The 56,502-nt window shown below is 73.2% G+C and carries 53 protein-coding genes, 1 pseudogene and 1 riboswitch (1 of these 55 running past the window's edge); of the genes and pseudogenes, 18 read left to right on the forward strand and 36 right to left on the reverse strand.

From position 1 onward, the window contains the following. From dnaG to ppdK, 5 genes are all read right to left on the reverse strand, one after another. On the reverse strand, window positions 1-916 hold the 5' end (the start) of the coding sequence (gene dnaG, locus O7612_RS23230; protein ID WP_282267331.1) for a DNA primase. The gene continues 959 nt to the left of window position 1, outside the view; only the first 916 of its 1,875 coding nucleotides appear in the window; the start codon lies at window positions 914-916; its stop codon lies off the left edge, out of view. 86 nt (window positions 917-1,002) lie between these two features. Next, on the reverse strand, window positions 1,003-2,646 hold the full coding sequence (locus tag O7612_RS23235) for a BCCT family transporter (protein WP_282267332.1): 1,644 nt from the start codon (window positions 2,644-2,646) through the stop codon (window positions 1,003-1,005). 100 nt (window positions 2,647-2,746) lie between these two features. Continuing rightward, window positions 2,747-3,580, reverse strand: a complete 834-nt coding sequence (locus O7612_RS23240; protein WP_282267333.1) for a siderophore-interacting protein — start codon at window positions 3,578-3,580, stop codon at window positions 2,747-2,749. Window positions 3,581-3,724: 144 nt separating this feature from the next. Next, window positions 3,725-5,152, reverse strand: coding sequence for a deoxyguanosinetriphosphate triphosphohydrolase family protein (locus O7612_RS23245; RefSeq protein WP_282267334.1), 1,428 nt, complete (start codon window positions 5,150-5,152; stop codon window positions 3,725-3,727). A gap of 200 nt (window positions 5,153-5,352) precedes the next feature. After that, entirely contained in the window at window positions 5,353-8,142 is a 2,790-nt protein-coding gene (gene ppdK, locus O7612_RS23250; protein ID WP_282267335.1) for a pyruvate, phosphate dikinase, read from the reverse strand. Between the two features lie 314 nt (window positions 8,143-8,456). On the opposite strand from ppdK, the gene O7612_RS23255 reads away from it, so the two are divergent. Beyond that, window positions 8,457-10,250, forward strand: a complete 1,794-nt coding sequence (locus O7612_RS23255; RefSeq protein WP_282267336.1) for a family 20 glycosylhydrolase — start codon at window positions 8,457-8,459, stop codon at window positions 10,248-10,250. 732 nt (window positions 10,251-10,982) lie between these two features. Continuing rightward, window positions 10,983-11,639: a C39 family peptidase gene (locus O7612_RS23260; protein WP_282267337.1), complete on the forward strand. Its 657-nt coding sequence runs from the start codon at window positions 10,983-10,985 to the stop codon at window positions 11,637-11,639. Between the two features lie 154 nt (window positions 11,640-11,793). Here O7612_RS23260 and O7612_RS23265 read toward each other — a convergent pair whose 3' ends face one another. The 7 genes from O7612_RS23265 to O7612_RS23295 all read right to left on the reverse strand — a co-directional run bounded on the left by O7612_RS23265 (window position 11,794) and on the right by O7612_RS23295 (window position 19,786). Then, complete coding sequence (locus O7612_RS23265) at window positions 11,794-13,179, reverse strand: hypothetical protein (protein ID WP_282267338.1); 1,386 nt, start codon at window positions 13,177-13,179, stop codon at window positions 11,794-11,796. Window positions 13,180-13,362: 183 nt separating this feature from the next. Beyond that, entirely contained in the window at window positions 13,363-14,532 is a 1,170-nt protein-coding gene (dusB, locus tag O7612_RS23270; RefSeq protein WP_282267339.1) for a tRNA dihydrouridine synthase DusB, read from the reverse strand. Between the two features lie 99 nt (window positions 14,533-14,631). Beyond that, a complete protein-coding gene (locus tag O7612_RS23275; RefSeq protein ID WP_282267340.1) occupies window positions 14,632-15,447 on the reverse strand; it encodes a hypothetical protein in 816 nt (271 codons plus the stop codon). Continuing rightward, entirely contained in the window at window positions 15,440-17,110 is a 1,671-nt protein-coding gene (locus O7612_RS23280) for a hypothetical protein (RefSeq protein ID WP_282267341.1), read from the reverse strand. Before O7612_RS23280 ends, O7612_RS23275 begins: the two co-directional genes overlap by 8 nt. A gap of 141 nt (window positions 17,111-17,251) precedes the next feature. Next, window positions 17,252-18,631, reverse strand: coding sequence for a glycine--tRNA ligase (locus tag O7612_RS23285; protein WP_067307889.1), 1,380 nt, complete (start codon window positions 18,629-18,631; stop codon window positions 17,252-17,254). Between the two features lie 115 nt (window positions 18,632-18,746). After that, the gene (locus O7612_RS23290) at window positions 18,747-19,220 is read right to left on the reverse strand and encodes a hypothetical protein (protein ID WP_282274011.1); all 474 of its coding nucleotides are present in this window, start codon (window positions 19,218-19,220) and stop codon (window positions 18,747-18,749) included. A gap of 224 nt (window positions 19,221-19,444) precedes the next feature. Beyond that, entirely contained in the window at window positions 19,445-19,786 is a 342-nt protein-coding gene (locus O7612_RS23295) for an antibiotic biosynthesis monooxygenase (protein WP_282267342.1), read from the reverse strand. A gap of 27 nt (window positions 19,787-19,813) precedes the next feature. Here O7612_RS23295 and O7612_RS23300 point away from each other — a divergent pair, with 27 nt between their 5' ends. The 7 genes and pseudogenes from O7612_RS23300 to O7612_RS23330 all read left to right on the forward strand — a co-directional run bounded on the left by O7612_RS23300 (window position 19,814) and on the right by O7612_RS23330 (window position 25,358). Beyond that, window positions 19,814-20,071 (forward strand): DUF6703 family protein, encoded by a 258-nt coding sequence (locus O7612_RS23300; protein WP_282267343.1) that lies wholly within the window; start codon window positions 19,814-19,816, stop codon window positions 20,069-20,071. A 54-nt stretch (window positions 20,072-20,125) separates the two neighbouring features. Further along, window positions 20,126-21,085, forward strand: a complete 960-nt coding sequence (locus O7612_RS23305) for a metal ABC transporter substrate-binding protein (protein WP_282267344.1) — start codon at window positions 20,126-20,128, stop codon at window positions 21,083-21,085. Continuing rightward, a complete protein-coding gene (locus O7612_RS23310) occupies window positions 21,082-21,843 on the forward strand; it encodes a metal ABC transporter ATP-binding protein (RefSeq protein ID WP_282267345.1) in 762 nt (253 codons plus the stop codon). Before O7612_RS23305 ends, O7612_RS23310 begins: the two co-directional genes overlap by 4 nt. 3 nt (window positions 21,844-21,846) lie before the next feature. Beyond that, window positions 21,847-22,713: a metal ABC transporter permease gene (locus O7612_RS23315; RefSeq protein ID WP_282267346.1), complete on the forward strand. Its 867-nt coding sequence runs from the start codon at window positions 21,847-21,849 to the stop codon at window positions 22,711-22,713. A gap of 43 nt (window positions 22,714-22,756) precedes the next feature. Continuing rightward, a pseudogene (locus O7612_RS23320) lies at window positions 22,757-23,047 on the forward strand (metalloregulator ArsR/SmtB family transcription factor); the annotation flags it as partial. A 79-nt stretch (window positions 23,048-23,126) separates the two neighbouring features. Next, window positions 23,127-23,732 carry a hypothetical protein gene (locus O7612_RS23325; RefSeq protein ID WP_282267347.1) on the forward strand — a complete coding sequence of 202 codons (606 nt, stop codon included), beginning with the start codon at window positions 23,127-23,129 and terminating at the stop codon, window positions 23,730-23,732. A gap of 114 nt (window positions 23,733-23,846) precedes the next feature. Next, complete coding sequence (locus tag O7612_RS23330) at window positions 23,847-25,358, forward strand: cellulose binding domain-containing protein (protein WP_282267348.1); 1,512 nt, start codon at window positions 23,847-23,849, stop codon at window positions 25,356-25,358. 86 nt (window positions 25,359-25,444) lie between these two features. Here O7612_RS23330 and O7612_RS23335 read toward each other — a convergent pair whose 3' ends face one another. Continuing rightward, on the reverse strand, window positions 25,445-26,692 hold the full coding sequence (locus tag O7612_RS23335; RefSeq protein ID WP_282267349.1) for a cellulose binding domain-containing protein: 1,248 nt from the start codon (window positions 26,690-26,692) through the stop codon (window positions 25,445-25,447). Window positions 26,693-26,946: 254 nt separating this feature from the next. Between O7612_RS23335 and O7612_RS23340 the strand changes: the two genes are divergently transcribed. After that, window positions 26,947-27,114 carry a hypothetical protein gene (locus O7612_RS23340; protein WP_172898462.1) on the forward strand — a complete coding sequence of 56 codons (168 nt, stop codon included), beginning with the start codon at window positions 26,947-26,949 and terminating at the stop codon, window positions 27,112-27,114. A gap of 217 nt (window positions 27,115-27,331) precedes the next feature. On the opposite strand, the gene O7612_RS23345 is transcribed toward O7612_RS23340, so the two are convergent. Both O7612_RS23345 and O7612_RS23350 read right to left on the reverse strand, forming a co-directional pair. Further along, entirely contained in the window at window positions 27,332-27,835 is a 504-nt protein-coding gene (locus O7612_RS23345; RefSeq protein WP_282267350.1) for a DUF6328 family protein, read from the reverse strand. 253 nt (window positions 27,836-28,088) lie between these two features. Then, window positions 28,089-28,919: an alpha/beta hydrolase gene (locus tag O7612_RS23350; protein ID WP_282267351.1), complete on the reverse strand. Its 831-nt coding sequence runs from the start codon at window positions 28,917-28,919 to the stop codon at window positions 28,089-28,091. Window positions 28,920-29,077: 158 nt separating this feature from the next. After that, window positions 29,078-29,183: riboswitch (TPP riboswitch) on the forward strand. A 76-nt stretch (window positions 29,184-29,259) separates the two neighbouring features. Between O7612_RS23350 and O7612_RS23355 the strand changes: the two genes are divergently transcribed. From O7612_RS23355 to O7612_RS23365, 3 genes are read left to right on the forward strand one after another with little or no spacing between them, the layout of a single operon-like run. Continuing rightward, a complete protein-coding gene (locus tag O7612_RS23355; RefSeq protein WP_282267352.1) occupies window positions 29,260-29,850 on the forward strand; it encodes an ECF transporter S component in 591 nt (196 codons plus the stop codon). A 33-nt stretch (window positions 29,851-29,883) separates the two neighbouring features. After that, window positions 29,884-31,311, forward strand: a complete 1,428-nt coding sequence (locus O7612_RS23360; protein WP_282267353.1) for an ABC transporter ATP-binding protein — start codon at window positions 29,884-29,886, stop codon at window positions 31,309-31,311. Beyond that, on the forward strand, window positions 31,308-32,108 hold the full coding sequence (locus O7612_RS23365; RefSeq protein WP_282267354.1) for an energy-coupling factor transporter transmembrane component T: 801 nt from the start codon (window positions 31,308-31,310) through the stop codon (window positions 32,106-32,108). Before O7612_RS23360 ends, O7612_RS23365 begins: the two co-directional genes overlap by 4 nt. A gap of 103 nt (window positions 32,109-32,211) precedes the next feature. On the opposite strand, the gene O7612_RS23370 is transcribed toward O7612_RS23365, so the two are convergent. Further along, window positions 32,212-32,460: a hypothetical protein gene (locus O7612_RS23370; protein WP_282267355.1), complete on the reverse strand. Its 249-nt coding sequence runs from the start codon at window positions 32,458-32,460 to the stop codon at window positions 32,212-32,214. Window positions 32,461-32,834: 374 nt separating this feature from the next. Between O7612_RS23370 and gndA the strand changes: the two genes are divergently transcribed. Next, on the forward strand, window positions 32,835-34,280 hold the full coding sequence (gene gndA, locus O7612_RS23375) for an NADP-dependent phosphogluconate dehydrogenase (RefSeq protein WP_282267356.1): 1,446 nt from the start codon (window positions 32,835-32,837) through the stop codon (window positions 34,278-34,280). Window positions 34,281-34,452: 172 nt separating this feature from the next. Here gndA and O7612_RS23380 read toward each other — a convergent pair whose 3' ends face one another. The 3 genes from O7612_RS23380 to recO all read right to left on the reverse strand — a co-directional run bounded on the left by O7612_RS23380 (window position 34,453) and on the right by recO (window position 36,387). Next, window positions 34,453-34,641 carry a hypothetical protein gene (locus tag O7612_RS23380; RefSeq protein ID WP_282267358.1) on the reverse strand — a complete coding sequence of 63 codons (189 nt, stop codon included), beginning with the start codon at window positions 34,639-34,641 and terminating at the stop codon, window positions 34,453-34,455. A 79-nt stretch (window positions 34,642-34,720) separates the two neighbouring features. After that, complete coding sequence (locus O7612_RS23385) at window positions 34,721-35,497, reverse strand: isoprenyl transferase (RefSeq protein ID WP_282274012.1); 777 nt, start codon at window positions 35,495-35,497, stop codon at window positions 34,721-34,723. Between the two features lie 32 nt (window positions 35,498-35,529). Beyond that, window positions 35,530-36,387: a DNA repair protein RecO gene (gene recO / locus O7612_RS23390; protein WP_282267360.1), complete on the reverse strand. Its 858-nt coding sequence runs from the start codon at window positions 36,385-36,387 to the stop codon at window positions 35,530-35,532. Between the two features lie 102 nt (window positions 36,388-36,489). Between recO and O7612_RS23395 the strand changes: the two genes are divergently transcribed. After that, entirely contained in the window at window positions 36,490-37,266 is a 777-nt protein-coding gene (locus tag O7612_RS23395; protein WP_282267362.1) for a DUF4097 family beta strand repeat-containing protein, read from the forward strand. A gap of 31 nt (window positions 37,267-37,297) precedes the next feature. Here O7612_RS23395 and O7612_RS23400 read toward each other — a convergent pair whose 3' ends face one another. The 11 genes from O7612_RS23400 to hrcA all read right to left on the reverse strand — a co-directional run bounded on the left by O7612_RS23400 (window position 37,298) and on the right by hrcA (window position 47,946). Then, a complete protein-coding gene (locus tag O7612_RS23400) occupies window positions 37,298-38,479 on the reverse strand; it encodes an acyltransferase (RefSeq protein ID WP_282267363.1) in 1,182 nt (393 codons plus the stop codon). Window positions 38,480-38,605: 126 nt separating this feature from the next. Continuing rightward, window positions 38,606-39,502, reverse strand: coding sequence for a GTPase Era (gene era / locus O7612_RS23405; protein WP_282267364.1), 897 nt, complete (start codon window positions 39,500-39,502; stop codon window positions 38,606-38,608). After that, window positions 39,499-39,885 carry a cytidine deaminase gene (locus O7612_RS23410; protein WP_067307949.1) on the reverse strand — a complete coding sequence of 129 codons (387 nt, stop codon included), beginning with the start codon at window positions 39,883-39,885 and terminating at the stop codon, window positions 39,499-39,501. Before O7612_RS23410 ends, era begins: the two co-directional genes overlap by 4 nt. After that, window positions 39,878-41,260: a hemolysin family protein gene (locus O7612_RS23415; protein WP_282274013.1), complete on the reverse strand. Its 1,383-nt coding sequence runs from the start codon at window positions 41,258-41,260 to the stop codon at window positions 39,878-39,880. The genes O7612_RS23410 and O7612_RS23415 overlap by 8 nt, the downstream gene beginning before the upstream one ends. Further along, window positions 41,236-41,709: an rRNA maturation RNase YbeY gene (gene ybeY, locus O7612_RS23420; protein ID WP_282267369.1), complete on the reverse strand. Its 474-nt coding sequence runs from the start codon at window positions 41,707-41,709 to the stop codon at window positions 41,236-41,238. The genes O7612_RS23415 and ybeY overlap by 25 nt, the downstream gene beginning before the upstream one ends. A gap of 17 nt (window positions 41,710-41,726) precedes the next feature. After that, window positions 41,727-42,782: a PhoH family protein gene (locus O7612_RS23425; protein ID WP_282267371.1), complete on the reverse strand. Its 1,056-nt coding sequence runs from the start codon at window positions 42,780-42,782 to the stop codon at window positions 41,727-41,729. Between the two features lie 162 nt (window positions 42,783-42,944). Further along, window positions 42,945-44,393 carry a serine hydrolase domain-containing protein gene (locus tag O7612_RS23430; protein WP_282274014.1) on the reverse strand — a complete coding sequence of 483 codons (1,449 nt, stop codon included), beginning with the start codon at window positions 44,391-44,393 and terminating at the stop codon, window positions 42,945-42,947. 148 nt (window positions 44,394-44,541) lie between these two features. After that, entirely contained in the window at window positions 44,542-44,901 is a 360-nt protein-coding gene (locus O7612_RS23435; protein ID WP_282267373.1) for a histidine triad nucleotide-binding protein, read from the reverse strand. A 63-nt stretch (window positions 44,902-44,964) separates the two neighbouring features. Beyond that, window positions 44,965-45,699, reverse strand: a complete 735-nt coding sequence (locus O7612_RS23440; RefSeq protein WP_282267375.1) for a 16S rRNA (uracil(1498)-N(3))-methyltransferase — start codon at window positions 45,697-45,699, stop codon at window positions 44,965-44,967. Between the two features lie 5 nt (window positions 45,700-45,704). Further along, complete coding sequence (gene dnaJ, locus O7612_RS23445; protein ID WP_282274015.1) at window positions 45,705-46,850, reverse strand: molecular chaperone DnaJ; 1,146 nt, start codon at window positions 46,848-46,850, stop codon at window positions 45,705-45,707. A gap of 73 nt (window positions 46,851-46,923) precedes the next feature. Continuing rightward, window positions 46,924-47,946 (reverse strand): heat-inducible transcriptional repressor HrcA, encoded by a 1,023-nt coding sequence (hrcA, locus tag O7612_RS23450; RefSeq protein WP_282267377.1) that lies wholly within the window; start codon window positions 47,944-47,946, stop codon window positions 46,924-46,926. Window positions 47,947-48,182: 236 nt separating this feature from the next. Between hrcA and O7612_RS23455 the strand changes: the two genes are divergently transcribed. Further along, window positions 48,183-48,785 (forward strand): DUF4870 domain-containing protein, encoded by a 603-nt coding sequence (locus O7612_RS23455; protein WP_282267379.1) that lies wholly within the window; start codon window positions 48,183-48,185, stop codon window positions 48,783-48,785. 91 nt (window positions 48,786-48,876) lie between these two features. On the opposite strand, the gene hemW is transcribed toward O7612_RS23455, so the two are convergent. After that, the gene (hemW, locus tag O7612_RS23460) at window positions 48,877-50,100 is read right to left on the reverse strand and encodes a radical SAM family heme chaperone HemW (protein ID WP_282274016.1); all 1,224 of its coding nucleotides are present in this window, start codon (window positions 50,098-50,100) and stop codon (window positions 48,877-48,879) included. A gap of 19 nt (window positions 50,101-50,119) precedes the next feature. Here hemW and O7612_RS23465 point away from each other — a divergent pair, with 19 nt between their 5' ends. Next, window positions 50,120-50,902 (forward strand): enoyl-CoA hydratase-related protein, encoded by a 783-nt coding sequence (locus O7612_RS23465; RefSeq protein WP_282267381.1) that lies wholly within the window; start codon window positions 50,120-50,122, stop codon window positions 50,900-50,902. Window positions 50,903-50,998: 96 nt separating this feature from the next. Beyond that, window positions 50,999-51,862 (forward strand): hypothetical protein, encoded by an 864-nt coding sequence (locus O7612_RS23470; RefSeq protein ID WP_282267383.1) that lies wholly within the window; start codon window positions 50,999-51,001, stop codon window positions 51,860-51,862. Between the two features lie 64 nt (window positions 51,863-51,926). Here the strand turns inward: O7612_RS23470 and O7612_RS23475 are convergent, their stop codons facing one another. From O7612_RS23475 to O7612_RS23495, 5 genes are all read right to left on the reverse strand, one after another. Next, entirely contained in the window at window positions 51,927-52,568 is a 642-nt protein-coding gene (locus O7612_RS23475; RefSeq protein ID WP_282267385.1) for an MOSC domain-containing protein, read from the reverse strand. 41 nt (window positions 52,569-52,609) lie between these two features. Then, window positions 52,610-53,440 (reverse strand): carbohydrate ABC transporter permease, encoded by an 831-nt coding sequence (locus O7612_RS23480; RefSeq protein WP_282267387.1) that lies wholly within the window; start codon window positions 53,438-53,440, stop codon window positions 52,610-52,612. Further along, window positions 53,437-54,423, reverse strand: a complete 987-nt coding sequence (locus O7612_RS23485) for a sugar ABC transporter permease (protein ID WP_282267389.1) — start codon at window positions 54,421-54,423, stop codon at window positions 53,437-53,439. Before O7612_RS23485 ends, O7612_RS23480 begins: the two co-directional genes overlap by 4 nt. After that, on the reverse strand, window positions 54,420-55,709 hold the full coding sequence (locus O7612_RS23490; protein WP_282267391.1) for a sugar ABC transporter substrate-binding protein: 1,290 nt from the start codon (window positions 55,707-55,709) through the stop codon (window positions 54,420-54,422). Before O7612_RS23490 ends, O7612_RS23485 begins: the two co-directional genes overlap by 4 nt. A gap of 296 nt (window positions 55,710-56,005) precedes the next feature. Next, a complete protein-coding gene (locus tag O7612_RS23495) occupies window positions 56,006-56,293 on the reverse strand; it encodes a transglycosylase (protein WP_067311227.1) in 288 nt (95 codons plus the stop codon). Between the last annotated feature and the right edge of the window lie 209 nt (window positions 56,294-56,502).

The raw sequence follows: 56,502 nt of genomic DNA on the forward strand, positions 1-56,502 counted from the left end.
GCCGGCGCAGTACGCCGATGTGGTCCGCGCCGAAGGCGGTGCCGCAGGTCGCCACCGCCGTGGGCACCCCGGCCAGGTGGCAGGCCATCACGTCGGTGTACCCCTCGACGACGACCACCCGGCCCTGCTTGGCGATCTCCCGCTTGGCCTGGTCGATGCCGTAGAGGACGTGCGACTTCTTGTAGATCGGCGTCTCGGGGGTGTTCAGGTACTTCGGGCCGTCGTCGTCGTCGAAGAGTTTCCGCGCCCCGAACCCGATCACGTCACCGGCGATGTCCCGGATCGGCCACATCAGCCGGCGACGGAACCGGTCGATCAGGGTGCCCGAGCGGGACGGCCGGGACAGCCCACCGGTGACCAGCTCGTCGTGGGTGAACCCCTGCTGCCGCAGGTGCTTGGTGAGCAGGTCCCAGGCGTCCGGGGCGAAGCCGCAGCCGTACCGCTGGGCGGCGGCCCGGTCGAAGCCGCGCCGGGCCAGGAACTCCCGGGCCGGACGGGCGCCGGCCGTGGTGAGCTGTGCCTGGTAGAACTCCACGGCGGCGGCGTGCGCCGCCACCAGCCGCTGCTTCTGCCCCTGCTGCGGGCGGGACCGGGGGGCGGCCTGGTCACCCTCGACGTACCGCAGCTGGATGCCGGCCCGGTCGGCGAGCCGCTCGACGGACTCGACGAAGGTGAGGTGCTCGGCGTCCATCAGGAACTTGATCGCGTCGCCGCCGACCCCGCAGCCGAAGCAGTAGAAGACGTTGCGGGCCGGCGAGACGTTGAACGACGGGCTCTTCTCGTCGTGGAACGGGCACAGGCCCTTGAGGTTGCCGCCGCCGGCCGACTTGAGGGTCACCGTGTCCGAGATGACCTCGGCGATGGAGGTGCGCTCGCGGACCAACGCGATGTCCTCGTCCCTGATCCGCCCAGCCATGCGGCGCCACCCCCTCGGTCCTCCATCCTGCCCTGCCGGACCGACGATCCGTCGGGCGGGGGACGGCCGGGTGACGAACGCCCGGCTCAGCGGGGAGGGCGGTGCAGCCAGCGGGTGACCGGGGGCGGGTCCTCCTCGTCGTACGACCGGGCGGCCCGCACGGCGGCGGACAGGCCGGACCGCCGTCCCCGGTCCGGGTGCGGGTTGACCGCCGGGTCCCGGGCCATGTCGCGCAGCAGCGCCACGGCGAGCCCGAGCATCACCACCACGAACGGCAGCGCCACCATGATGGTCGCCTGTTGCAGGGCGGCCAGGCCCCCGGCGAGCAGCAACGCGGCGGCGACCGCCCCGATCAGCACCCCCCAGAGCACCACGAGTACGCGGTGCGGGCGCAGTGCGCCGCCCGAGGTGAGCGACCCCAGCACCAGCGACGCCGAGTCGGCGCTGGTCACGAAGTAGAGCGCGATGAGCACCATGGCCAGCACGCTGGTGACGGTGCCCAGCGGTAGCGCGTCCAGCAGGCCGAACAGCGCCTGCTCGCTGCCCGCCCCGACGTCGGCCACCAGATCGCGGGTGCCGGTGGCCTGGGTACGCAGGGCGCTGCCGCCCATGATCGCGAACCAGATCGCGCTCGCCCCGCTGGGCACCAGCAGGACCCCGACCAGGAACTGACGCACGGTCCGCCCGCGCGAGATCCGCGCGATGAAGGTGCCGACGAACGGCGCCCAGGAGATCCACCAGGCCCAGTAGAAGATCGTCCAGGACCCGAGCCACGCCGGGTCGGAGAACGCGCCGGTACGGGTGGACATGAACACCAGGCTGCTGAGGTAGTCGCCGATCGACGCGGGCAGCACCTCCAGCGTGTAGATCGTCGGCCCCACCACGAACACGAAGATCATCAGCAGTAGGGCCAGCAGGACGTTGGCGGTGGACAGCCACTTGACCCCCCGGTGCAGGCCGGAGAAGGCCGAGACGACGAAGGCCAGGGTGAGCGCGCCGATCACCGTCAGTTCCACCGACCGGGTGTCCGGTACGCCGGCCACCAGGTCCAGACCGGCGGCCACCTGGAGCGCGCCGAGGCCGAGGCTGGTGGCCGAACCGAAGACCGTGGCGAAGACGGCGAGCAGGTCGACGGCCCGACCGGCCACCCCGTCGGCCCGCGCGCCGAGCAGCGGGCGGAACGCGGCCGAGATCCGGTTGTCCCGCCCCCGACGGAACGTCGAGTACGCCAGCGCCAGCGCGGTGACGGCGTAGATCGCCCACGGGTGCAGCGTCCAGTGGAAGAGCGTGTACCGCATGGCCGCCGCCCCGGCGGCCGGGGTCTGTGCCGCGACGCCGGTGGCCGGCGGCGGGATGGCGTAGTGCTGGATCGGCTCGGCCACCGCGAAGAAGACCAGACCGATGCCCATCCCGGCGCTGAACATCATGGCAACCCAGGCCAGCGTGCTGAACTCCGGCTCGTCGTCGTCGGCACCCAGCCGGATCCGGCCGTAGCGTGAGGTCGCGACGACCAGCGCGAGCACCAGGAAGGCGTCCGCCGCGACGACGAAGAACCAGCCGAAGGTGCCGATCACCCAGGCCAGCCCGGACTCGCCGAAGCCGGCCAGCGAACCGCGCGCGGACACCCCCCAGAGCACGACCGCCAGCACCCCGCCGACGCCCAGGGCGAGCACCACCGGGTCGGGCCTGCCACCCGACCGCGTACCGACGTCCCGCGCCCGCTCAGCCATGGTCACATCGTCCCGCCCGGCGACCCCGGTAGCAGGCGATTACGCCCATTCCCACGACCCGTGGACGGGTGCGCCCATTCCCACGACCCGTGGACGGTGCTCAGGTCAGGACTTCGGCCTCCTCGGCCTCCACCTGGCGGTTCCAGTCCTGCTTGGTGGAGCGCCAGCCCTCGTCGTCCATGCCCTGCCGCCAGTAGCCGGAGATGGACAGCGCCTCCCGGGGCACCCCCCGCTCGACCCGCAGCAGCCGGCGCAGCTCCTTGACGAAGGTGGCCTCGCCGTGCACGAAGGCGTGCACCCGACCGGGCGGGAACTCCAGCGCCCGTACCGCCTCGACCAGGGCCTCGCCGACCGGTCGTCCGGCCCGGTGCAGCCAGGTCAACGCCACCGCGCCGGGGCTGGACAACGACTGCTCGTCGGCCGGGTCGGCGATCTCGACCAGGACGACCGCCGGGGCTCCCTCGGGCAGCCGCTCCAACGCCGCGCCGATCGCCGGCAGTGCGCTCTCGTCGCCCACCAGCAGGTGCCAGTCCGCCGTCGGATCCGGCGCGTACGCCCCACCGGGGCCGGTGAACAGCACCTCGTCGCCGGGCCGCAGCCGGGCCGCCCACGGCCCGGCCACCCCCTCGTCACCGTGGTGCACCACGTCGACGGTCAGCTCGCCGACCGAGGCGTCCCAGGCCCGCACGGTGTACGCCCGCAGCCGGGGCCACTGCTCACGGGGCAGCTCCCGCTTGATCGCCGTCAGGTCCAGCGGCCTCGGCAGGTCCACGCCGGCCGGCGGAAACACCAGCTTGATGTAGTGGTCGGTGAACTCCCCGACCGGCAGCCCGGTCAACTCCTCACCGCCGAGCACGAGCCGCACCAGATGCGGCGTGGGCCGTCCCACCCGCACCACCCGCGCCGACGTGACCGACCTGACCCGCTCAACCATGTCACTAAGGCTACCCTAACTCCCCCACCCCCCACCCTCACCCCCGCCCCGGGCGGACCGACCCGTCCCGGCCCGCCCCGCCAGCCCTCGGTGATCAAGAGGTACAGGGCAAAGTTGATCACCAAACTGGCGTGAACCTCTTGATCACCGGGCTCCCGGGGGCGGGGGGTTAGGGGTGACCTGGGTCAGGCGGGTGTGCCAGGTCAGGGCGGCGGGGTCGGTGAGGGAGGCGACCTGGTCGATGACCACGCGGAGGCGGGCGCGGTCGTCCGCGGCTTCTCGCCACAGCGGGGCGAAGACCGGGTCGAGGGCTTCCGGGGCGCGTTCGGTGAGCGCGGCGACCAGTTCCGTGATCACCTCCCGTTGTCGCAGGTAGCGGGCGCGGGCGTCGGGACGGCACATGACGTACCGCCAGGCGATGCCCTTGAGCAGCGCGCACTGTGCCCTGATCCGGCGCGGCACCACCAGGTCGGCGGCGTACCGGTGGTGGGGGCCGGGGCCGAAGCGCTCCCGGGTCGCCCCCACCACGGTCGCCACGAACCGGCCGGTGAGCACGCTGGTGGTGGCCTTGAGCGCGACCTGCGCCCGGTGGCTGCCGTCGTACCCGGCCAGCGGGGTGAGCACCGGATCGGCGAGCAGCTCGACCAGCACTCCGCCGAGATGGTCCGGCGACTCTCCCGAGTAGACCGCGGCCACGTCGGCGCAGAGCGCCGCACGCTCGTCCGGGTCGTCGAGGAGGGGACGCAACGAGACGTAGCCGCCGTGGATGCCGTCCTCGACGTCGTGCACCGAGTACGCCACGTCGTCGGCCCAGTCCATCACCTGCGCCTCGAGGCAGCGACGGGCACCGTCGAACGGGTCGCCGCCGGCCCCCTCGGCACCGGGCACGCCGGTACCAGGCACGTCGGCAGGGGGTCGGGCCGGGGTGGCGGGGGTGCCGGCGCGCAGCCAGTCGAAGACCGGGCGGTCGTCGCCGTACGCGCCGAACTTGCGCAGCCCGGGGCGGCGGGGCCACGGGTACTTGCTGACCGCGTCGAGCGCGGCCCGGGTCAGGTTGAGCCCGGCGGGGCTGCCGTCGGGGGCGAGCACCTTGGCCTCCAGCCGGGTGAGCACCCGCAGGGTCTGCGCGTTGCCCTCGAAGCCGCCGCAGGGCGCGGCGAGCCCGTCGAGGGTGTCCTCGCCGTTGTGTCCGAACGGCGGGTGCCCGAGGTCGTGGGCCAGCCCGGCGGTGTCCACCAGGTCGGGGTCGCAGCCGAGCCGGGCACCCATCTCCCGGGCGATCTGGGCCACCTCCAGCGAGTGGGTCAGCCGGGTACGCAGGAAGTCGTCGGTGCCGGCGACGTGCACCTGGGTCTTCGCGGCGAGCCGGCGGAAGGCCGCCGAGTGCAGTACCCGGGCGCGGTCCCGCTCGTACGGCGACCGGCCGTGGCCGGTGTCCTTCGGCGGCTCCTCGGCCCACCGCTGCGCGTCGAACGCCTGCGCGTCGAACCCCTGGGCGTCGAACCGCTGCGCGTCGAACCCCTGGGCGTCGGACGCCTGCCCGGCGGCTGGTGCGGCGGGAAACTCCACCATCCGGCCACCCTTCCCGGTCGTACCCCGTGGTCGTGGGCACCCAGGTTACGCCGCGACGCGCCCGGACAGCCCGGGCATCGGGACGCGGACGCCCAGCCGCGCCGGACACCGGGCACCGGACACCAGACACCGGGCACCGGACAGCCAGACGCCGGACGCGCGACGCCCACCGGCAAGCGGCCGGTGGGCGTCGCGGGCGGTCAGCGGCTGTCGGAGCCGGTGGTCTCGATGGCGGCCCGGCCGGCCTCCAGCCGGGCGACCGGCACCCGGAACGGCGAGCAGGAGACGTAGTCCAGCCCCACCTCGTGGAAGAAGTGCACCGAGTCGGGGTCGCCGCCGTGTTCGCCGCAGACGCCGAGCTTCAGCCCGGGGCGCGCGGCCCGGCCCTCCTCGGCGGCGATCCGGACCAGCCGGCCGACCCCGTCGCGGTCGATCGACTCGAACGGGGAGATGCCGAAGATGCCCAGCTCCAGGTAGCGCCAGAAGAACGCGCCCTCGACGTCGTCCCGGGAGAAGCCCCAGCCCATCTGGGTGAGGTCGTTGGTGCCGAAGGAGAAGAACTGCGCCGCCTCGGCGATCTGGCCGGCGGTCAGCGCCGCCCGGGGAACCTCGATCATGGTGCCGATCAGCACCTCGACGCCGCTGTCCCCGACCACCTCGGCGATGATCTTCTCGGCTTCGGTGCGTACCGTCTCCAGCTCCTGCACCGCGCCGACCAGCGGGACCATGATCTCCGGGCAGGCGGTGCCCCCGTCGCGGGTGACCGCGACGGCGGCCTCGGCGATCGCGCGGACCTGCATCGCGAACAGACCGGGGATGACCAGGCCGAGGCGCACGCCGCGCAGCCCGAGCATCGGGTTCTCCTCGTGCATCCGTCGGACGGCGGCGAGCAGCGCCTCCTCCTTGGCGACGTCCTCGCCGCGTTCCTGGGCGACGGCGACGTTGACCGCGAGCTGTTCCAGCGGGGGCAGGAACTCGTGCAGCGGCGGGTCGATCAGCCGGACGGTGACCGGCAGTCCGGCCATCTCGCGGAAGATCTCCACGAAGTCCTGGCGTTGCAGGGGCAGCAGCGCGGCGAGGGCGTCGGTGCGGTCGGCGTCGGTGGCGGCGAGGATCAGCCGCTCCACCAGTTCCCGCCGGTCGCCGAGGAACATGTGCTCGGTGCGGCACAGGCCGATGCCCTCGGCACCGAAGCGCCGGGCGCGGGCCGCGTCCGCCCCGGTGTCGGCGTTCGTCCGTACGGCCAGCCGCCGTCGGGTGTCGGCATGCGTCATGATCCGGTGTACGGCCCGGACCAGCGCGTCGTTGGTCCGCTCCGGGTCGAGGCTGCCCTCGAAGTACTGCACCACCTCCGACGGCGTGACCGGCACCTCGCCCAGGTAGACCCGGCCGGTGGTGCCGTCGATGGAGACGACGTCGCCTTCGACGACGGTGTGCCCGCCGACGGTGAACCGCTTCGCCGGCACGTCGACCTCGATCCCGTCGGCCCCGGAGACGCAGGTCTTGCCCATTCCCCGGGCCACCACGGCGGCGTGGCTGGTCTTGCCGCCGCGCGAGGTGAGGATGCCCTGGGCGGCGATCATGCCGTTGAGGTCGTCGGGGTTGGTCTCCCGGCGGACCAGGATCACCGACTTCCCCTCGGCGGCCAGCTCGACCGCGCGGGCCGAGGTGAAGACCACCGCGCCGGAGGCGGCCCCCGGGGACGCCCCGATGCCCCGGGCGACCGCCTCGAAGTCGTGGTCGAGCTGGAAACGGGGGAACATGAGCTGGGCGAGCTGGGCGCCGTTGACCCGGTGCAGCGCCTCGTCCAGGTCGATCAGGCCCTCGTCGACGAGCTGGCCGGCGATGACGAACGCGGCGGCGGCGGTGCGCTTGCCCACCCGGGTCTGGAGCATCCAGAGCTTGCCCCGCTCGATGGTGAACTCGATGTCGCAGAGGTCCCGGTAGTGCCCCTCCAGCCGGGCCATGATGTCGAGCAGTTCGTGGTAGGACGTCGGGTCGAGCCGTTCCAGCTCCTGCAACGGCACCGTGTTGCGGATGCCGGCGACGACGTCCTCCCCCTGGGCGTTGGCCAGGTAGTCGCCGTAGATGCCCTGCGCGCCGCTGCCCGGGTCGCGGGTGAAGGCGACCCCGGTGCCGGAGTCGGGGCCGAGGTTGCCGAAGACCATCGCCACCACGTTGACCGCGGTGCCCAGGTCGGCGGGGATGCGCTCCTGGCGGCGGTAGAGGATCGCCCGCTCCGCGTTCCACGACGCGAAGACCGCCCGGATCGCCAGGTCGAGCTGTTCGCGCGGCTCCTGCGGGAACTCCCGCCCGGTGTGCTTGGCGAAGATCTTCTTGTACGTCTCGACCAGCCCGCGCAGGTCGTCGGCGTCGAGGTCGAGGTCGTCGTGCGTGCCCTTGGCGCGCTTGGCCTCGTCGAGGGCGTGCTCGAACTCCTCGCCCGGCACCTCGCAGACGGTCTTGCCGAACATCTGGATGAGCCGGCGGTAGGAGTCCCAGGCGAACCGGTCGCTGCCGCCGGAGGCGGCCTGACCCACGCTGCCGCCGGAGGCGGCCTGACCCACGCTGCCGCCGGAGGCGGCCTGACCCACGCTGCCGCCAGCCTGGCGTGCGAGTCCTACGACGCTGCGGTCGTTGAGGCCGACGTTGAGGACGGTCTCCATCATGCCGGGCATGCTGAACCGGGCACCGGAGCGTACCGAGACGAGCAGCGGGTCCTGCGGATCGCCGAGGCGTCTGCCCATCTCGCGTTCCAGCGCCTCCAGGTGGGCCTCGATCTGCCCGGCCAGCCCGTCCGGTTCCCGCCCGGTCGCCAGGTAGGCCTTGCATGCCTCGGTGGTGATGGTGAAACCGGGTGGCACCGGCAGGCCGAGGTTGGTCATCTCGGCGAGGTTGGCCCCCTTGCCGCCGAGCAGATCCTTGAGTTCCTTGTTGCCCTCGGCGAAGTCGTAGACGTACTTGTCGCCAGCCTTCTCTCGCGCTGTCACCAGAAGCCTCCCACGCGCGCCGGAATTGACACTTAACGAAGGTTCAGTTCTGACCTACCCCGGGGCTGACCTCAGACCATCCGGCCTGGTCAGCGATCGGTGGGCGAAGGTTAAGCGAACATCGGGCGGGCTGGGACCGTTCGGTGACAATAGGCACAGCCGTCACGACTATCCGCGTTCGCGCGGGTTTCTGGGAACGCTTCCATGCGCACGTTCACGCAATTCCGGTTTCCCCTCGTACCCTTGACGTCACCGGTTTCGCCAAACCTGACCTTTGCCATATCCCTCGCGAATACACCTCCCGGAGCCGCCCCGTGTCGCGCACCCCACGTACCGGCGTCGCCCCCGTCCCCGAGCAGCCGCGGCGGGCCGACGCCGACCCGACCCCGGCCGCCCCCGCCTCCGGCGGACCGACGCCGGCCACACCGCCCACGGTGGTGCCGTCGGCGACCGCGCTGGCCCGTAGCGCGGCGGAGGCCGCCGGCCGGCTGCTCGCCCGGCCGACCGTCGGGTTGGGGGACGTGGTGCCCGCGCCCGCGTCGGTCCGCCCGCGGCCGGACGCCGACTTCGTCCTTCCCACCGACGCGGCGGTCCGGGTGAGCGCCGACCCGGCCGCCCGGGAGGTCGCGGAGCACCTCGCGGAGCTGCTCCGCCCGGCCACCGGCTACCCGCTCCCGGTCGCCGACCTGCCGACCGCCCCGGGTCCGCTGCGGCTCACCCTGGCCGCCGCGGCGCCCCGCACGTCGGCGGCGTCGCCCGGGGACGACGAGGGATACCGACTCGACGTCGACCCCGACGGGGTACGGATCACCGCCGACACCGCAACCGGCCTCTTCCACGGCGTACAGACGCTGCGGCAACTGCTGCCCACGGCGGTGGAGAGCCGGACCCCGGTGGCCGAGCGTTGGGTGGTGCCCGGCGGGACGATCGTCGACCGCCCCCGCTTCCCCTACCGGGGCGCGATGCTCGACGTGGCCCGGCACTTCTTCGGGGTCGACGACGTGTGCCGGGTGCTCGACCACCTGGCCCGGTACAAGCTCAACCACCTGCACCTGCACCTCACCGACGACCAGGGCTGGCGGATCGCCGTGGACTCCTGGCCCCGGCTGACCGCCGTCGGCGGGCGTACCGAGGTCGGCGGTGGCCCCGGCGGCTGGTACACGGCCGCCGACTACCGGCGCATCGTCGCGTACGCCGCCCGCCGGCACATCACCGTCGTACCCGAGGTCGACCTGCCCGGTCACACCAACGCGGCGCTGGTCGCGTACCCCGAACTCGCCCCGGACAAGGTCGCGCCGCCGCCGTACACCGGCACCGAGGTCGGTTTCAGCCACGTCGACCCCACCGACGAGCGGACGTACGACTTCGTCGCCGACGTGCTCGGCGAGCTGGCCGCGTCGACCCCCGGGCCGTGGCTGCACATCGGCGGTGACGAGGCGTACAAGGTGAAGGGGGCGGCGTACACCGGCTTCGTGGAGCGGGTGCAGCGGATCGTCGCCGGGCTCGGCCGGACCGTGGTCGGCTGGCACCAGATCGCCCCCGCCGGGCAGGTCGACGGCCGGGTGCTCCAGTGGTGGGGCACCGACGGCGACGACCCCACCGTGGCCGAGGCGGTACGCCGGGGCGCGCGACTGATCCTCTCCCCCGGCAACCACGCGTACCTGGACATGAAGTACGCCCCGGACACCCCGCTCGGACACGACTGGGCGGGCCTGATCGACGTGCACCGGTCGTACCACTGGGATCCGGCCACCCACCTGACCGGCGTCCCCGCCGAGGCGGTGCTCGGCCTGGAGGCCCCGCTCTGGACCGAGTCGGTGACCTCGCTGGCCGAGATCGAGTTCCTGTTCTTCCCCCGCCTGCCCGCCCTCGCCGAGGTGGCCTGGTCCGCGCCGTCGACCCGGGGTTGGGCCGGCTTCCGGGGCCGGCTCGCCGCCCACGGCCCCCGCTGGCACGCCGCCGGCATCGCCTTCCACCCGTCCCCGGAGATCCCCTGGCCCGCCGCGTCGGTCGGCGGGCATCTCCCCGGCCCCGCTGGCACGTACCGGAATCCCGCGCCCGGCCGGCCCGAACGGGGCCGAAACCTCACCGCACCCGACACCCCCTGACGACCCTTCGCCTCCGAGCCCGGCCGCTCACCTCCGACCTGCCGACTCTCCGGCGGTCGTCGTGCGTCGGCCTTGCCCGGCGTGCGGTGCCCGGCGGACTCGCCGACCTGCCGCGGGATCGACCCTCCAACCACGTTCAGTCACATCGGGCACCGAGGCTCGCATTTCACGTGGAGTGACCGCCTCTGGCGTCGGCCCAGGGACCTCCACCACCCCCTCACCCGCCCTGAACTGCCCATACTCATCGCCTCTCGACAACCACCACATACCCCGCTCGCACCCTTTGCTCTGCTGCCACATGCGCACCAGACACCTCAGGTAACCGTCGCGGGGAGGGCAGCAGAGCAAAGGGGGTGGAGGGGTGAGTGGCATGGCGGGCTACTTGTGACGCTGGGTGACCGGATTCGGAGGTTGCCGACGACCGGGCGTCGCGGCGGCGTACCGGTGACGGACAGCCCACCGGCGGGTGACGGGGGCCACCCGCACGGCGGAATCGTCGGGCGGGCGGGGTCGTTACACCCGGTATCCGCGATCGCCCCGGCCGGCCCCCGGCCCGGAAGCGGGCCGGGGAATGTCTGAACCACCGGGCCGGTTGTGTCTCCCCCGACCGGCATCCCCACGATCGCCGGTCCGATCTTCCTCTTCACCTGTCGATGCGGCACGACCGCGTGGCGTCCCGCACCCCTGCGGGACCGCGCGGGAACCCCCGAGATGCAGAGGAGCACCCCCTTCATGCGTACCGACATCCTGCGCAAGACCGTGCTGACCGCTGCCGGCCTGGCCCTCACCGCCGGTGGCATCGCCGGCCCCGCGCTGGCCGCGCAGGCCGCCGAGACCAACCGGCCCGCCGCCGTGGCGCAGGCCGACCGCCGGCCCACCGGCGAGCGGGAACTGAAGGTCGACTACGCCGCCCAGCCGAACTTCTACTACTGCGGTCCCGCCGCCGCCCGCAACGCGCTGAGCGTCCAGGGCAAGAAGATCGACGTGGACGCCATGGCCAAGGAGATGGGCACCACCGAGAGCGGCACCGACAGCATCAACGACATCACCCCGATCCTGAACAAGGAGACCGGCCGCAAGGACGCCTACCGGAGCACCGAGATCCCGGCGGGCAAGGTCGACGGCAAGCGCGTCGAGCAGCTGCGCGCCGACATCGTCCGGGCGGTGGACGACGGCCGCGCCGTGGTCGCCAACATCGCCGGCACCGCCACCGACACCGACGGCAACGCCCACTCCTTCGAGGGCGGGCACTACATCAGCGTCGTCGGCTACCGCGACGGTGGGCGGGTCGTGACGATCGCCGACTCCGCCAACCCGGACACCGCCGCCTACCGGATCGACGTCGACGAGCTGGCCCACTGGATCGCCAGCCGCGGCTACGCCTCCTGACCCGTTGCACCCGGCATGCCGAAGGGCCGACCCCGAGGGGTCGGCCCTTCGCCCTCGTGTTTTGACCGTTGTGTGGGCAGGGTGGTCTGGCGGTGTGGTGTGGGTGTTCGTGGTGGTGTGGTGTGGGTGTTCGTGGTGGTGTGGGGGTGGGGTGTTATTTGCCCTTGTGGATGGCGTTGCGGCGGATGACGGGGTAGCGGGTTCGGCGTTTGCGGCGTTTTCCGGCGGGGCGTCCGGGTCCGGGGTGTCCGGGTTTCGGGTGGCCTGGTGGTTGCCAGGCGTTGCGGAGAGCGGGCGAAACCTGTCGGCGGGTCTGGCCGGGGGTGGGGGTTGTGGTGGTGGTGGGTTCCCAGGGCAGCCGGTGGTGGGTGAGGTGGGTGCGGGTGCAGAACAGGTGGAGGTAGGCGTAGGCGTGTAGGCGGAGCCAGGTGGTCAGGGTGTCGGGTTGGCGGGGGTGGAAGTCCGGGGCGTGGGCGGTGGTCTTCAGGTGGCGGAAGTAGTGCTCGATGTCGTAGCGGGTCAGGTAGGTCATGACAAGGGTGAGTAGGTCGCGGCGGGTGCCGGAGTACCAGAGTGCGAGGTCGCCGGCGCGGCGGCTGGGGCGTAGGTGCTGGACCCGGGCGAGGAGCACGGTGCCTTCCACGATCGGGAGGGTGGTCTGGCCGGTGAATCCGCGGCTGGCGCGGGTGAGTTTGGGGTGGACCTGGTGCCAGGCCCGGACGGTGACGGTGCCGTAGATGTCGAGTGGTCCGCTGACACCGGCGTCCGGGGTCAGGTCGGGTTCGCGCAGGGTCAGCCGGAATCCGTGTCGGCGGGGCCGGCCTCCGAGTGGGTGGGCGGCCCGGTGTTCGGGTCTGGTCCACATGGTCTGCGAGGTCGCGAGTCTGACCAGGACGTCCGCGGGAATCCTGCGTTCGCGGATCAGGTGGGTGATCCGGGCCGCGGGATAGCCGGAATCGAGGAGGAACAGCGACGGGTCGCCCGGGCGGGCGCCGTCGGCTGCGCAGATCTGTGCGATGTGGCCGACGGTGACCTCGACCAGGTCGTCGTCGGAGGTGATGCGGTCGGCCAGGACCGGCACGACCCACGAGTCCGGGGTCAGCGTCAACCGGACGACGTGCTGATACCGCCACCCGGTCTTGATCAGCGCCGCACCACGCGGGCCGCCTGGGGTGTACTGCGGTTGCCGGTCCGGGCTGGTGGCTGCGTTCGGCCGGGGCCACGCGGTGGTATCGACGGCATACACCCGGGGCAGACCGGACCGAGCGGCGATCCGGCACGCCGCCCGCAACGCCCGGCCGGTATCGATCTCGCCGTCGCGTAACGCCCGGTACGCCGCGGCGTGCCCGGTGACCGTGCCCAGCGACAGATGCGCCGGGCAGCCACACCGTCCCTGGTCCGCGGCCAGCTCATCGACCAGCGAGAACAACGTCCTCGACCGCGACACGAGGACACCCTCGTACAACTCCCGCCGCCACGCATCCAACAAGATCCGGCCCAGCTCGCTGTCACCGGCACCGGTAGCCGCTACGCTCCTCATCGAGAACCCTGCCCATTGATGATCTTTGTGTGAGAACTCAGATCATGGACAGGGTTCTCCCTGTTCCGCTAGACCTCGACCACCACAAATCCCCACGATGGTCAAAACACGAGGCCGAAGGGCCGACCCCGAGGGGTCGGCCCTTCGCCGTGCGCGCCCCGACGGGCGACGCCGCCGGTGGCCTCAGCCGCCCGAGTCGTCCAGCTCGGCGCCCTCGGGGACAGAGTCGTCGTCCCGGCTGGCCAGCCAGCCCTCGGGCAGGAAGACCTTGCCGGGGGAGTTCGTCCGGCCGCGCGGCTGGCCGAGGGCGGCCACCGGGAAGGGCTCGGTCGCGTCGAGCTTGCCGAGCAGGTCGTCCAGCTGGGCCAGGGTCTCGATCATGGCGAGTTCCCGGCGCAGTTCACTGCCGACCGGGAAGCCCTTCAGGTACCAGGCGACGTGCTTGCGGAAGTCGGTGCAGCCGTCCCGCTCACCCCGGGTCGGCGTGCGCGAACCGGCGGTGAACTGGTCCACCAGCAGTTCGGCGTGCCGCCGCATGGTCACCGCGACCTCGCCGAGGGTCGGCAACCGACGCTCCGGACGACCGTCGAACGCGGCCTCCAGGTCGGCGAAGAGCCACGGCCGCCCCAGGCAGCCCCGGCCCACCACCACCCCGTCCACGCCGGTGTGGGCCACCATCCGTAACGCGTCGTCGGCCTCCCAGATGTCGCCGTTGCCGAGCACCGGCACGTCGAGCTCCTGCTTGAGGGTGGCGATGGCGTCCCAGTCGGCGGTGCCGGAGTAGCGCTGCGCGGCCGTCCGCCCGTGCAGGGCGACCGCCGCGACCCCGGCGTCCTGGGCGGCCAGCCCCGCCTCGACGTACGTCAGGTGGTCGTCGTCGATGCCCTTGCGCATCTTGACCGTGACCGGCACCCCGGCGGGTGACGCGGCGTCCACCGCGGCCCGGACCAGCCGGGCGAAGAGCCGGCGTCGCCAGGGCAGGGCCGACCCGCCGCCCCGACGGGTCACCTTCGGCACCGGGCAGCCGAAGTTCAGGTCGATGTGGTCGGCCAGGTCCCGTTCCACCACGATCCGCACCGCCGCTGCGGTGACCTCCGGGTCGGTGCCGTAGAGCTGGAGGCTGCGTGGCCGCTCGTCGACACCGAAGGCGATCATGCGCAGGGTCTTCGGGTTCCGCTGGACCAGCGCGATCGTGGTGATCATCTCGCAGACGTAGATGCCACCGCCCTGCTCCCGGCAGAGCTGCCGGAAACCGACGTTGGTGATGCCGGCCATCGGCGCGAGCACCACCGGCGGCCACACCTGGTGGGGGCCGACGGTGAGCGGGCGCAGGACCGGAGCGGGACTGGTCACGTACCCCAGAATCCCATGCCGGCGACGGACCGCCCACCGGCGGTCACCCGGTCGCCGCCGCGACGGTGGGCGAAGCCACACCGCGACGGCGACCGTCGGTCAGTAGCCCCGGCCCGGACGGGTCAGGATCAGGGCCGAGACGTCCACGATCACCGCGGTGGCGGCGCGGACGTGCACGGCGAACGCGAACGGGTCGCCGTCGTGCGCGCCCAGCGGCACCTCCACCAGGTTGGACAGGACCTGGTTCGGCCCCCACCAGTTCAGCGAGGAGGTCTCCGGCCTGGTCGTACCCGCCTGGAAGGCGGTGAGCACTCCCCCGGCGACCGTGTCCGCCACGGTGACGTTGAGGTAGGCACCGACCGCCGCCCCGTCCGGCACCGACGGGATCCGGCCGAGGGTCAGGTGCAGGGTCCGGCCCGCCTGCAACCTGCCCGACACCACCCCGTCGGCACCGGCGAGGACGTTGGCGGAGTAGCTGGCCAGTGCCCGGGTGTCCACCAGCCGTACCGGGGGGACGGCGACCGTCCGGTTGGCCCAGCGCGACGTGTGGACGTAGGCCCGCCGGCCGCCCCGGCCACCGACGACCAGATCGGCGACCGGGGTCACGGCGAGTGAACCGGTCGGCAGTTCCGCCGGGATGGCGCTCTCCGGCGTCGGGAACAGCCGCAGCATCGGGCCGGTGCCGCGCAGCGCCAGCGTCGGGTCCACCGCCGAGCCGCCGACCAGCACCGTCTCTGCCGTACCCGCGTCGTTGGTCTGCCCGCCGACGACCGGAGCGCCGGGCGCGGCGGCGACCGGCGTGCCGACCAGCGCCGCCGCGCCGACGCCGACACCGGCGGCCACGCCGGCCCGGACGACCGCGCGGCGGGTGGTGGCCGACGACCCGTCGGGCTCCCGGGTTCCGTGGTCACGCATCGGCCCGCACCTCCCGGCCACCGCGCTCGGCGGCCTGTCTGATCGCCCGGGCCCGCGCCCGGGGGCCGGCGGAGCCGGCGGTGGTGCGGAACGGCCCCGGAGGGGTGCCGACGGCGGACTCCGGGTGGTGGACCAGCAGGCCGGTCACGTCGAGGACCACCGCGGCCGCGCTCTTCTGGAGGTAGATGCCGACCACGTCCGGGTAGTGGTCGCCGTCGACCGTCTCGTAGTCGCCGAGCTGGGTGATCACCCCGTTGGACAGCAGCTGGCCGGCGGTCCACCAGTTGACGGTGGACGCGGTGGGCAGGCTGCCGGTGCCCCACACCGTGGCGAAGCCGCCCCGGGTGGTGTCCGCCACGGTGATGTTGCCCAGCATCCCGTCGCCGTACTCGACGAGGTCGCGCAGGTGCACGACGAGCAGCGTCTCGGCCAGCACCCGGCCCCGGGCGTCGATCCGGGCGGCGCCCTCCAGCAGCCGGGAACGGCCGGCGGCGCTGCGGGTGTCGAGGATCCGGGTCGGCGGCACCGGCACCAGCATCGTCGCGTTCGCCGTGCTGTACGCGGTGTGCCCGCCGGAGCTGCCGTCGCCGACGTACAGCCCGCCCGGGTCGACGCCGACGACGCCCACGTCCAGCTCGCCGGACCGGCGGCCGGCCGCCTGGGTCAGCTCCAGCGTCGCCCCGGTCGGGTTCCGCAGCGCCAGGGTGGCGGCACCGTCCGGGGTGGCACTGGTCACCGTGGTGACGCCGGGGCTGTTCGGCACGCCGATGACGACCGGCTCACCGGGGGCGACCGCCACCCGGGCCGGCTCCACCGGGGACGCGGCAGCGGCGGCACCGCCGCCGACCGCGACGACCTGGCTCGGGTGGCCGACCAGCAGGCTGGTCAGGTCGACGATCACGTGGGTCGGCGCGGAGACCTGCACCGTCAGCACGCTGCGGTACCCGCCGAGGGTGCCCAGCTCGGCGAAGAGGAAGTTCGACAGGATCTGACCGGCGGCCGACCAGTTCACCGTCGAGGCGGTCGGCCGGGTGCCGCTGCCCCATGCTGTCAGGAAGCCCGGGCCGGTCATCCCGACCACCGTCACGTTGCCCTTGACGGCCCGGCCGTCCCGGACGAGGTGGTCCAGGCTGAGCACGATCGGGTTGCCGGGGGTGAGCCGGCCGGTCGGGTCGAGCGTCGAGGCCCCCGACACGATGGTGCGGCGCAGATCCGGATCCCGGCTGTCCAGCACCCGGGTCGGCCGCACCGGGACCGAGGTGGTCGCCCACTCGCTCGTCCACAGCCAACTGTCGACCTCGTTGCCGGGTGGGCCGGCCCGCACGAACAGGTCACCCACCGGGTCCACCGCCACGGTGCCGGTCGCCGAGTCCAGCACCTGCGGGTAGACCTGCTCGCCGGGCACCAGCCGCAGGGGCGCACCGGCCGTGTTGCGCAGGGTCAGCCCGGCGTAGCCGACATCGAGCGTGGTGGTCGCCGGGCCGGCGTCGTTGGTCGTACCCATGGTGAGGTGGTCGCCCGGGTCGGCCCGGGCGGTGCCGGGCAGGCCGACGGTGGCGGCGACGCCGGTGCCCGCGGTGGCGGCGGCGACCGTCGCGGCCCGGCGCAGCAACCGTCGGCGGTCCGGGGAGTGGTCGTGGTCAGGTTGCGCCGCGCGCGTCATGCACACCCCCGGTAGAGATCCAGCACCGGGAATGCTGGCACGGCCCACCCACCGGCTCAAGGACCGGACGGCCGGAGATCGACGGAACGCACACCGGCCCCGCCCCGGCGGCGGGGCGGGGCCGGGACGACGGCGACCGGGTCAGCAGCCGGGCAGCCGCTCGATCAGGTAGCGCTCGACCTGGTCAAGGGCCACCCGCTCCTGGGCCATGGTGTCCCGGTTCCGCACGGTCACCGCGTCGTCGTCGAGGGTGTCGAAGTCGACGGTGACGCAGAACGGGGTGCCGATCTCGTCCTGCCGGCGGTAGCGGCGGCCGATCGCCTGCGAGTCGTCGAACTCCACCACCCAGCGCTTGCGGAGCTGGGCGGCCAGCCCCTTGGCCTTGGGCGAGAGCGCCTCGTTGCGGGACAGCGGCAGCACCGCCACCTTGACCGGGGCCAACCGGGGGTCGAACCGCATCACGGTGCGCTTGTCGACGCCGCCCTTGGTGTTCGGGGCCTCGTCCTCGTCGTACGCCTCGAGCAGGAACGCCAGCACCGCGCGGGTCAGGCCGGCGGCCGGCTCGATGACGTACGGCACCCAACGCTCGTTCCTGGTCTGATCGAAGTACGACAGGTCGACGCCGGAGTGCTTGCTGTGCGTGGACAGGTCGAAGTCGGTGCGGTTGGCCACGCCCTCCAGCTCGGCGAACTCGGTGCCGCCGAAGCGGAACCGGTACTCGATGTCGACGGTGCGCTTCGAGTAGTGCGAGAGCTTCTCCTTGGGGTGCTCGTAGAAGCGCAGGTTCTCCTCGGACAGGCCGAGGTCGAGGTACCAGTTCCAGCGCTCCTGCAACCAGTACTCGTGCCACTGCTCGTCGGAACCGGGCTCGACGAAGAACTCCATCTCCATCTGCTCGAACTCGCGGGTGCGGAAGATGAAGTTGCCCGGAGTGATCTCGTTGCGGAACGACTTGCCGGTCTGCGCGATGCCGAACGGCGGCTTCTTGCGGGCGGCGGTCGCCACGTTGTTGTAGTTGACGAAGATGCCCTGGGCGGTCTCCGGGCGCAGGTAGTGCAGGCCCTCGTCGCTCTCCACCGGGCCGAGGTAGGTCTTCATCAGGCCGTTGAACATCTTCGGCTCGGTGAAGGTGCCCTTGTTGCCGCAGTTGGGGCAGTTCAGCTCCTGCAACGAGGTCAGCGGCTTGCCGTGCTTCTCGGCGTACGCCTCCTCCAGGTGGTCGGCGCGGAACCGCTTGTGGCAGGACTGGCACTCGGTCAGCGGGTCGACGAACTCGGCGAGGTGGCCGCTGGCCTCCCAGACCCGGCGGGCCAGGATGACCGCCGAGTCGAGGCCGACCACGTCGTCGCGCTGCTGGACCATGGCCTTCCACCACTGCCGACGGACGTTCTCCTTCAGCTCCACGCCGAGCGGGCCGTAGTCCCACGCCGACCGGGTGCCCCCGTAGATCTCGCTGGAGGGGAAGACGAAGCCTCGGCGCTTGGCGAGGCTGACGACGGCGTCGATACGGTCGGCTGGCATGTTTCCTCCTACGCCGGCTGGCGGTCGGCGTGGCTTCGAGGTGGGTGGGACCGGACGGTCCGGGACAACGGTACGACCAGCAGCGCCCCGGGCCCAGCAGAATACCGCTGCCGGCTCAGCTGACCCCGCAGACCTCCATGCCGCCGGTCTGCTGGTCGGCGGCGAGGGTGACCTGCTGGGTGCCCCGCCCGCCGCCGCTGAAGGTGACGTCGACGGGCACGGTCAGGGTCTGCGGGTCGACGTCGCCGACCCGGTAGCTGGCGACGGCCGGCTCCTCGGCGACCCGGCGGGTGAACTCGCCCCGGGACTCCCGCCGTCGGGCGTCGTCGCAGAGCTTCTCGTACGCCTTGCCGTACTGCTTGTCGACCAGTGCCCGGTAGTAGTCGTCGGTGACCGCCTGGCCCTGTTCCTCGATCGCCTGCACGTTGCTGACCACCAGCCCGACGGCCGCCGCGCCACCGCCTCCGCAGCAGATCACCAGGGCCAGCGCCCCGACGCCGAGCCCCAGCCAGAGCCGCTTGCGGCTGCCCTCGGTGGGCGGGGCGGCGAACGGCGGGGACACCCCCGGCCCGGGGGGCGGGGCGGGCACCCCCGGGTCACCGGTCGGGGTGGGCGGCCCCGAGGCCCCCGGCGGGGTGGGCACGCCCGGGGCGGCCGGCGGCGGGCTGCCGTCCGGGCCGGGTGTCGCGGGGTACGGCGGTGGGGCTGCCGGGCCGGGAGCGGTCATAGGAGCAGGGTAGTGCCCGCGGGCTCGACGCTGCGGACGCGCCGCCTCATCGGGCTCAGCGGTGCGGACGCGCCGCCCCATCGGGCTCAGCGGTGCGGACGCGCCGCCCGGTCGCTGTCCACGACCACCACCTCGCCGTCGGGGGCGGCGCCGGCCAGCGTCTCGTACGCCGAGGGCTCGTCGAGCGACTCGGCGAGCAGCGGCACGGCGGTGATCTTGACGTCGAAGCCGCCCAGTGCCCGGCGGTAGGTCCCGACCGACTCCCACTCGGTGAGCAGGCACCAGTGCCGGGGGTCGTCGAGGGCACGCAGCAGTTCGCCGCGCCGGTAGCCGGGGCGGGCGGCGAGCGCGGCCAGCGCGGCGTGCGCCCGGACGGTGAAGTCGTCCGCCGCCTCGACGGCGACCACGAACCGGTTGGTGACCAGCACCGGGTTCCTCCTCGTAGAGTCTGTGGGATGCAGCCTACGCAGCGCCCCCTGTTGGCCCGGTTGGCCCGGGTGAACCCCACGTCGGTGTTCCTCGCCACCCTGGCGCTGGTGCTGGTGGCGCTCTTCGCGCCCGGCCCGGTCGGCGGGGTGCTGCTGTTGGCGCTGGCCGCCGGGCTGGTCTACCTGCTCACCGTCACCTGGCCGGTGCAGGCGCCGCAGACCCGGCTGCTCCGGTTGGTGATGGTGACGCTGCTGGTCACGGTGGCCCTGGTCAAGCTCTTCTGACATGCACTCATGCGTTTTTGACAATCATTCTCGTTTTCACGGACAGTTGCCGACATGACCGCCCGCACCCGCACCCGCGCCCTGACCGCCGCCGCCACCGCCCTGCTCGTCCTGGCCGGCGGGACCGCCTGCTCGACCTCGCAGGCCGGAGCCGACCCGGACCGGGTGGACGTGGTCGCCGCCTTCTACCCCCTCCAGTACGTCGCCGAGCGGGTCGGCGGCGGCGCGGTCACCGTCACCAACCTGGCCAAGCCGGGCGCCGAACCGCACGACCTGGAACTCAACCCCCGGCAGGTCGGCCAGGTCAGCGAGGCCGAGCTGGTCTTCTACCTCAAGGGCTTCCAGCCAGCGGTGGACGAGGCCGTCGCGCAGAACGCCGCCGACCGGGCCCTCGACGTGACCACCGTCGTGCCGTTGCGCGACGCGACAGCCGGCGGGCACGACCACGAGCACGAGGGTGAGGAAGGGGCCGACCACGCCGGGGAGGAGGACGGCGGCAAGGACCCGCACCTCTGGCTGGACCCGACCCGGCTGGCCACCGTCGCCGACAAGCTCGCCGAACGGCTCGGTGCCGTCGACCCGGACCGGGCCGCCGACTACACCACCCGGGCCCGGACGCTCCGCGGCGAGCTGGACAAGCTCGACGCCGAGTACAGCGCCGGCCTGAAGACCTGCCAGCGCCGGGAGATCGTGGTCAGCCACGCCGCCTTCGGCTACCTCGCCGAGCGTTACCGGCTGGAGCAGATCGGCCTCACCGGGCTCACCCCGGACACCGAGCCCGCCCCGCAGCGACTGGCCGAGGTCGCCCGGGAGGCCCGCGAGCACAACGCCACCACGATCTTCTTCGAGACGCTGGTCAGCCCGAAGGTCGCCGAGACCATCGCCGCCGAGGTCGGCGCGAAGACCGCGGTGCTCGACCCGATCGAAGGGCTCTCCGTTGACGGGGGTGGGGACTACCTTTCGGTGATGCGCACGAATCTGACCACGCTCCGTACCGCCCTGGGGTGCTCGTGACCACACCCGTCATCCAGGTCGGGCACGCCTCGGTCGGCTACGACGGCCGACCGGTGCTGCGGGACGTCTCGTTGACCGTCACCGCCGGTGAGGTGGTGGCGGTGCTGGGGGCCAACGGCTCCGGCAAGTCCACCCTGATCCGCGCCGTGCTCGGGCTGGTCCCGCTGGGTGCCGGCACCGTCGAGCTGTTCGGCGTCCCGCAGCGCCGGTTCCGGCAGTGGCACCGGATCGGGTACGTCCCGCAGCGGCTCGGCGCCGGCAGCGGCGTGCCGGCCACCGTCCGGGAGGTGGTCGCGTCCGGGCGGCTGGCCCGCCGGGGGGTGCTGCGCCCGCCCGGCCGGGCCGACCGGGCCGCGGTGGACGCGGCGCTGCGCGCGGTCGGGCTCGCCGACCGGGCCCGCGACCCGGTGGCCACCCTCTCCGGTGGTCAGCAGCAGCGCACCCTGATCGCCCGCGCCCTGGCCGGCGGGCCGGAGCTGCTGGTGCTCGACGAACCGACCGCCGGGGTCGACGCGGCCAGCCAGGAGGCGTTCGCCGGGGCGCTGGACGACTTCGTCGGCACCGGCGGCACCGTGCTGCTGGTCGCCCACGAACTGGGGCCGCTGCGACCGTTGATCAGCCGGGCCGTGGTGGTGCACCAGGGCGGCGTCTGCCACGACGGCGCGGTGCCGGAACCGGCCGGGCACCACGCCGAGCCCGACCACGACCACGTGCACCCGCACGGTCCCGAGGAGCCCGCCGGGCTGTGGAGCAGCTGAACGATGGACCTCTTCCAGTACGACTTCATGCAGCGGGCGCTACTGGGTGCCCTGGTGATCGGGCTGACCGCCCCGGCCCTCGGCATCTACCTGGTGCAGCGGCGGCTGGCGCTGATCGGTGACGGCATCGGGCACGTCGCGCTCACCGGCGTCGGCGCCGGCCTGCTGCTCAACCGCTCACCGGTGCTGGTGGCGGTGGTCGCCGCGATCCTCGGCGCGGTCACCATCGAGCTGGTCCGGGCCCGTGGGCGTACCTCCGGCGACCTGGCGCTGGCGCTGCTGTTCTACGGCGGCATCGCCGGTGGGGTGATGCTGGTCGGGCTCTCCGACGCCAGCAGCGCCAACCTCAACGCCTACCTGTTCGGGTCGCTGACCACCACCTCCGCCGCCGACCTGACCACCATCGCGGTGCTCGGCGTGACCATCGCGGTGCTCATGCTGGCGCTGCGCCCGGCGCTCTTCGCGGTCTGCCACGACGAGGAGTACGCCCGGGTGGCCGGGCTGCCCGTCCGGGCGCTGAACATGGTGCTGGCGGTCGCCACCGCGGTCACCGTCACCATCGCCATGCGCGCCGTCGGCGTGCTGCTGATCAGTGCCCTGATGGTGGTCCCGGTGGCCACCGCGCAGCAGGTCACCCGGGGCTTCCGCAGCACCATGACGGCGGCCATGGCGCTCGGCCTGTTCGCCGCCGGGGCGGGGGTCTGGGTGGCGGCCACCGCCGACACCGCCCCCGGCGCCTCGGTGGTGCTGCTGGCGATCGCGTCCTTCCTGGTGGTGGCGTTGGCCGCCGCCGCCTGGCGGGTGCTGCGCCGCCGGTCCGCCCCGGCGGTGGCCACCACCCCGGAACCGCACGAGGTGGTGCTCCGGTGACGCCGACCGGTGCGCCGTCACCGGTATTGGTTACCGTTACGGGGTGACCGGCACCCACGGCTACGACGCCTTCGAGGGCGCGGGCGAGCTGCTCCGGGCGCTGTCCGCCCCGATCCGACTGGCGATCGTCAGCGAGCTGGCCCAGGGTGAGCGGTGCGTGCACGAGCTGGTCGAGCAGCTCGGCGCCCCGCAGCCCCTGGTCTCCCAGCACCTGCGGGTGCTGCGCGGTGCCGGAGTGGTGCGAGGCTCCCGACGCGGCCGGGAGATCGCCTACGCCCTGGTCGACGAGCACGTCGCGCACATCGTGGCGGACGCGGTCAGTCACGCCGGGGAGGGGGCGTCACCTTCCGGCGAGCCGGCGGCCGGCCGCGCGGGGGGTGCCGGGCGGCCCGCGTCGTGGCACGCTGTCGGCCGTGAAGATCTACGCTGACCGTTTTCCGGTCGCCCTCCGTCAGTTCCTCACCGATCTGCTCGTCGTCGTCTGGGTCTACGCGGCGGTCCGCTTCGCGCTGTGGCTGTACGACCTGGTGGAGAAGCTCGCCGTACCGGGGCGGAAGTTGGAGGGGGCCGGCGGTGGGCTCGCCGACAACCTGGCCGACGCCGGCGGCAAGGTGGGCCGGGTGCCGCTGGTCGGCGACGAGCTGACCGGACCGTTCACCAAGGCCGCCGACGCTGCCCGGGCGATGGCCGAGGCGGGGCGCGACCAGCAGGACCTGGTCGGCCAGCTCGCCCTGGCGCTGAGTGTCGCGGTGCTGGTCTTCCCGCTCGGGCTGGTGCTGTTCGGCTGGCTGCCGCTGCGGCTGCGCTGGATGCGCCGGGCCGCCTCGGCGAAGGCCCTCGCCGCCGGCCCGGCCGGCCGGGACCTGCTGGCGCTGCGCGCGCTGACCAGCCAGCCGCTGCGCCGGCTGACCCGGATCGATCCGGACGTGGCGCAGGCGTGGCGACGCGGTGACGACGCCACCGTCGACGCGCTCGCCGCCCTGGAGCTGCGTCGACTCGGTCTGCGCGCCGGCCGTTAGGCACCGTCACCTGTTGTGTCCCCCCGGCCCGCAGGCTTAGATGATGGTAAATGTCTTAGGTCTGCAGGCCGTCGGCGTGCGTCGGCACGGACGGCCCGGAGAGGGAGCGTCCCCATGCCCGTGTCCCGCAGTCGGTCGATCCTCGCGGCGGGAGCCGCCGGGGTGGTGGCGGTGCTGGCCGCCACCCTCATCGGCCTGCCCCCGGCCAGCGCCGCCACCGGTGACGGCTCCCCCACCGACGCGAACATCGCCTTCGTCGGTCGCTGGGACCGCAGCAACAGCACCGCGTACGTGCCGAACTGGGCCGGTGCCTACCTGCGGACCGGGTTCACCGGCACCACGGTCAAACTGCGGCAACGCCGCACCATCGACCTCTACTACAGCATCGACGGGGCCGATTTCCGGTACCTGACGAACGTCAGCGGCACGGTGAACCTGACCCCCACCCCGCTGCGCGCCGGCAACCACACGCTGGTGGTGTCGTACCGGGTGGTCGCCGGCTCCTACACCGGGGACGCGGTGTTCCAGGGGCTCACCCTCGACTCGGGCGCGCGTACCCTGCCGGCGGTGGTACGACCCCGGCTGATCGAGTTCGTCGGCGACTCCATCACCCTCGGCACCACCTCGTCACGGACGGCGCTGACCGCGTACGGCTGGCTGACGGGCGAGCAGCTCGGCACCGAACACACCCAGCTCGGCTACGGCGGCGGCTGCCTGGTGGCGACCGCCGACGGTTGCGTCAGCGTGGCCAGCCAGTTCCTCCGGACCGGGTACGCGGCCAACAGCCCGGCCTGGGACTTCACCCGCTACCAGGCGGACGCCGTGGTGATCAACCTGGGCACCAACGACCGCAGCCACGGGGTGAGCGGCGCGGACTTCCAGAACCAGTACGCCACCTTCATCCGTACCGTGCGGAGCAGGTACCCGCGTGCGGCGATCTTCGCGCTGCGCACCTTCAGCGGCCGGTACGCCGCCGAGACCGCCGCCGCCGTCACGGCGGTCACCGGGGCCGGCGACCGCAACGTGTTCTACGTGGACACCACCGGCTGGCTGCCCGCCGACGGGCTGAGCGACTCGGTGCACCCCAACGACGCCGGTCACCGGGCGATCACGGCCCGACTCGCCCCGGTCGTCGCCGCGAAGCTGTCCACCACCCCGACGCCGACCCCCACCACCGTGCCGCCCACGACCACCGCGCCGCCGACCACGCCCCCGGTGACCACCCCGCCCCCGGTGACCACGGCGCCGCCCACCACGGCGCCGCCCACCACCACGCCCCCGGTGACCACCCCGCCGGCCGGCGGCACCGGCTGCGCCGTCGGGTACGCCGTCACCGGGCAGTGGCAGGGCGGCTTCCAGGGCGAGGTGACGATCCGCAACACCGGCACGGCCCCGGTCGACGGCTGGACGCTCCAGTGGACGTTCAGCGACGGCCAGCGGGTCAGCCAGGCGTGGAACGCCAGCTACACGCAGAGCGGCGGCACCGTCCGCGCCACCAACGCCGGCTGGAACGGCACGATCGCGGCCGGCGCGTCGGTCAGCTTCGGCTTCCTCGCCGACGTCGCCGGCACGAACAACCGCCCCACCGGGTACGCCCTCAACGGCACCGCCTGCGCGCTGTCCTGACCGTCGCCCGTGGTCCGTCGCCCGGGGCGACGGACCACGGCACCGACGACCACGGTGTCCGGTCCGGTCACCCGGACCGGACCGCGTCACCGCAGGTAGGCCGAGAGACCGAGCTGCTGGTTGCGCAGCGCGGTGGCCACCACGCCGGCGATCTGCCGGGCCCCGGCCGTCTCGAAGTGGGTGTGGTCGGCACAGAAGAACGCGCCGACCGCGCCCGAGTTGTAGTCGCCGTTGTTGGGGCAGAGCCGCAGCGTGTTGTAGAGCGTGTAGCTCAGCTTGTGCAGGTCGATGACAGGGACGTTGTTGGCCCGGCCCGCGTCGAACGTCTCGGTGAGGAAGCCCCGGTTGCCCACGGCGGTGCTGCCGGAGCAGGTGATCGCGGCGGCCGGGGTGAGGAAGACCGGGTACGCGCCGCGCTGCTGGGCCGCCCGGGCCATCACCCCGAGCAGTTCCTTGTACCGGGCGGAGCCGACGTGCCGGTTGCAGGTGGCGCTGCCGTCGTTGATGCCGAACTGGATGAACAGGTAGTCGCCGGCCTTCATCCCGCCGCTGGCGTTCAGCATGGCCTGCCAGCGGGTCGAGTAGGTCTGCGGGTTGATCACGCATTCGCCGGCCGAGTTCATCGTGGTGGTGACGTTCGGGTCGTACAGCCAGGTCTGGATGCTGCGTCCGCCGACCGCGCTGTTCACCACCGTCGCGTTGCCGTTGAGGTACTGCCCGAACTGGTTGCCCCAGCCGACCGGGCAGGCGCCGCTGGACGACGGGTTGGCCACCGTGGAGTCGCCCGCCAGCCACACGGTGATCTTGGCCTGCGTCGAGGGGGTCGGGGTGGGCGTCGGCGTCCGGGTGGGGGTGGGGGTTGGCGTCGGGGTGGGGGTGGCCGGGGTGGACGGCGGGGGGCAGGGTGTGGCGGTCGGCGTCGCACCGGTGCAGGAGACCCCGTTGAGCGCGAACGCGGCGGGGACCGGGTTCGCGGTGGTCCACCCCCCGTTGAAGCCGAAGCTGACACCGGCCCCGGTCGCGATGGTGGCGTTGTAACCCACGTCCTTCGCGCTGACCGCCGTCCCGTTCTGGGTGACGGTCGCGTTCCACGCCTGGGTGACCCGCTGTCCGCTGGCGAAGGCCCAGGTGAGCGTCCAGCCGGAGACCGGATCGCCGAGGTTGGTGATGGTGACGTCCGCGCCGAAGCCGCCCTGCCATTCGCTGCTGACCCGGTAGTCGACCCGGCAGCCGGCCGCCGCCGCACCGGCACCGGCCGCGACCGCCACCCCGCCCGCCAGGACCGCCAACGTGATCGCGCCCAGTCCGGCGACCCGTCGTCGCGCTGCTCTCATGGTCCACTCCTCGTCGCTGGTGCCGGCCCGCCCCCACCTGGACGACCGCCGCGCCCCGCACCGGGGCGCAGAGCCGGTCGCGCATCCGGGACAGGAAGGGACAGTAATCGATACTACTCGATGTCGATCCGTGCCCCGCGTCCCCTGATCAGCCACGACGGGTGGACCCGACCCGCCGGAAAGCGTCCCGCCGGGCCCGTGGGCGGTCACGGTCGGCCGCCGGGCACCGGCACCGGTTCGTCTAGGGTGGTGCGGTGCTCTACTTCCTGATCGTCATCGCCGTGCTGCTGCTGGCGTACGCCGCCGTGCTGGTCAGCTTCGTCCGGCGCGGACGCAAGATCCCGCCACAGGCGTACCTGGTGCTGGCCCTGCTCAACGGGCTCATCCTGGCGGCCGTGCTGGCCTGGGCCGTCGCCCGCTGACGCACCGGCCGGCCCGCACCGGCCGCCCGTCCGGCGTCGGCCGCCACCCGCCGCACGCCGGCCACCATCGACCACACACCGGCCACCACCCGCCACGCGCCGGGGCTCACCCGTCACGCGCCGGGAGCCCACCCGCCACGCGCCGGGGGCTCACCCGGCCATCGTCGGCCCGGGTGAGCCCCCGGCCCACACCATCCCCCACCACCCCACCGGCGGGTCAGTCGCCGGTCAGCACCACCGGGTCGTCATCGTCGTCGTCGAGGTCGTCCTCGCCCCAGTTGCGCCGGACGAACGGCAGGATCACCCAGAACGTCAGGAACCACAGGCCGGTGATCACGGTGAGCACCACGGCGATGCCGGTGTCGAGCACGAAGTCGGCGATCAGCAGGACCGCGCTCACCATGGCGACCAGCATGAAGGCCAGGCCACCGGTCGCCATCCGGTGGGCGAAGCGGACCAGCTCCGGCTTGCGGCCCTGGCGGAACAGCGCCCGGTGGAAGGCGACCGGCGAGATGATCATCGCGGTGGCCGCGGCGGCGGACAGCAACGCGAGAATGTAGACGTCCCGCTGGAACTCGCTCGTCCGGGTGAAGCCGTTGCTGAACGGCAGGGTCAGCAGGAAGGCGAAGAGGATCTGCACGCCGGTCTGGGCGACCCGCAGCTCCTGGAGCAGATCGGCGAAGTTGCGCTGCCAGCGCTGCTTCTCGGATTCCTTCGACACGCGCTACCTCCGGGGTGAGACGTACGGCCGGCGGGGGCGTCCCCGTCGGCAGCAACGCCTGTGCCCCATCGATACCTGACCGAAACCGATTCACGATCCCCGCTCCGCAAGATCGCGCTCGATCCATGTCGTAGTGGCCTCCCTCCGCGCGGATACCACTACTACCGGGATCGAGCACCACTACTACCGGGATCGAGCACCACCGGGGTGGGGCACCACCGGGATCGGGCGTGACCCGGCTGTCCGGCAGAGGTCAGCCGGCCCCGCGGACCCGGGCCAGGATCGCCTCGGCCAGCGGTCCCGGGGCCTGGTCGGGAATCCAGTGACTGACCCCGGGGAGCACCACGAAACGGTAGTCCCCCGACACGTGCCGGGCACACGCCTGGGCGGCGGTACGCCCGACCGCCACGTCCCGGTCGCTCCACACGTAGCTGGTCGGCACCGGCACCGGGCCGACCACCTTCAGGTCCCGCCCCGCCATCGCCCGGTACCAGTTCAGCGCCCCGGTCAGCGCGCCCGGCAGCAGCATGTGCCCGGCGTACCGGGCCACCCGGGCGGGGTCGCCGACGCCCGCCAGCAACCGGCGCAGGACCGCCCCCCGCCAGGCCAGCAGCACCTTCTCCGCCAGACCCGCCCGACGGAACAACGCCATGTACGCCGAACGTGCCCGCTGCCCCCGGTCGGCGGTCAGCGCATACCCGAAGGCGGCCGGATGGGGCACGGAGACCGCGGTGAGGGTACGCACCCGTTCCGGGTGCCGGGCGGCCAGCGCCCAGGCGACGATCGCGCCCCAGTCGTGCCCCACCACGTGCGCGGCGTCGACGCCCAGCGCGTCCAGCAGCGCCACCGCGTCGGCGACCAGCTCCGGCAGCCGGTACCCGGCCACCCCGGCGGGCCGGGCGTCGGGCGAGTAGCCCCGCTGGTCGGGGGCGTAGCTGCGCAGCCCGGCGGCGTGCAGGGCGGGCACCACCGCGTCCCACTCCCCACCGTGCTGGGGGAAGCCGTGCAGCAGCAGAACGACCTCGCCCCCCTCGGGGCCACCCGCCCGAACGTCGAACGTCAGTCCCCGCGCCGGCACCCGCATGACCGGCAGCCTACCCAGCCCCGACGGTGCCGCGCCCCGGCCGGACGCCCGCCGGTGGCCGGCGACCCGGACGCCCGGCGGACCGGTGACGAATGCCGGGAACCGTGGCCTGCTGGGTCGTTGCCGCAGGTCGGTGCTAGCGTCTGCCGAGACAACTTCACATCCGACAGGGGAGCGCACAGCGCTGAGAGTGCGGGCACCGCCCGCAGACCCTCGAACCTGATCTGGGTAATGCCAGCGCAGGGAGTTCGGTCGACCTCCAGCCGCGCCGCCGTCCGGCAGCACACCGGACGCGGCGTGCGTCTTCTCCTGGTTCGCTCGCTGGACTGGGAGTACCGACATGAAGCACACCGACAGCAACCGGTGGCGCACCATCGACATCGTGGTCGCCGCCGTGATCGCCGTGGCCTTCGGCGTCATCTTCTGGGCCTGGGGCCTGGTCTGGAAGGCCGCCGACCCGGCGTTCGCCGCCGCACCGGCCAGCCAGGCCGTGATGTACGGCGTCTGGCTGGTCCCGGCGGTCCTCGGCGGCCTGGTGATCCGCAAGCCCGGGGCGGCCCTGTTCTGCGAGGCCGTCGCCGCCACCGTCTCCGCGCTGCTCGGCGCGGAGTGGGGCGGGGTCACCATCGTCCAGGGGCTGGTCCAGGGGCTCGGCGCGGAGCTGGCCTTCGCCGCGTTCCGGTACCGGTCGTACCGGCTGCCGGTGGCGGTGCTGGCCGGCGCGATGACCGGGCTGAGCGCCGCCCTGTTCGACTTCTTCGTCTGGAACGCGAAGTACGCCCTGACCAGCTACCGCCTGCCGTACGCGGCACTGACCGTGGTCAGCGCCGCCGTGGTCGCCGGGGTCGGCGGCTGGTACCTGACCCGCGCGCTGGCCGAGACCGGGGTGCTGGACCGGTTCCCCGCCGGGCGTGACCGCAGCCTGGTCTGACCCTCCCCTGGCGACCATGGAGGTGCCGGCGACGTGGCGAGTGTGAGGCTGACCGGCTTCGGCTGGCGGCACGCCGGGCGACGGGCCTGGGCGGTACGCGGGGTGGACCTGCGCGTCGACCACGGGGAGCGGGTGCTGCTGCTGGGGCCGTCCGGGGCCGGCAAGAGCACCCTGCTGGCCGCGCTGGCCGGGCTGCTGCCGGCGGACTCCGGCGAGCAGGAGGGTGTCGTCGAGGTCGACGGCCTCGATCCGGCCAAGGCCCGCGAGCGGGTCGGCACCGTGTTCCAGGATCCGCAGTCCCAGCTGGTGATGGCCCGCAGCGGCGACGACGTGGCGTTCGGCCTGGAGAACCGGGGGGTGCCCGGCGACGAGATCTGGCCCCGGGTCGACGAGGCACTGCGCCGGGTCGGCTTCCCCTACCACCGGGACCGGCCCACGGCGGCGCTGTCCGGCGGCGAACAGCAGCGGCTCGCCCTGGCCGGCGTGCTGGCGCTGCGCCCCGGGCTGCTGCTGCTCGACGAGCCCACCGCCAACCTCGACCCGGCCGGCGCGGAGCTGGTCCGCCGGGCGGTGGCCGGCGCGCTGGACGCCGACACCACGCTGGTCCTGGTCGAGCACCGGGTCGCCGACGCGCTCGCCCTGGTCGACCGGGTGGTGGTGCTGGCACCCGGCGGCGGGGTCCGGGCCGACGGGCCACCGGAGGCGGTCTTCGCCGCCCACGGTGCCGCGCTCGCCGCCGAAGGTGTCTGGGTACCCGGCCACCCCACCGTGCCCCGGCGGGCCGCCGGGCCGCCGGGCGCGGAGCTGCTCACCGTCGACCGGCTCGGCCTGCCGCCCCGGCTGGCCCCCACCGACCTGGTGGTACGCGCCGGTGAGGCGCTCGCCGTCCGCGGCCCCAACGGGGCCGGCAAGTCCACCCTCGCCCTGCTCCTCGGTGGCCTGCTCCGCCCCGGCACCGGCCGGTCCACCGCCACGGCCGCGCTGGCCGGCGGGGACACCCGCACGCCACCGCACCGCTGGCGGGCCGCGTCCCTGGCCGGTCGGATCGGTTCGGTGTTCCAGGATCCGGAGCACCAGTTCGTCACCCGGACCGTCCGCGACGAGCTGGCCCTCGGCCCGCGCCGGACCGGTCGCCCGGAGACCACCGTCCGGGCCACCGTCGACGGGTTGCTGGACCGGCTGCGGCTGAACCACCTCGCCGGGGCCAACCCGTACACCCTCTCCGGCGGGGAGGCCCGCCGGCTCAGCGTGGCGACCGCCCTGGCCACCGCGCCCCGGCTGCTGATCTGCGACGAACCCACCTTCGGCCAGGACCGTCGGACCTGGGGCGAGCTGGTCGACCTCTTCGCCGACCTGCGCGACGGCGGGCACGGCGTCGTCTGCGTCACCCACGACGTGGACTTCGTGGCCGTGCTCGCCGACCGGACGGTCACCTTGCGCCCCGCCCGGGAGGGTTCGTGATCGGCCTCGGACCCGTCGCGACGCCCGGTGCGCCGCTGGCCCGGCGCAACCCGGTGGCGAAGCTGGCCGCCGGTCTCGTCTTCTCGTTCGTCCTGGTGGCCAGCCTCGACCCGGTGGCACCGGCGGTCGCGATCGCCGTCGAGTTGGCGCTGCTGCCGCTGTTCGGCATCCGTTACCGGGTGCTGGCCCGCCGCGCCCTGCCGCTGCTGGCCGGGGCGGTCGGCGTCCTGGTCACGCTGGTCCTGTTCGCCGCCGACCGGTCCGGCCCGGTGCTGTGGGCGGCCGGGCCGCTGCTGGTCACCTCGGGGGTGCTGGTCACCGCGCTCGGCCTGGTGCTGCGGATGTTCGCGGTCGCCCTGCCCGGCGTGATCGTCTTCGCCACCACCGATCCGACCGACCTGGCCGACGCGCTGGTCCAGAACGCGCGGGCGCCGGCCCGGTTCGCGATCGGCGCGCTGGCCGCGTTCCGGCTGGTGCCGCTGCTCGGGCAGGAGTGGCAGATGTTGACCATGGCGCGTCGCGCCCGGGGGGTGGACGCCGGCCGCAACCCGCTGGCCCGGCTGCGGCTCTTCGTCTCCACCGCGTTCGCCCTGCTGGTGGGGGCGATCCGGCGCGGTACCCGGCTGGCGGTGGCGATGGACGCCCGGGGATTCGACGCCGGCGTCCCCCGTACGGTGGCCCGCCGGCAGGTGTTCCGTCCGGCCGACTGGCTGCTGATCGTGGGGGCCGCCGTGCTGGCCGGCGGGGCGCTCGCGGTCAGCGTGACGCTCGGCACCTTCCGCCCCCTGATCGGCTGACCGCCGGGCCGACGACGGGCGTCCCGGCGCACCAGCGGTATCGCGGCGGACCGGATACCGCTGGTGCGCCGGGCGGGCACCGCTCACCCGGCTGGTGGCCCGGTCAGCTCCGCCGGAAGGCGTACCGGCGGTTCTGGCCCTGGACGGTGGTGGAGCCGGCCCGGACCGACCGGGCCGACCGGTCCCGGGACGGCGGCGGCGGGGTCGACCGGGTGCCGGTCGACGCCGGCACGACGGCCGGCGGGACCGGACCCGCGGGTGTCACGGTGAGCGCCGCGAGCACCGCCGGATCCACCTCCAGCGGGGCGGTTCCGGGACGGCGGGACTTCTTCGGACTGCGCTTGGTGGGCATACGCTGCCTCCTTGAACGTGCGGAGGACCGCGCCGGCACGCGAACGGCGGGCGGCGGTCGACGGACGGGGATCGGCCCCGGACGACCGCCCACCGGACATCCCTGCGACGGGAGGGTGGAAGATGCGGACGCCCGAGCACGCGGACCCGCGGCCACGGCGGCGGGTCGGCTCTCAGAAAGGGCGTCAGATGCGCATGCCGTCACGCTAACCGACCCCCGCGGTCGGCGCACCCCTTTTTCCGCCCGACGCCGTCCGCCGTGCCGGCGGCACGGACGCGACCACCCTGTGACACTGGGTGGACGGCGGCTGCCGGCCTCCGGGCGCGCACGATACCGTCGCAACACACAGGTGACGTGAGAGGTGGCGGGTACGGATGACGCAACAGGCGACGGCGCAGATCGGCGTGACCGGGCTGGCGGTGATGGGTCGCAACCTGGCCCGGAACCTGGCCCGGAACGGGTTCACCGTGGCGGTGCACAACCGCTCCCCGGAGCGCACCCGCAGCCTGGTGGCCGAACACGGCGACGAGGGCACCTTCGTGCCGTCGGAGTCCCTGGCGGACTTCGTCGGCTCGCTGGAGCGGCCCCGCGCGGTGATCGTCATGGTCAAGGCGGGTGCCCCCACCGACGCGGTCATCGACGAGCTGGTGCCGCTGCTGGAGGAGGGTGACATCGTCGTCGACGCCGGTAACGCGCACTTCGCCGACACCCGCCGTCGGGAGGAGACGCTGCGCGAGCACGGGCTGCACTTCGTCGGCACCGGCGTGTCCGGTGGCGAGGAGGGCGCGCTGCTCGGCCCGAGCATCATGCCGGGCGGTTCGGCGGAGTCCTACCAGAAGCTCGGGCCGATGTTCGAGAAGATCGCCGCGCAGGTGGACGGCGTCCCGTGCTGCCAACACGTCGGCCCCGACGGCGCCGGCCACTTCGTCAAGATGGTCCACAACGGCATCGAGTACGCCGACATGCAGCTCATCGCCGAGGCGTACGACCTGCTGCGGGCCGGGCTGGGCGCGACCCCGGCGGAGATCGCGGAGATCTTCCGGGAGTGGAACACCGGCGAGCTGGAGTCTTTCCTCATCGAGATCACCGCCGACGTGCTGGCGCACACCGACGCCGCCACCGGCAAGGCGTTCGTCGACGTGGTGCTCGACCAGGCCGAGCAGAAGGGCACCGGCCGTTGGACGGTGCAGATCGCCCTCGACCTGGGCATCCCGATCACCGGCATCGCCGAGGCGACCTTCGCCCGGTCGCTGTCCGGGCACGCCGGCCAGCGCGAGGCGGCCCGCCGCACCTTCGGCGACGCGGGTGAGAAGTGGCAGGTCGAGGACCGGGACGCGTTCGTCGAGGACGTCCGCCGGGCACTGCTGGCCAGCAAGATCGTCGCGTACGCGCAGGGCTTCGACCAGATCCGGGCCGGCAGCCGCGAGTACCACTGGGACATCGACCTGGGCGGCACCGCCACCATCTGGCGGGGTGGCTGTATCATCCGGGCGCGCTTCCTGGACCGCATCCGGGAGGCGTACGACTCGCAGCCGGAGCTGCCGACGCTGCTGGTCGCGCCGTACTTCGCCGACGCGGTGAGCGACGGGGTGCCAAGCTGGCGTCGGGTGGTGGCCGACTCGGCACGGGCCGGCGTGCCCACCCCGGCCTTCTCCTCGTCGCTGGCCTACTTCGACGCGCTGCGCGCGGAGCGGCTGCCGGCGGCCCTGATCCAGGGCCTGCGGGACAACTTCGGCGCGCACACCTACCACCGGGTCGACCGGGAGGGCGCGTTCCACACGCTGTGGGCGACCACCGACCGCTCCGAAGTGGCCGGCTGACCCACCACACCTTCCCGGCGTGCCGCGGTGTCCCCCGGTGGGGCACCGCGCTCACCGGACCCGCACCAGTGCTACGCGAACGCCCCGCCGTCCCGGTGACAACCGGGTGGCGGGGCGTTCGCCGTGGGGTCAGTGGTGACCGCTGGTCACCGGGAAAGCCGGTGCCCGGCGGTCACCAGAACCGGCGACGCCGGGCGGCCTTCTGGGGGCGCAGCACGTCGGCGCCCCGGGTCAGCATCCGGCTCACCCCGCTCGGTCCGCGCCGGGACTCCAGGCTGTGGCTCAGCCGACGGGCACCGGCCGCGGCCAGCGGCACGGCGACCGCCATGACCGCCCACTGCGCGATCCGCTTCTGAATCATGTGTGCTCACCTCCGCGATTGGCTGCCCGTCCCGGTGGTACCCCAGGGGCGAGATCACCAATCGTGACCGGAGCGACGGTCAGCGTGGTGGGGCGACCGGGTTCGGCAGCGCGCCACCGAAGCGACGGTCCCGCTGGGCGTACAGCTCGCAGGCGTACCAGAGGTGGCGGCGGTCGAAGTCCGGCCAGAGGGTGTCCAGGAACACCAGCTCCGCGTACGCCGACTGCCAGAGCATGAAGTTGGAGATCCGTTCCTCGCCGGAGGGGCGCAGGAAGAGGTCCACCTCGGGGACCTCCGGGTGGTAGAGGTACTTCGCCACGGTCTTCTCGGTGACCCTGTCCGGGTCGAGCCGGCCGGCGGCCACCTCCCGGGCGATCGCGGCGGCGGCGTCGGCGATCTCGGCCTGGCCGCCGTAGTTGACGCAGAACTGGAGGGTCAGCGTCGAGTTGCCCCGGGACATCTCCTCGGCGGTCTGCAACTCGGCGATGACGCTCTTCCACAGCCGGCCCGCCCGCCCCGACCAGACCACCCGTACGCCCAGCTCGACGAGCTGGTCGCGGCGGCGACGGATGACGTCCCGGTTGAAGCCCATCAGGAACCGGACCTCGTCCGGCGAACGCCGCCAGTTCTCGGTGGAGAAGGCGTACGCCGACAGGTAGGGAATCCCCAGCTCGATCGCCCCCTCGACGGTGTCGAAGAGGCTGAACTCGCCCTGCTCGTGGCCCTTGGTGCGGGGCAGCCCGCGCTCCTTGGCCCAGCGGCCGTTGCCGTCCATCACCACCGCGACGTGCTTCGGCAGCGCCTCGGCGGGCAGCGCCGGCGGACGCGCCCCCGACGGGTGCGGGGTCGGCGGCACGGGCTCGCGTCGGCCGGACCTCAACGATCGGATCACTCGGTCATCTCCTTGTCCCCACCCTGCACACCGACGCCCCCACCCTCCACACCGGCCCGGGGCGGGCGCACCGGACCGCTCCCCGTGGGGCCGCCCCGGTCGACCAGCGGCAGCGAGCGTAGCGCGCGTTCCAGGTGCCACTGCAGGTGCGCCGCGACCAGGCCGCTGCACTCCCGGCGTACCCCGGTCTCGGTGGCGTCGGCGACCTGCCAGTCGCCGCTGGTGAGGGCGGACATCAGGTCGATGGTGGCCGGCGCGGGGTGGGCCGCGCCGGGTGGCCGGCAGTCCGGGCAGACCGCGCCCCCGGCCGGCACGGAGAACGCCCGGTGCCGCCCCGGGGTGCCGCAGACCGCACAGGCGGTCAGCGCGGGCGCCCACCCGGCCAGGGTCATCCCCCGCAGCAGGTACGCGTCGAGCACCAGCGTGGTGGCGTGCTCGCCCCGGGACAGCGCCTTGAGCGCGCCGAGGGTGAGCTGGAACAGCCGCAGCGACGGCTCCCGCTCGACCGGGGTGAGGCGTTCGGCGGTCTCCGCGATCGCGCTGGCCGCCGTGTACCGGGGGTAGTCCCCGAGGAAGCGCTTGCCGTACAGGTCGATGCCCTCGACCTGGCTGACGCTGTGCAGCGAGCTGCCGGTGTTGCCCTTCGGGTCACCGGCGAGCTGGAGGTCGACGTGGCCGAACGGTTCCAGCCGGGCACCGAACTTGCTGGTGGTGCGGCGTACCCCCCGGGCCACCGCGCGCAACCGGCCGTGCCGGCGGGTCAGCAGGGTGATGATCCGGTCGGACTCGCCCAGCTTCTGCACACGCAGCACCACCGCGTCGTCGCGGTAGAGCTGTCGGCGGTACCCGGCCATCGGGTCATTCTCCCTCGGGGTGGGAAATCAGGGTCGGCTCGGGGTGGCACGGCGCTCCGCCCCGGATGTGCGGCAGGTGGCGACGGTCGTAGGTTGCTGGGCATGGCTCTTCCCCGCAGCATGGTCGCCCTGGGTGCGACCGCCGCCCTCATCCTCGCCACCGGGTGCGACACGCTGGCGTTCCGGCGGCTGGACTTCGACACCACCGAGGCGGCGAAGATCGCCCGGATCACCGTGCGGCCCGGTTCCGGGGACGTGGTGGTCCGCGCCACCGGCCCGGCCACCGGGGTACGCGTCAAGCGGGTGCTGCGCTACCAGGGAGAGCAGCCCGACGCCAGGTACGAGATCACCGGTGACGAGTTGGTGCTGGACACCGAGTGCGGTCCCCGCTGCTCGGTGTCGTACGACGTGACCGCCCCACCGGGGGTACGGGTGCAGGGCGAGGCGGGCTCCGGTGAGGTGGAACTCAGCAGGACCGGGTCGGTCGACTTCACCCTCGGCTCGGGCGACATCCGGATCGTCGACGTCGCCGGCCCGGTGCGGGTGGAGACCGGATCGGGCAACATCGAGGTGGTCAACGTCACCGGCCCGGTCGACCTGCGGGCGGCGTCCGGCGACGTCACCGGGACGCGGCTGGGCGGCGAGGTCTCCGCCGAGACCAGCTCCGGCAACATCACCCTCACCCTGGACCAGCCGGCCTCGACGCGGGCGCACGCGGGCAGCGGGGACATCGAGCTGACGGTGCCGGCCGGTCGGTACCGGGTGAAGTCGGACGCCGGCTCGGGGGACACCGAGATCGGGGTCACCAACGACCCGGGCGCAGCACTGCTGCTGGACCTGGCGACCGGCAGCGGGAACGTGACCGTCGTGCAGCGCTGAGCCGGCCGGTGCGCCTCACCGGGCCTGCGCCTCACCGGGCCTGGGCTTCGGCGGTCCCCGGTTCGGGCACCCGGGGACCGGGCACGGCGGCGGCCCGGCCGGCGCCGGCACCGGTGCCGGGCGACACCGTGCCCGGTCGGGACGGGAGGGGGCCGGGGGCCGGCTCGGGACGACCGCCGGCGACCGGCCCGCGGCGGTCGGGGGCCGGGTCGGGGTGACCGCCGGGGAGCAACTCGGGGCGGCGACCGGCGGCCACGTCCTCCACCCAGCCGACCAGCAGGGTCACCACGCCGACCAGCAGGAAGACGAGCACCACCCGGATCGCCAGCCCCCACGGGTCGCGGGGGGACCAGCCGACCAGACCCACCAGCGGGGTGAGCGCCACCACGAAGGGCATGTGCCACAGGTAGACGGTCAGCGCCCGCCGGTTCGTGATCGTCACCAGCCGGCCGAAGATCCGGTTTCGGTCCACCCAGGCGGCGGCGGCCGGGGCGCGACCGATGACCACCAGGATGAACGCCGCCGACCACAGGGCGTTGCCCAACGGGATGTCGTTGAGGTCGTAGCCGCGCGGTCCGGGGTGGCTGAGGATCCACGCCCCGCCGGCTCCGGCCAGCAGCACCGCCACCGGCACCAGCACCCGGCCGGCCAGCCGGCGCAGCATGCCGTCGTGGTGGGCGAAGCCGAGCAGCCAGGCACCGAAGTAGAGGCCGAAGTCGCGCGGCACCGCCGAGGTGGTCGGCAGGATGCCCGCCTCGATCGCGACCAGCAGCAGGTAGGGGGCGGCCAGGGTGGGCAGCGGCGCGCGGCGGAAGAGCCACAGTGCCAGCGGGGAGGCGAGCACGAACCACAGGTAGTCCCGCAGGTACCAGATCGGGCTGAGCGCCAGCCCACCCCAGTAGTTGGCCGGTGGGTCGGTGACCGGGAACAGCCAGAGCAGCACCCGGGGGGTGAACACCAGGCCGGTGAGCAGCATGGCCGGTACGAAGACCACCGCCACCACCCAGAGCGAGGGCAGCAGGCGGCGCAGCCGACGCCGTAGCGCGGACCCGCCGGAGCGGTCGAGCGACGCCGCCATCAGCGACCCGGCCAGCGCGAACATGATCGACATGGCCGGGAAGACGAGCGTCAGCGTGGCCAGTCCGGTCACGTGGTAGACCACGACCCGGACGATGGCCAGAAAGCGGAGCAGGTCCAGATATCGGTTACGCATCAGGCTGCATCTATGTCGAGGGAGGGAATCGGTGTCCCCTACCCTGCGACCCCAGCCTGTGAAACCGCTGCTAACGGAGCTCCGGCGTGAAACTTCCCATAGTCGCCCCCGGACTCACCGCGCCGGTCAGAAGCCGAGCTTGCGCAACTGCTTCGGGTCGCGCTGCCACTCCTTGGCCACCCGGACGTGCAGGTCCAGATAGACCCGGGTGCCGAGCAGTTCCTCGATCTGCCTACGGGCGGTGGTGCCGACCTCCTTGAGCCGGCTGGCCCGGTGGCCGAGCACGATCGCCTTCTGGCTGGGCCGCTCCACGTAGACGTCGGCGTAGATCTTCGTGAGCCGGCCCTCGGGGATCATCTCCTCCACCACCACGGCGATCGAGTGCGGCAGCTCGTCGCGGACCCCCTCCAGGGCCGCCTCCCGGATCAGCTCGGCCACCAGCACCTGCTCCGGCTCGTCGGTGAGCATGTCGTCCGGGTAGAGCTGCGGCGACGGCGGCAGGTGGCCGGTCATCACGTCGACCAGGGTGTCCACCTGGTGCCCGGAGACCGCGCTGACCGGCACCACGGCGGCGAAGTCACCCAGCTCACTGACCGCGAGCAACTGCTCGGCCAGCCGCCGCTTGTCGACCAGGTCGGTCTTGGTGACCACGGCGAGGACGGTGGCCTTCAGCTCGCTCAGCTCACCGCTGATGAACCGGTCACCCCGGCCCACCGGCTCGTCCGCCGGAATGCAGAGGCCGATCACGTCGACCTCCGTCCAGGTGGTGCGCACCAGGTCGTTGAGCCGCTCGCCGAGCAGGGTACGCGGCCGGTGCAGACCCGGGGTGTCCACCAGCACCAGCTGCGAATCCGGGCGGTGCAGCACGGCCCGGATGACGTGCCGGGTGGTCTGCGGCTTGTTCGAGGTGATCGCGATCTTGGTGCCCACGATCGCGTTGGTCAGCGTCGACTTGCCGGCGTTCGGCCGCCCGACGAAACACCCGAAACCCGCCCGGTACGGCCGCTGCTCCCCGCCGGTCACTCGACCACCGTGCCGAGGACGGTCCCGTCCGGCGCCGCCACGTGGATCGGCGCGTCGGCGGCCAGGTCCCGGACCGCGGCGTGACCCGCCCCGTCCAGGGTCGACGCCTCGGTCACCACCACCGCCGCCTCCAGCCGGGTCGCCCCCGCCGCCGCCGCCGACGCCACCGCGAGCTGGAGCGCCGTGACGGTCAACGAGGGCAGCGCGACGCTCGCCGCGGCGTACGTCCGGCCGTCCTGGTCGCGGACCGCCGCGCCCTCCACGGCGGCCACCCGGGCCCGGGCGCCACGGGCCAGCACGACCAGCTTGCCGTCCTCGGCGCTCAACTCGGCCGGGTCGGACGGGGTGGGCCGGGCGGCCGGCACGGCGGGTGTCTCAGGCATCGGCGGGTTGCCTCTCCTCGGAGCTGTTCTGACTGTCACGGGAATCGGGGCCGCCGGTCGACGGCACCCGGCTGACCAGCACGCTGTCGATCCGGTTACGCCGGCCGGTGGTGCCCTCGGCGACCAGCTTCAGGCCGGCCACCTCGGCGTCGGCACCCGGGATCGGCACCCGGCCCAGGGCCTGGGCCAGCAGTCCGCCGACCGTCTCCACCTCGTCGGTGGGCAGCTCGGTGTCGAACAACTCGCCCAGGTTCTCCACCGGCAGCCGGGCGGTGACCCGGACCGCGCCGTCGGCCAGGTGCTCCACCGGCGGGCGCTCGACATCGTACTCGTCGGTGATCTCGCCGACGATCTCCTCCAGGATGTCCTCGATGGTGACCAGCCCGCCGGTGCCGCCGTACTCGTCGACGACGATGACCAGGTGGTTACGGGCGGCCTGCATCTCCGACAGCAGGTCGTCGACCGGCTTGGACTCCGGCACGAAGGTGGCCGGTCGCATCAGCTCGGCCACCGGGGTCTGGTGGGCCCGCAGGTCGCCACCGCGGGTACGCCGGATGAGATCCTTGAGGTAGAGCACGCCGAGCACGTCGTCGACGCTCTCGCCGATCACCGGGATGCGGGAGAAGCCGGAACGCAGGAAGAGCGCCAGCGCCTGGGAGAGCGTCTTGCCCTCCTCGATCCACACCATCTCGGTACGCGGCACCATCACCTCGCGGGCGATGGTGTCCCCGAGCGCGAAGACCGAGTGGATCATCTGCCGCTCGCCGTGCTCCACGACGCCCCGCTGCTCGGCGAGGTCGACCAGCTCGCGCAGCTCCACCTGGGTGGCGAACGGCCCCTCCCGGAAACCACGCCCCGGGGTGACCGCGTTGCCGATCAGGATCAGCAGCGAGGCCAGCGGGTTCAACGCCCGACCCAGCCAGCGGACCAGCGGCGCCACCGCCCGGCCCACCGCGTACGCGTGCTGCCGGCCCAGGGTGCGCGGGGCCACCCCGACCACCACGAAGCTGACCACGGTCATCGCCCCGGCGGTCACCAGCGCGGCCCGCCAGCCGGCACCGAAGCTGTCCACCGCCACCAGGGCGACCAGGGTGGTGGCGGTCAGCTCGGCGAGCAGCCGGAGCAGCAGCAGCAGATTGAGGTGGCGGACCACGTCACCGGCGACGGCCTGGAGGGTACGCGCCCCGCGCGCCCCGTCCCGGGCCAGCTCGGCGGCACGGGCCGGGGAGACCGCGGCCAACGCGGCCTCGGTCATCGCGATCAGGCCGGCGAGCACCACCAGCCCGGCCGCGAAGAAGATCAGCTGAAGATCGGGAAGGCCGGCGGTCGGGCCGGCCGCGACTATGTCCATCACCGGGACCGGGTCGACCGCCAGCTGGCCAGCAGCCTGGCCTGGAGGGCGAACATCTCCCGCTCCTCCTCCGGCTCGGCATGGTCGTAGCCGAGCAGGTGCAACACGCCGTGCACGGTGAGCAGGTGCAACTCGTCGGCGGCGGGATGCCCGGCGGTGGCCGCCTGCTTGGCCGCCACCTCCGGGCAGAGCACGATGTCGCCGAGCAGGGCCGGCTCACCGCCGGCCGTGGCGCTCTCCCCCGGGCCGTGGTCGACACTGCCCTCGTCCATGGGGAAGGCGAGCACGTCGGTGGGACCGTCGCCGCCCATCCAACGATGGTTCAGCTCGGTCATGTAACCGATGTCGACCAGCAGCACGGACAGCTCGGCGAGCGGGTTGACCCCCATCTCGTCGAGGGCGTGCCGGGCCACGGCGAGCACCGCGTCGGTGTCGACCTCGGCACCGGACTCGTTGGCGATCTCGATGGACACTGTCTTCCTCTGCTCGGTTAGCGGCGCCGGCCGGCCCGGCCGCCCTGGGCGGTCCGCCCCGGCACGGCGTGCACGCCCTGCGCCTGCTGGTTCTCCCGCTCGTCCCAGCGGGCGTACGCGTCGACGATCTCCCCGACCAGCCGGTGCCGCACCACGTCCGAGCTGGAGAGCTGGGCGAAGTGCACGTCCTCGACATTTGCCAGGATCTCCCGGACCACCCGCAGCCCGCTGGCCGTCCCACCGGGAAGGTCCACCTGGGTGACGTCACCCGTCACCACGATCTTGGAACCGAAGCCGAGCCGGGTGAGGAACATCTTCATCTGCTCGGGCGTGGTGTTCTGCGCCTCGTCCAGGATGATGAACGCGTCATTCAACGTCCTACCCCGCATGTACGCCAGCGGCGCCACCTCGATGGTGCCGGCGGCCATCAGCTTCGGGATGGAATCCGGGTCGAGCATGTCGTGCAGCGCGTCGTAGAGCGGGCGCAGGTAGGGGTCGATCTTCTCGTTCAGGGTGCCCGGCAGGAAGCCCAGCCGCTCGCCCGCCTCGACCGCCGGGCGGGTCAGGATGATCCGGCTGACCTGCTTGGCCTGGAGCGCCTGGACGGCCTTCGCCATCGCCAGGTAGGTCTTGCCGGTGCCGGCCGGGCCGATGCCGAACACGATCGTGTTGGCGTCGATCGAGTCGACGTAGGTCTTCTGGCCCAGCGTCTTGGGACGGATGGTGCGCCCGCGCCGGGAGAGGATGTTGAGGGTGAGCACCTCGGCGGGCCGCTCGGTGCCGCCCTGTTCGAGCATGCCGACGGTACGCCGGACAGCGTCAGTGGTCAGGGTCTCGCCCTTCTCGATCAGTTCGAGCAGCTCGCCGAAGAGCCGCTCCGCGAGCGCGTTGTCCGCGGGCGCACCGGTGATGGTGATCTCGTTGCCCCGGACGTGCACGTCACTGGTGACCGAACGTTCGACGAGTCGGAGGATCTCGTCGCCCGCGCCGAGCAGGTTGACCATGATCTTGGCGTCAGGGACCGTGATCCTGGTCTGCACCCGGGGCGGGCCGGGAGGTGGAGTGCCGGTCATAGATCGGGCCGTGGGGCCCTGCGCCACCTGCTTCCATCTCGCGCCGAGCCCTACTGGCACGGCGTGCGGACGATACCCCCATCGTATCCGCTCCGCACCGGCGGCACCGTGTCCATTTCCCCGCCCCGCCTCCCCTGCCGGCCTCCCGGCCCGGCCCGCCCGTCAGACCCGGAAGTCGTACCGGTCGAAGGTCTCCTGACGGCGGGTGAAACGGTAGGTCGCCCAGTGCATCCCGACCACCGTCCCGTCGACGTCCCGGGTGAGCCGCAGCAGCTCACCGACCTCCCGCCCGGAGACGGTCCGGAACACGTCCGGGGAGCCCGGCACCGGCGCGAAGACCGCTGGCGGCCTCCCCGCCGGGTCGTCCGCCCCCCGTGCCCGCAACGCCCCGTCGTGCCAGGAGAAGACGTACTCGAAGCCCTCGCCCCACCAGCGACCGAGCAACCCGCGCAACGGTCCGGGCGCACCCGGACCGGGACGCCACGCGACGATGTCCGCCGGATCGTGCTCGGCGGCGGCGGCCAGCAGCCGGTGCGGCAACTCCAACGCCTCGGTGGCGGTACCCGAAGAGGCGAGCACCGCGCAGCCCATCGCGCCCGCCGTACCGTCACCGCCACGCCGGCCGTAGACCCCGGCCAGGAACCCGGGCATCGCCCCGTCGTGTCCCACGTGCACCACCCGCTCCGGGTACGGCACCAGGATCAGTCCCAGCCCGAAGCCCGCCGACCAGGCGGTCTCGTCGACGGTGGTCGCCGGCCAACGCATCTCGTCCAGGGTGGTCGCGGCGAGCACCGCCCCGGTCGGGTCGAGCGCCGCCGGGTCGGCCAGGAACGCCGCCCACCGGGCCATGTCCGGCGCGGTGCTCCACAGCTGGGCGGCCGGACCGACCGCCCCGAAGTCGGTCGGCGGCTCCGGATGCGCCTCGTCGGAATACGCGTCCACCAGGAAGCCGGTCGCCGCCGACGGCCCCGGGTCGACCGAGGTGTCGGCCAGCCCCAGCGGGGTGAGCACCCGGTCGGCCAGCACCTCGGCCCAGGTCCCGCCGCGCAGCACGCCGACCAGCCGGCCGAGCAACGCCATACCCAGGTTGGAATAGTGGTAGCGGCGGCCGACGGGCAGCACCCGCTCGACCCGGGCCAGGTCGGCGACCAGCTCGTCCACCCGCGGCGCACGCAACGTGTCCCAGACGTCGCCGTACGGCTCGCGTTGCAGCCCGGCGGTGTGCGACAGCAGCCGGCGGACCGTCAGGTCGCCGTGCGCCGGTAGCTCCAGGTGTCGGCTCAGCGGGTCGTCCAGGTCGAGCAGGCCGGCGTCCCGGCACTGCATCACCAGCACCGACGTGAAGGTCTTGGTGACCGAGCCGATCCGGAACCGGGTCGCCGGGCCGAGCGCGGCATCGGCGCCGGTGGCGGTGGCGGTGGCGACGCTGGTGCCGGTGGCGGCGCTGGTGGCGGTGGCGGCGACGCCGGTGGCGGCGCTGGTGGCGGCGCTGGTGGCGGCGACGCCGGTGCCGGTGCCGCCGACCTGGTAGGTCCAGAGCGGACGGTCGGCCCGGTGCAGGGCCACCGACAGGGCGGGCACCCGGGCCTGCGCCTGGACCCGCTGCACCATCCGCGCCAGCCGCCGGTCCACACCCGGCCCGTCGACCTCCGTCCCGGCGGTCACCCCGGAGCCCGGACCGCCGGCCGTCACCTGCCCCGACCCTCGACCGTCGCCTGCCCCGGCGTGGTGGGCGGCAGGTGCCCCGGCGTGGTGGGCGTCACGTCAGGTCCCGGGCCAACATCGGGCCGAGCGGGGCACCGCCGAGCAGGTGGGCGTGCACGTGGAAGACCTCCTGGCCGCCGTACCGGCCGGTGTTGAACATCAGTCGGAAGCCGTCGCCGGTCAGCCCCTCGTCCTCGGCCACCGCAGCGGCCGTGGCCAGCAGCTCGCCGGCCAGCCCCGGGTCACCCTGGGCGAGCGTCGCCACGTCGGCGTAGTGCTCCTTGGGGATGATCAACACGTGCACCGGCGCCTTCGGGCCGATGTCGCGGAAGGCGAGGGTGGTGCCGGTCTCCCGGACGACGGTGGCCGGAATCTCTCCGGCGACGATGCGGCAGAACAGACAGTCGTCTCCCATCCACCCAGTCTAGAGACCACCCTCACTCCCCCCGTCCCTGCGGCCCCACCCCACCTGACGGGATCACCAGCGGGAGAGGCGGGTGGCCAGGACGCTGAGGGCGGCTACGCCGGCGGTGGAGGTGCGCAGCACGGTCGGGCCGAGGCGCACCTGCCGGGCACCGGCCCCGGTGAAGGTGGTCAGCTCGGTCGGGGCGACTCCGCCTTCCGGGCCGACCACCAGGACGATCTCGCCGGTGGCCGGCAACTCGACCGTGGTGAGCCGTTCCTCGGCCTCTTCGTGCAGCACGAACGCCGCCGCCGCTCCGGCGATCCGTCGGGCCACCGCGGCGGTCGACTCGTCCGGTGCCCCGGCGACCACCGGCAGCCGCGCCCGGCGGGCCTGCTTGGTCGCCTCCCGGGCCGTGGCCACCCACTTCGCCCGTGCCCGTACGCCCCGGTCGCCGCGCCACTGCACCACCGAGCGGGAGGCCGACCAGGGCACGATCTCGTCCACCCCCACCTCGGTCATCGCCTGCACCGCCAGTTCACCCCGGTCGCCCTTGGCGATGCCCTGCACCACGACCAGCCGGGGGACGTCCGCGTCGACGTGGCCCCGGGAGGTGACGGCAAGGTCGAGGGTGCCCCGGCCGACGGCGGTGACCACGGCAGCCACGGTGCCACCCCGACCGTCGGCGAGCAGCAGTTCCTCGCCGACGTGCACCCGCTGCACGGTGGCGGCGTGGTGCCCTTCGGGGCCGTCCAGGGTGAACCGGTCGGCGGTGGGCAGCGACTCGACCAGGAACAGCGACGCGGACACGACGGTCAGGCGTGACCGTTGAAGGCGTCGCGCATCCGGGAGAAGAAGCCGCCCTGCTTGCTCAGCTCGGCGACCTCCTCGCCCCGGGTCTTGGCGAAGTCCCGCAGCATCTTCTCCTGGTCGGCGTCGAGCTTGGTGGGGGTACGCACGTCGAGGTGGACGTAGAGGTCCCCCCGGCCGGTGCCGCGCAGGTGCGGTACGCCCCGGGCGCGCAACCGCAGCGTGCTGCCGGGCTGGGTGCCGGCCTTGACGTCGACGGTCTCCTCGCTGTCCAGCGTCTTGATGGTGAGCCGGGTGCCCAGCGCGGCGGCGGTCATCGGGACGGTGACCCGGCAGTGCAGGTCGTCGCCCTTGCGGGAGTAGACGTCGTGCGGGCGCTCGTGGATCTCGACGTAGAGGTCACCGGCGGTGCCGCCGCCCGGGCCGACCTCGCCCTGCTGGGCCAGCCGGATCCGCATGCCGTCCTCGACCCCGGCCGGGATCTTGACGGTCAGCGAGCGGCGGGTCCGCACCCGGCCGTCGCCCGCGCAGGTGGGGCAGGGGTGCGGGATGGTGGTGCCGTAGCCCTGGCAGACGGTGCACGGTCGGGCCGAGACCACCTGCCCGAGGAAGGTGCGCTGCACCGACTGCACCTCGCCCCGGCCACCGCACGCCTCGCAGGTCGCCAGGTGGGTGCCGGCCGCGGTGCCCGCCCCGGAGCAGGTGGTGCAGAGCACGGCGGTGTCGACGGTGATCGGGGCCTCGACACCGAAGGCGGTCTCGTGCAGGTCCAGTTCCAGCCGCAGGATCGCGTCGGCGCCCGGCCGGGTACGCGGGCGCGGACCACGCGCGCCGCCGGCCGCGCCACCAAAGAAGGCGTCCATGATGTCCTGGAAGCCGACGAACGGTCCCGCCCCGCCGGGGCCACCCGGGCCGCCCGCGCCCCCGCCGCCCGGGGCTAGCGGGTCGCCGCCCAGGTCGACGATCTGCCGCTTCCGGTCGTCCGAGAGGACCTCGTACGCGGCGTTGATGTCCTTGAACTTCTCCTGTGCCTCCGGGTCCGGATTCACGTCCGGGTGGAACTGCCGCGCCAGCTTGCGGTAGGCGCGCTTGATCTCGTCGTCGGAGGCTTCCCGGCTCACGCCGAGAATGCCGTAGTAGTCCCTGGCCACTGCGTTCCGTGTCCTCATGTTCGTCTCGCGTTGCGCCGGTCGGCGGCCGGAGCCGGCCGTCGGCCCTGACTGGTCAGTTCTGGGCCAGCAGCTCGCCCACGTAGCGTGCCACGGCACGCACCGTGGCGATGGTGCCGGGGTAGTCCATCCGGGTCGGGCCGAGCACGCCCAGCCCACCGACGATGGTGCTGCCCGGGCCGTATCCGGTGCTGACCACCGAGGCGGCGCGGAGGTTGTCCACCTCGTTCTCGTCGCCGATCAGTACCCGGGTGGTGCTCGGTTCCGCCTCGCCGATCAGCTTGAGCAGTACGACCTCCTCTTCGAGCGCCTCCAGGATGGGTCGCAGCGAGCCCTGAAAGTCGAGCAGGCCACCCCGGGTGAGGTTGGCGGTGCCGGCCAGCGCGAGCCGCTCCTCGGTGCGCTCCACCAGCGTTTCCAGCAGCACGGTGGACAGGGTGGTCATCGCGCCGCGCAGGTGCGGCGCGCTCTCGTCGACCAGTGCCTGCACCAGCGGCGGAGTGTCGGACAACCGACACCCGACCAGTTTCTCGTTGACCAGCCGGCGCAGGTCGAGAACGTCGTCGGCCGGCACCGGCGCGGCCAGCTCGACCAGCCGCTGCTCGACCCGTCCGGTGTCGGCGATCATGACCAGCATCAGCCGGGTGGTGGAGATCGGCACCAGTTCCAGGTGGCGCACCGACGAGCGGGCCAGCGACGGGTACTGCACCACGGCGACCTGCCGGGTGAGCTGCGCCAGCAGGCGTACCGTGCGGTGCACCACGTCGTCCAGGTCGACCGCGCCGACCAGGAAGCGCTCGATGGCCCGGCGCTCGGCCGGGCTGAGCGGCTTGACCCGGGAGAGCCGGTCGACGAAGAGGCGGTAGCCGCGGTCGGTGGGCACCCGACCGGCGCTGGTGTGCGGCTGCCGGATGTAGCCCTCCTCCTCCAGCACCGCCATGTCGTTGCGGACGGTCGCCGGGGAGACCCCGAGCTGGTGCCGCTCGACCAGCGTCTTGCTGCCGACGGGCTCCTGCGTGGCGACGTAGTCCTCGACGATCGCCCGCAACACGGCCAGTTTGCGGTCGTCGAGACCCATCTCCCACCTCCTGGTGCACGTCGACCGGGGCAGCCGCTGCCCCGGCAACCGCTCTGGCACTCGACTGTAGCGAGTGCCAGTCTACGTCGGCAGTACCGCCGCCGTGATGATCAACGACGGACCGTCGGTGCGGTCGACCCCGACGGGCGGCCGGAGCGGTCGCTGACCGAACGTCGAGGCCAACGTCACCAGTGTCGCTCTGGTGCGCCCTTGCCGGCAGCCCCTACCGTGACGGCATGACTGAACCACCTCGCCCGCCCGGGTCGGGGGACGGCTTCCCGCCGGACCCGACCGCTGGCCAGGGCTCGCCATACGAGCCACCCACCGCACCACTGTCCGGTGCCCCGGGGTCGGGCGGCTATCCCCCACCCGGGGGGTATCCGCCACCCCCCGGTGACCAGCCGCCGTCGGGCGGTTACGGTCCGCCGGCCGGCTACCCCCCGGCGGGTGGCGGATATCCGACCGGCGGCGCGTACGGCGCACCGACCGGCGGTTACGCCAACAGCGAGGACAAGACCTGGGCGCTGGTCGCGCACTTCGGCGGGGCCGCCGGCGCGCTGATCAGCTTCGGCCCGCTCGGCTTCGTCGCCCCGCTGATCGCCTACCTGGTACGCGGACAGCAGTCGCCGGCCGTCCGGGCGCAGGCCCTGGCCGCGCTGAACTTCCAGATCCTCTGGTCGATCATCGCGTTCGTGCTGCTCTTCGTGAGCTGGTGCCTGCTCTTCCTGCCCAGCATCGCGGTCGTGGTGATCCAGATCCTGTTCGGGATCATCGCCGGCATGAAGGCGAACGAGGGTCAGGCCTACCGCTACCCGATGTCCGCCAGCTTCATCAAGTGAGCCCCGGCCGGCCGCTCCCCCGGCCGGTCGGGCACCGCCGCCGGCCCCGGCGTACCCCGGCAGGGTGCGCGGCGGGCCGGCGGAACCGCGCTCAGGGCAGCAGGTCGCGGACCACCGCGTCGGCCAGCAGCCGGCCGCGCAGGGTGAGCACCGCCCGCCCCCGGGGGTAGGCCGCCGGGTCCAGCAGCCCGGCGGCGAGCGCCCGGTCGGCACCGGCACGGCCGGCGTCGTCGAGCGCGGCCAACGGCAGGCCGGACGCGAGCCGCAGCCGCAGCATCACGTCCTCCATGTGCGTCTCGTCCGACGTGAGCACCTCGCGGGCCAGGCCGGGTGAGTGGCCGGCGGCGAGCCGTTGCGCGTACGTCGTGGGGTGCTTGACGTTCCACCAGCGCACCCCGCCGACGTGGCTGTGCGCCCCCGGGCCGAGGCCCCACCAGTCGGCGCCGGTCCAGTAGAGCAGGTTGTGCCGGCACCGGGCCGCCTCGGTGCGTGCCCAGTTGGACACCTCGTACCAGGAGAAGCCGGCGGCGTCGAGGGCGGCCTCCGCGGCCAGGTAACGGTCCGCCGCCACGTCGTCGGAGGGGTACGGCAGCTCACCGCGCCGCATCCGGGCGGCCAGCCGGGTGCCGTCCTCCACGATCAGGGCGTACGCGCTGACGTGGTCGGCCCCGGCGGCGACCACCTGGTCGAGTGAGGCGGCGAAGTCCTCGGCGCGCTCCCCCGGCGTACCGTAGATCAGATCCAGGTTGACGTGGTCGAACCCGGCGTCGCGGGCCTCCCGGGCGGCCTCGGCGGCCCGCCCGGGGCGGTGGGTGCGGTCGAGGACCGCCAGCACCCCGGCGGCGGCGGACTGCATGCCGAGCGAGATCCGGGTGTAGCCGGCGGCCCGCAGGGTCTTCAGCGACCCGGGGGTGACCGACTCGGGGTTGGCCTCGGTGGTCACCTCGGCGTCGGCGGCCAGCCCCCAGGTGCGGTCGATGCCGTCGAGCAGCCGGGCCAGGTCGTCGGCGGGCAGCAGGGTCGGGGTGCCGCCCCCGACGAAGACCGTGTCGACCCGGGGCGGCGGGGTGTCGCCGAGCACCCGGGCGGCGAGCGCCAGCTCGGCCAGCACCGTGTCGGCGTACGACTCCCGGCTGACGCCCCCGCCCAGCTCGGCGGCGGTGTAGGTGTTGAAGTCGCAGTAGCCGCAGCGGCTGGCGCAGAACGGCACGTGCAGGTACACGCCGAAACCGCGCTCACCGACGGCACGCAGCGCGGTGCCGGGCAGCGCGCCGTCGACGGGAACGGTCTCACCATCTGGAAGGACGCCGGGCATGGCCACTAGTGTGCCCGGCATGACCTCTCCCGACCGACTCGTGCGGGTCGCCACGGCCCGTGGGGTGACCACCCTCACCCTGGACAGCCCGCACAACCGCAACGCGCTGTCCACCCCGCTGATGACCGGGCTGCTGGCCGGGATCGCCGAGGCGGTCGCCGACGACGCGGTCCGGGTGATCGTGCTGGACCACACCGGCCCGGTCTTCTGCTCCGGGGCCGACCTGAAGGAGACGGCGGCGGCGTACGCCAGCGGGTCGGTGCCGGCCGGGATGCTCGGTGACGTGCTGGTGGCGGTCCGGGAGTGCCCGAAGCCGGTGCTGGCGAAGGTGGCCGGGCCGGCGCGGGCCGGCGGGCTGGGCCTCATCGCGGCGGCCGACCTGGCGGTCTGCGCGGCTGAGGCGACGTTCGCCTTCACCGAGGTGCGGATCGGGGTGATCCCGGCGGTGATCTCGGCGACCGTGCTGCCCCGGCTGCACCCCCGGGCCGCCGCCGAGCTCTACCTGACCGGCGACACCTTCGACGGCCGGCGGGCCGCCGAGGTGGGCCTGGTGACCGCCGCCGTGCCGGCCGACGAGCTGGACGCGGCGGTGGCCCGGTACTGCGCCTCGCTGGTCCGGGGGGCGCCGGGGGCGCTGGCCGGGACGAAGGAGCTGCTGCGCCGCCCGGCGGCCACCGACCTGCGCGCGGAGATCGCCGACCTGTCCGCCCGGTCCACCGGTTACTTCCTGTCGGCCGAGGGCCGGGAGGGCGTGGAGGCGTTCCGGCAGAAGCGGGATGCCGCCTGGGTTCCCCGGGATTGACCTGGTTTCTTCCGGTTCCGCGCGGGAACGTGAACCGGTCGACCGACCCGGGAGCGCGACGCGGCGACGTACGCTAGGCGAACGCCGAAACAGGAGGTGCGGGTGCGGACACGGACATTCGTGGCAGCCGGTGTCGTGGTGGCGCTGTTCGCCATCGTCGGAGGCTGGGGAGTCCGACAGCTCGACGGGGAGCTGCGGCTTCCCCTCGCGGGCCGCAGCTGCACCGTCCAGGCCGACGGCACCGTCCGGTTGGACGCCGAACAGATGGCCAACGCGGCCACCATCGCCGCGATCGGCATGCAGCGGCAGATGCCCGAGCAGGCCGTGGTGGTCGCCCTGGCCACCGCGTACCAGGAGTCGGGGCTGCGCAACCTGGCCCACGGTGACCGGGACTCGCTCGGCCTGTTCCAGCAGCGCCCCAGCCAGGGCTGGGGCACCCCGGACCAGATCCGCGACGAACGGTACGCGGCGAAACGGTTCTACCAGGCGTTGAAGAAGGTCCGTGGCTGGGAACGGATGGAGGTCACCGACGCCGCCCAGGCGGTGCAGCGGTCGGCGTACCCCCGGGCGTACCAGAAGTGGGCGGACGAGTCCCAGGTGCTGACCCGGGCCCTGCTCGGCGAGGCGACCGGCGCGGTGGCCTGCACGGTCGGGCGTACCCCGGTGATGCGCGGGCAGGCGGCGGCGGCCGAGCTGACCCGCGGCCTGACCCTGGACTGGGGGTTGCTTGACGCCGGTGTGGTGGCCGAGCTGACCGACGTGACGGTGCCCGCGACGGACGCCCGCGACGGCTGGCGGTACGCGCACTGGCTGGTCTCGCACGCCCCCGACCACGGGGTGAAGCGGGTCCGCTTCGACGGTCTGGAGTGGAGTGCGGACAACGGCCGGTGGGTGAAGGTGTCCGACGACCGGCCCACCGGGGCCCGGGTGCTGGCCGAGGTCTTCGCCGACCGGGCCTGAACGCGGTGGCGGGCCTGAGCGCGGTGGCGGGCCTGAACGCGGTGGCGGCCTGAGCGCGGTGGCGTCAGCCGCCGACCTGCAACCGGCGGCGGACCTTGGCCATCGTCGGCTCGGGCAGTTCGTCCACGGTGAGCAGTCGGGGCAGCAGTTCCGGCTCCAGGCTCATCGCCCGGAACACCTCGCCGACGGTCACCCCGTGCGCCGGCCGGTCCACCACCTCCACCGGATCCCCGGCCTCGAGGGCGCCCGCCCGCAGCACCCGCAGGTAGGCCCCCGGCCTGCCCTCGACGGTGAACCGCCTGATCAGGTCGGGCACGCCCCAGAAGCCGACGAACGTGGTGCACGGGGTACGCGGCTTGGTGACCTGGAGCAGCGTCGAGCCGACCGCCCAGCGTTCGCCGATCACCGCGCCGGTGACGTCCACCGCCCAGGTGGTCAGGTTCTCCCCGAACCCACCCGGGCGGACGTCCCGGCCCAGCTCGGCCGCCCACCACTGCGCGTCCTCCTGCGCGTAGGCGTAGACCGCCTGGTCGGGGCCGCCGTGATGGGCGCGTTCGCCGATGAAGTCGCCGGCCACCCCGTCGGTGTGCACGGTCACCGGCCCGTCGACCGGCCGCTTGTCGATGCCGCTGCGCCCGCTCGCGGCGCCCGCCCACTGTGCCTCGGTCACCACGCCGAGGTTCACCGTCACCACCCTGCCCGTCATGATCTCAGCCTACGGCCCCCGGTGGTCGGCTGCCGTGCGCCTCAGCCCTTGACGGCGCCGGCCACCAGGCCGGTGACCATCCGTCGCTGGACCAGCAGGAAGAACACGATCACCGGCAGGGTGAACAGGGTGGAGGCCGCCATCACCGACCCCCAGGCGGTGTCGTCCCGGCCGAAGAAGAACGTCATCGCCACCGGCAGGGTGTACCGGCTCTGGTCGTTGACGAAGGTCAGCGCGAAGATCAGCTCGTTCCAGGCGGTGATGAAGGAGAAGATGCTGGTCGCCACCAGTCCGGGCGCGACCAGCGGGAAAAGGACCTTCCGGAAGATCTGCGACCGGCTCGCCCCGTCGATCGCGGCGGCCTCCTCCAGTTCCTTCGGCACCGCCGCGACGAAACCGCGCAGCATCCACACCGCGAACGGCAGCGAGAACCCCAGGTAGGTCAGGACCAGGCTGGGCAGGGTGTTGTAGAGGCCGAGCCGCTGGATCATCAGGAACAGCGGGATGACCAGCGCCTCCAGCGGGATCATCTGGACCACCAGCAGCATGATCAGGAAGGTGGTCCGCAGCCGGAACCGGAACCGGCCCACCGCCGTCGCGGCCAGCAGCGCGACCAGGCCACTGAGGACGACCGTGCTCACCGCCACCAGCACGCTGTTGCCGAAGAAGTCGGCGAAGCCCACCCCCGGGATCAGGTTGCCGGTGAGGATCTCCCGGTAGTGCTCCAGGGTGGGGTGCGCCGGCACCGGTCGGGGGGTGGCCGAGAAGATCTCCCGGTTCGGCTTCAGCGAGGTGGCGACCATCCAGTAGACCGGGAACGCGGCGAAGAGCGCCACCAGCAGGCCGGCGCCGTTGAGGGCGACCTTCTTCACGACCCGTCCTCCTGCCTGAGCACCATCCGGACGTACAGGCCGGTCACCAGCAGCAGGATCAGGGTGAGGATGACCGCGATGGCCGAACCCACGCCGTACCTGGGCGGCGGCGAGAACGCCTCGGCGTACGAGTAGAGCGAGAGCATGAACGTCGGCCGGTCCTGGGTGCCGCCGGCCAGCACGAACTGCTGGGTGAAGACCTTGAAGTCCCAGATCGTGGAGAGCACCACCAGGATGCCGAAGACCGGTCGCAGCAACGGGAAGGTGATCTTCCAGAACACGGTCCACGGCCCGGCCCCGTCGACCCGGGCCGCCTCGTGCAGTTCCTCCGGCACGCTCTTGAGCCCGGCGAGCACGCTCACCGCGATGAACGGGAAGGAGTGCCAGACCACCACCAGGGTGAGGATCGCGAAGAACAGCAGCGGCGCGTTGAACCAGCCGTAGCCGGACCAGTCGGTGCGCCCGAAGAGCGCCTGCGACAGCCCGTCGGGCAGCGCGTTGAACGCCCAGGTGACCAGCCCGGAGGTGTCATCGAAGATCCACTTCCAGACGATCGTGCCGGTCAGCGCCGGGGTGGCCCAGGCCAGCATCACGCAACCGGCCACGAAGGTGGCCATCCGGCGGCCGAGCCGGTGCAGCAGCAACCCGACCAGGGTGCCCAGCACCATCGTCAGGAGCACGTTCGCCGCCGCGAAGAGCACCGTGTTGCGCAGCACCGTACGGAAGAACGGGTCACCGAGGATCTGGGCGTAGTTGGCCCACCCCACGAACGGCCACTCCCGGTCGCCGCGCAACTGCCGGACGTTGTCCAGCTTGAAGAACGACATCGCCACCACCTGGCCGAGCGGCCACAGCAGCAGCACCCCGACCACCACCAGGCAGGGCAGCAGGAGCAGGTACGGCAGGCGGTCCACCCGGGGCCGCCGCCGCGCGGGGGTCTCCCGCGCGGCGTCCGTCCGGCTGCGCTCGGTCAGGGTGCTCACTTGGCGTTGAGGATGCTTTCCATCTCGGCGGCGGCGTCGGCGGTGGCCTGCTCGACCGACTTCTGCCCCTTGATGACCGAGCTGTTCATCGCCTGGGTGACCGTCCTGGTCCGGCTGACCTCCACCCACTTCGGGGTCAGCGGGGTCACCCGGGTGCGCTGCATGGTGCTGGCGAACGCCGCCATCAGCTTGTCGTCGGCGTAGTTCCCGCCCCGCACCAGGTCGGCGTAGACCGGGAAGAACCCCAGGCTGCTGGCAAAGGCCTGGGCGTTCTTCTTGTTCAGCAGCACGGTGAGGTAGTCCCAGGCCAGGTCCTGCCGCTTGCTGTCCTGCCAGAGGGCGAGGTCGGAGCCGCCGGCGAAGGCCGGGGCGGGCTCACCGTCCGGGCCGGGGATCGGGAACGTGCCCCAGACCTTCTCGATCTCGGGGTTGTCCTTCTTGATCGCGCCGGCCTGCCAGCTTCCGGCGAAGGCCATCGCCGCCTTGCCGGTGGCGAACTGGGTCCGGGCGTCGATCTCGTTCCAGCCGGCGGCGGCGGGCGGGGCGACCTTGTGCACGGTCACCAGGTCGGTCCAGAACTTCACCGCCCGCTGCGCCTGCGGGCTGGTGTAACCGGACTTCCAGGTGCCGCCCTGGTCGGTGGCGATCTCGCCGCCGGCACCCCAGAGGAAGGAGTAGAACGGCAGCTCGGAGTTGCCGGGCAGGGCGATGCCGTAGGTACCGGGCTTCCTGGCCTGCACCGCCTTGGCGACCGAGACCAGCTCGTCCCAGGTCTTCGGTGGCTGCACGCCGGCCTCGGCGAACCAGTCGGTGCGGTAGTAGACGGCGCGCACGCCGGCGTACCAGGGGACGCCGTACTGCTTGCCGTCGAGCTGGGCGTTGCGTACCAGGTCCGGCAGGACGTCCCTGCCCTCGGCCCAGCCGCCGAAGCGGCCGGAGACGTCGGCGAGCGCCTCCTGGGCCGCCCAGCCCTGGGTCTCGGTGTTGCCCAGCTCGGTGACGTCCGGGCCGTCGCCGCCGGCGAGCGCCGCCTGGAACTTCTTCGGCGCTTCCAGCCAGGGGACGTACTGGACCACCACGTCGGTGTCGGGGTGCCGCTGCCGGAACTCGGTCTCCACGTCGTCGAGGAACGACGTCTGGGCGGCGCTGCCCTCGCCCATCATCCAGACCGTCAGCTTGCTGTCGTCGGCGGCCTCGTCGTCGCCGGAACCACCGCAACCGGCGAGCACCATCGCGGCCGAGGCCACGACGGCGGTGACCGGAGCCAGCCGTTTCCACCTGTTCACGCCACTTCTCCCTCGCACCGTCCGGCACTAACCTTCTCAGCCGCACCCTAGTAGGAAAATTTCCTTTACGACAGGGGGTGGTGCCCGTCCGGCTACGGACCGTTGCCGGCCGCCGCTGACGCCCGCCGGGAGCGTCCGGCGAGGCGACGGTATCGCAGCCGGGGGTCGCTCAGGCAGCCCCGCCAGAGCCGGTCGGACCCGGCAGCCGGACGCGGACGAGCGGATGCCCGCCCCCGGTCCGGGGGCGGGCATCCGATGGGTGGTACGTGTCGGCCGGTCGGCGACCGGCGGGCGGGTCAGCGGTGGCTGACGCCGCGACGGCGACCCACGCCGGCCACCAGGGCCACGGCGATGGCGGCGAGGACGACCTGCACCAGCAGCTCGGCCCAGTCGATCCCGGCGGTGACGGTCGCGATGCCCATCGCCCGCGCCAGCACGGTGCCCAGCAGCGCGGCACCGACACCGATCAGCAGGTGCATCCAGATCGGCATGTTCTGCCGGCCCGGCACGACCAGGCGGCCCAGCGCGCCGACGATGAGGCCGACGACGAGCGCGGTGATGATGCCCCAGACGGTGAACTCCACGACCGTCCTCCTTCTCTCGATATGTCATTCGGTGAGTTGTTGGTGCTGTGGTGATCGTTAGGTTCCCGAAGCGGAGAATTTCCAAACCGGCTCGGATAACGATCCGGTCGAGATCGTCGGGCGCCCCCCGACATCCGGCCGGCATCCGGGCGCAGACGCGGGCGGGCGCCCGACCCCGGAGGGTGCGGGCGCCCGCCGAACGGATGCGG

The organism is Micromonospora sp. WMMD987, assembly GCF_029581435.1.
GTDB classification, from domain to species: domain Bacteria; phylum Actinomycetota; class Actinomycetes; order Mycobacteriales; family Micromonosporaceae; genus Micromonospora; species Micromonospora rifamycinica.

Coding starts and splice junctions, on each gene's coding strand:
- O7612_RS23305 (WP_282267344.1), top strand. CDS start 20,126: ATGACCGCCCGCACCCGCACCCGCGCCCTGACCGCCGCCGCCACCGCC.
- O7612_RS23395 (WP_282267362.1), top strand. CDS start 36,490: ATGGCTCTTCCCCGCAGCATGGTCGCCCTGGGTGCGACCGCCGCCCTC.
- O7612_RS23370 (WP_282267355.1), bottom strand. CDS start 32,460: ATGCCCACCAAGCGCAGTCCGAAGAAGTCCCGCCGTCCCGGAACCGCC.
- gndA (WP_282267356.1), top strand. CDS start 32,835: ATGACGCAACAGGCGACGGCGCAGATCGGCGTGACCGGGCTGGCGGTG.
- hemW (WP_282274016.1), bottom strand. CDS start 50,100: ATGCCCGGCGTCCTTCCAGATGGTGAGACCGTTCCCGTCGACGGCGCG.
- O7612_RS23400 (WP_282267363.1), bottom strand. CDS start 38,479: ATGCGTAACCGATATCTGGACCTGCTCCGCTTTCTGGCCATCGTCCGG.
- O7612_RS23350 (WP_282267351.1), bottom strand. CDS start 28,919: ATGCGGGTGCCGGCGCGGGGACTGACGTTCGACGTTCGGGCGGGTGGC.
- O7612_RS23285 (WP_067307889.1), bottom strand. CDS start 18,631: ATGCCAGCCGACCGTATCGACGCCGTCGTCAGCCTCGCCAAGCGCCGA.
- O7612_RS23260 (WP_282267337.1), top strand. CDS start 10,983: ATGCGTACCGACATCCTGCGCAAGACCGTGCTGACCGCTGCCGGCCTG.
- hrcA (WP_282267377.1), bottom strand. CDS start 47,946: ATGGGTCTCGACGACCGCAAACTGGCCGTGTTGCGGGCGATCGTCGAG.
- O7612_RS23355 (WP_282267352.1), top strand. CDS start 29,260: ATGAAGCACACCGACAGCAACCGGTGGCGCACCATCGACATCGTGGTC.
- O7612_RS23265 (WP_282267338.1), bottom strand. CDS start 13,179: ATGAGGAGCGTAGCGGCTACCGGTGCCGGTGACAGCGAGCTGGGCCGG.
- O7612_RS23380 (WP_282267358.1), bottom strand. CDS start 34,641: ATGATTCAGAAGCGGATCGCGCAGTGGGCGGTCATGGCGGTCGCCGTG.
- O7612_RS23465 (WP_282267381.1), top strand. CDS start 50,120: ATGACCTCTCCCGACCGACTCGTGCGGGTCGCCACGGCCCGTGGGGTG.
- O7612_RS23240 (WP_282267333.1), bottom strand. CDS start 3,580: ATGGTTGAGCGGGTCAGGTCGGTCACGTCGGCGCGGGTGGTGCGGGTG.
- O7612_RS23430 (WP_282274014.1), bottom strand. CDS start 44,393: ATGGTGCAGCGGGTCCAGGCGCAGGCCCGGGTGCCCGCCCTGTCGGTG.
- O7612_RS23235 (WP_282267332.1), bottom strand. CDS start 2,646: ATGGCTGAGCGGGCGCGGGACGTCGGTACGCGGTCGGGTGGCAGGCCC.
- O7612_RS23475 (WP_282267385.1), bottom strand. CDS start 52,568: ATGACGGGCAGGGTGGTGACGGTGAACCTCGGCGTGGTGACCGAGGCA.
- O7612_RS23455 (WP_282267379.1), top strand. CDS start 48,183: ATGACTGAACCACCTCGCCCGCCCGGGTCGGGGGACGGCTTCCCGCCG.
- O7612_RS23425 (WP_282267371.1), bottom strand. CDS start 42,782: ATGACCGGCACTCCACCTCCCGGCCCGCCCCGGGTGCAGACCAGGATC.
- O7612_RS23245 (WP_282267334.1), bottom strand. CDS start 5,152: ATGGTGGAGTTTCCCGCCGCACCAGCCGCCGGGCAGGCGTCCGACGCC.
- O7612_RS23335 (WP_282267349.1), bottom strand. CDS start 26,692: ATGAGAGCAGCGCGACGACGGGTCGCCGGACTGGGCGCGATCACGTTG.
- O7612_RS23330 (WP_282267348.1), top strand. CDS start 23,847: ATGCCCGTGTCCCGCAGTCGGTCGATCCTCGCGGCGGGAGCCGCCGGG.
- recO (WP_282267360.1), bottom strand. CDS start 36,387: ATGGCCGGGTACCGCCGACAGCTCTACCGCGACGACGCGGTGGTGCTG.
- O7612_RS23315 (WP_282267346.1), top strand. CDS start 21,847: ATGGACCTCTTCCAGTACGACTTCATGCAGCGGGCGCTACTGGGTGCC.
- O7612_RS23410 (WP_067307949.1), bottom strand. CDS start 39,885: ATGCCTGAGACACCCGCCGTGCCGGCCGCCCGGCCCACCCCGTCCGAC.
- O7612_RS23435 (WP_282267373.1), bottom strand. CDS start 44,901: ATGGGAGACGACTGTCTGTTCTGCCGCATCGTCGCCGGAGAGATTCCG.
- O7612_RS23300 (WP_282267343.1), top strand. CDS start 19,814: ATGCAGCCTACGCAGCGCCCCCTGTTGGCCCGGTTGGCCCGGGTGAAC.
- O7612_RS23275 (WP_282267340.1), bottom strand. CDS start 15,447: ATGCGTGACCACGGAACCCGGGAGCCCGACGGGTCGTCGGCCACCACC.
- O7612_RS23280 (WP_282267341.1), bottom strand. CDS start 17,110: ATGACGCGCGCGGCGCAACCTGACCACGACCACTCCCCGGACCGCCGA.